Below are 57,671 nucleotides of genomic sequence, written 5' to 3' on the forward strand. Positions count from 1 at the left end.
CTTCAACTTGGTTGGAAAAACTAGACGGCGGTTTAGATTATCTAAAGCAAGTAATCATCGAAGACAGTTTAGGAATCTGCGAAACGCTTGAAGCTGAAATGCAGACTCTTGTAAATACTTTTGAATGCGAATGGAAACAAGTTCTAGAAAAACCAAGATTATTGAAACGTTTCAATCATTTTGTGAACTCAGACGAAAAAGACGATAACGCCGTTTTTGTTCCGCTAAGAGATCAAAAAATGCCAAAAGCCTGGTCGTAAATATATTTTTAAACACATAGAGACATAGATCCAAAAAATACAAAAAGGCGTTTCACTTATTTAAAACACACATAGCTATGTGTTAAGAAACGAGTTTCTTTTAAATATTTCTTTTTTCAAACTATAAATCTATGTTTCTATGTGTTTAAAATTAAAGCCACAGATTACAAGAATTACAAGGATTAAAAAGATTATAAATAAAATCTGCTCAAATCTGCAAAATCTACGTAAAAAAAATAAGCTCCAAAAAAAGAAAAAAAAATAATTAAACGTTTGCTGTCCTTCTTACCCTCTTTTTTACTGCGCCATCAAATCTCTCTTGATTGTAAAAAGAGGGCTAAGAAACAGGAAATCAAAACTCAATCAAAATGGAAGAAATCTTAAATCAATACGAAACAGTTCATGCGAGCGACGCAACAATTTGGTTCAAAGCTGGTAAAGTAGAAGATTTTCCAACCAACCGAGGAGGCTGTATCAAATACAAAAACAAACAAATCGCGATTTTTAATTTTGCGCGTCGTAATGCATGGTACGCTTGCCAAAATGCGTGTCCACACAAAATGGAAATGGTTCTTTCAAGGGGAATGACAGGTTCTGCCGATGATATTCCGAAAATCGCTTGCCCAATGCATAAAAAAACCTTTTCACTTGTTGACGGCACGAACTTAAATGGTGAAGATTACAGCATTGCAACTTACCCAGTCAAGATTGTAGAAGACGAAGTTTTTGTTGGCTTTGTAGATTAGGCTTTTAAGAAGCAAGAAACAAGAAACAAGAAGCAAGATTTGAAAAACTTGGATAGTCTTTCTTCTTGCTTTCAACTTTCAACTTTCGACTTTCGACTTTCGACTTTCGACTTTCAACTTTCAACTTTCAACTTTTCAACTTTCAACTTCCGACTTTCAACTTTCAACTTTCGACTTTCGACTTTCCCACTAATTTACGTATCTTTGAAATCTATTAACCGACCAAAATGACTACACCTTTCCAAAAAGCAAGTGAATGGATTGATGCTGAAAACGCTCAGGATCCAAACATCGAATTAGATCAAAACACCGAATATCCAAAAGAATTATTATATTCGAACAGGATGTATGAAAAACTGATGCAGTTTGAACCAAATGCTTCAGAAGAAGTTCAGATCGCCTCAAAAGCACAGCACATATGCCGTTGGAAAGTGGCTCGTGAATCCTATCCAATGGATCGAGTGGGTTATTTGAAATGGAGAGAAGAATTGAAAAAATTCCATGCCAAAACTACCGCAGAAATATTAGAAAAAGCGGGATACAATCAAACTTTCATCGATCGTGTTTCTTTCTTAATTGAAAAAAAACTGCTTAAAAAAGACGCAGAAACTCAATTACTAGAAGACGTAATTTGTTTAGTGTTTTTAGATTACTACTTAGAACCTTTTGTTCATAAACATGACGAAGAAAAGCTGAAAAACATCATCAAAAAAACCTGGGATAAAATGTCAGATAAAGGACATCAGGAAGCTTTAAAAATCAAATATTCTGAAGAGAACTTAAACCTAATAAAAGCTTCTTTAGGATTGTAAAAAGATATGAAAAAAAGCAATCAGGAAGCTGCAGAAAAAATCACTTTCAAAAATTTACGTCGACTGTATTTTTTTGCGCTTCTCACTATTGCCTTAACGATAATTGTTAGTCAATTTCTGGTTCAATACAATCTTAATCAGCAGCTCAGCGATTCTAAGATTATTAATTTCTCTGGCAAACAAAGAATGCTGAGCCAGAAAATTGTCAAAGAAGTTTTGATTTTACATTACCTTTCTGATTCGGCTACAGCCAAAAAAACTTCGCATTTAAAAGAAGTTTTAGCACTTTGGAAAAAGAACCAAAACGCGCTTGAAAACGGCAGTGACAGCCTGGCTTTTCCAAAGGAAAAATCAGAAACACTTTCTAAATTGTATCTGGAAATCAATCCGATTTTCAATAAAATTGCACAAACTACAGATTCATTTTTGCTGAATTTACAGCAGAAAAAAACGACTTCTGAAAGCCAAAAACTGGTTCAGATTATTTTGGAAAACGAAGGAACTTTCCTTTCGAAAATGAATCAAATAGTAACCCAATACGATCTCGAAGCTCACGAAAAAGTAACCGAACAACGCCGAATTGAATATTGGATTTTTGGTTTTACACTTTTGGTTCTTCTTTTGGAATTCTTTTTCATTTTCAAACCAACTAACAAGAAAATTGAAAGATTGATTGCCCAGCTTTTATCTTCTGAAAAGAAAGCTTTAAAACTGGCCTACGACACCGAAATCATTAGCGAAATCAAAGAAAACTCGGTAAAAGAATTAAAATCGCTCAATTATGCGATGGAAAATACGTTATTGTATTGCCGAATTTCCCCGGACGGTTCGATTATTCATATTGGAGAAAAATTTGCTAAACTTTTAAATTACACCAAGTTTTCATCCAACAAAAAATTCTCTGAAGTATTGACAGAAGATGAAAAAGAACAGGTCAATTTTGATCGTTTGATTTTCGAAAAACAGCGAAGTGGCTGGCAGGGCGAAATCAAAATTGTAAACAAAGACGAAAAAGAAATTTGGCTTGATTTATCGATGGTTCCTGTAATGATCAAAAAAGACGAACTTGAACTTTTGATTGTTTGTTTCAACATCACCGAACGTAAAAAAGCGCAACGTGAAGTTGAACGTTTAAACCTTGAAAACACAACTGAAAAAATCAACCAACAAAAGATTATTTCAAGCAGAATTGTTGAAAATCAGGAAAACGAACAAAACCGAATCGCCAAAGAAATTCACGACGGAATTGGTCAAATGCTAACAGGTTTAAAATTTAGTCTGGAAAGCATCAATCTGGATGATAGAGAAAAATCAGAACAAAAAATCGAGTATTTAAAGAAACTTTCACTTGACATTATAAAAGGTGTTCGCACGGCAACCTTCAACCTAATGCCACCAGAATTAAGTGATCACGGAATCGTTTCTTCTTTAGCAAAACTTACACAAGAACTTTCAAAACTTACCGGAAAAGAAATCCTTTTTTATAACAAAACCGATTTCAACCAGCGTCTAGATTCTTTAATCGAAATCAACATTTACCGTCTTACTCAAGAAGCCATCAACAACGCCATCAAATACGCTGAATCGTCACATATAATTGTGCAGCTTTCTCACAGCGAAACGCTTTTAAGCATCATTGTAGATGACAACGGAAAAGGCTTCGACGTCAATTCAGTCCACAAAAAACGCAATAGCGAATCCGGAATGGGACTTTTATTTATGAAAGAAAGAATCCAATACATCAACGGACGCGTTTTCATGAACTCCATCCCGGGCGAAGGAACGAGAATTACGTTCAATATCCCGATTCTCAAATAATGTGGCAATGTGCCAATTTGATAATTAGATAATTACTTAAAGCATCTTAAAAAATTATCTAATTGTCGCATTGACTAATTATCTAATTAAACGTTTGTCAGGCTGAGCGAAGTCGAAGCCCCCGCAAAGTAAATCATTTTCTAATTGCCACATTATCTAATTAATTAGGGCGAGACAGCATTAGAAAAAGCGGGCAAACAAACTTTGCGCATATTCGCCCACTTTCCCTAATACTGTCGGGCTATCCGCTCCGCCACGGCGGATTGCTCCTATCCCTCTCGCGGGCAATCGTTTTCAAAAAACATTTTGATTTTTACATTTACAAAACAATCCAAATCAATTGCCTCCAGCTTTAGCTGGAGGTTACAAAAAAGTACCAAGAAGGGCTTTAGCCAAATGCATAAGTTTGGCTAAAGCCCTATCTTTTGTCTCCAAAAACCTCCAGCTAAAGCTGGAGGCAATTTAAAACCAAACTTTGTAGAAGAGTTTAAGACTTTGAAAAAAATCTACATACGTTTGTCAGGCTGAGCGAAGTCGACGCACACGCAAGTAGCTCTACAAAGATTGGTAATTTAGATTTTGAAGTTTCTTAGCGCGGGCTTCGACTTCGCTCAGCCTGACAATCCTATATTCAATTTGGAATTTGGAGTTTTAATATTCGAATTTACCCCAAGGATCTCTAATGATTTTTTAATATTGGCATTTGGATTTTCAAAAATTGGAATTTACTTTTAAAAAAAGTACGTATATTAGCATCTTCTTTATAGATGAATATACGTAAAAATTGAGAATCAAAATTAAGTAAACTATGAGCAATATCATTCGTGTAGTATTAGCAGATGACCATGTTTTTGTTAGAGACGGAATCAAATCTTTACTTGAAAACGAAGCAAACATCGAGGTTGTAGGCGAAGCAATTGATGGTGCAGATGCGCTTGAAGTTGTTGCGACAACAAATCCTGATTTACTTATAGTAGATATTCGTATGCCAAACTTTACTGGCATCGAGGTAGTAGAAAAACTTAGAAATGAAAAAAACACTGTAAAAATCATCATGCTTTCGATGCACGAATCAGAAGAATATGTATTGAAATCTATAAAAGCTGGAGCTGATGGATATTTGCTAAAAGGTTCAAGTAAAGAAGAGTTCCTAAAAGCTTTACACAGTGTCGCTGCAGGAGGGAAATATTTCAGCGGAGATATTTCTTCTATATTAATTGGTCAATTGACTAATTCATCAACATCATTGGAACCTAAACAAACTTTGGGCGAAGAAATGATGATTACTAAAAGAGAAAAAGAAATCCTAACTCTTCTTTTATCCGGAAAAGGAAACAAAGAAATCGCTGAAGCGCTTGATATCAGTAAACGAACTGCCGAAGTACACCGTTTTAATCTGATGAAAAAATTGAAAGTGAAAAACTTAATGGAACTTTCTAATAAAGCGGCTGAGTATTCCTTAATCTAAAAAATACGTATAAATACGTAATTATTTTTCAAAAACTGCGTTTTAGCAGGTTTTTACTAAGTTATAGTACTTATTTTTACATAAAAATATAAGTACTATGAAAAATACAAACTCACTATCGCAATCACACAAAATTTTATTTTTGAACACATTGGCCTTTACAGTGTGTTTTGCCTGTTGGACTTTAAATGGGGTTCTGGTAACCTTTTTAGTTGATAATGGAATTTTCCATTGGGATGTTATTCAAGTTGGATGGCTTTTGGGTATTCCAATTTTAACGGGATCAATCATGCGTCTGCCAATTGGAATTCTGACGGATAAATTTGGCGGGAAATATGTTTTTTCACTCTTATTACTGCTTTGCTCGATTCCGCTATTTCTCCTTCCCTACGCTGACAGTTTTGCTATGTTTGCCTTACTAAGCTTCTTATTTGGAATGGTGGGAACCAGTTTTGCAGTAGGAATCGGTTACACTTCGATCTGGTATCCAAAAGAATGGCAAGGGCGTGCGCTTGGAATCTTCGGAATGGGAAATGCCGGCGCAGCAATTACGACCTTTTTAGCACCATCATTATTAAACCATTTTTCTGTAAATGATCCGCAAAACGGCTGGAAAGTGCTGCCTGTAATCTATGCTATTTCATTAGTAGTAATTGGTGTTGCCTTTTTAATTTTTGCTCAAAATAAAAAAATAGAAAGCAGTGGCAAATCGATTTCTCAAATGCTTACTCCTTTAAAATCAGAAAGAGTTTGGCGTTTTGGAGCCTATTATTTCTTAGTTTTCGGATGTTTTGTTGCCTATTCACAATGGTTGTTGCCAAACTTCATGAACGTTTATCAAACCAGTTTAGTTATGGGCGGTTTGTTTGCAACTATGTTTAGTTTGCCTTCTGGAGTAATTAGAGCATTTGGAGGATATTTGTCTGATAAATTCGGCGCTAGAAAAGTAATGTATTGGGTTTTAGGCTCTTCAGTAATCCTAAGTGCCTTATTATCCATTCCAAAAATGGAAATCACCACTTCTGGTCCCGGAATATTAGCTGCTAAAAAAGGCGTTGTAAACGAAATCAACGATAAAACCATAAAAGTTGGTGATAAAGAATATCCAATTGCGCAAAAAAAGGCTAATACCAATGAAAGCACTATTTTCCCAACCACATCAAGCTGGCAGGATGTTGTGGTCGCTCACAATCAAAGCGTGGCAAAAAAAGAACTAATTGCAAAGGGTGTTACTGTTATTAAATTTGATGCCAATATGTGGGTATTTCTAGTATTGGTAATTCTAATTGGAATTTCTTGGGGAATCGGAAAAGCTGCGGTTTACAAACATATTCCAGAATATTTTCCTAAAGACGTTGGCGTAGTAGGCGGAATGGTTGGAATGATTGGCGGTTTAGGAGGATTCTTTGGTCCTATTATCTTCGGATATTTGTTGACCGCAACTGGAATCTGGTCAAGTTCATGGATTTTTATATTGCTGTTCTCAACTGGTTGTTTGGTTTGGATGCATTATATCATCACCAAAAAAGTAAAAGAGAAAAAAGTAATATTAGAAAAACCAACTAAAGAGCAACAACTTACTCCTGCGATGAATTAAGAAACCAAAAAAATATTGAACAATACTAGCAAAGGCTTATTTTTCTTATAAATTTACGCCCGAAGAAAAAATCACCAAACCCATGAAACAAATCAAAACCATAATTCTATTGCTTCTAGGATCTACTGCCTTACTTCAGGCACAGGAACTAGACGTAAATTTACAGATAAGGCCTCGTTTTGAATATCGCAATGGCTACAAGACGCTTTTGCCTTACGGTCAAGAAGGTACATCGCAAATTTCACAACGTTCACGTTTAAACTTCAACTACAAGCAAGAAGATTTAATCTTAAAATTAACATTACAAAATACCCGAACATGGGGAGATGTTGTTCCAAACGCAGTTGCTGACAAAAATGGCGTTGCGGTTTTTGAAGCTTGGGCACAATATAATTTCACCGAAAAATGGAGTGCACGATTAGGTCGTCAAGTGCTATCTTATGACAATCAACGTATTTTAGGAGAACAAGACTGGGGACAACAGGCGCAAAGTCATGATGCGTTAACAGTTTCCTTTCATAACGAAACTCAAAAGTTAGACTTTGGAGGCGCTTACAATTCAACTGCCGAAAATATAGTACAAACACCATACACAGTTGCTAGCTATAAAGCGTTACAATATGCTTGGTACCATAATCAATTCAACACTGATTTAGGATTGAGTTTCTTATTGCTTAATACAGGTTACGAATATGCAAATGCACAATCAAAATTATTAGTGGATTACAAACAGACTTTTGGCCCGTATTTAACTTATAAAAAAGGCAAAATCGATACGAACTTTTGGTTGTACGGACAAACCGGAAAAAGTACTGACAAACAAGTGAGTGCCTGGAATGCAGCTGCTAATTTTGGATACAACATTACAGATGCTTTCAAAGCTGGTTTGGGCTACGAATTTCTATCAGGAAAAGCTACAAATGACGGAAGTCCAGTAATCAAATCGTTTAATCCTATTTTTGGAACCAACCACGGATTTAATGGTTATATGGATTATTTTTATGTTGGAAATCACTTAAACAGCGTTGGTTTGCAAGATGCTTTCCTAAAATTAAATTACAATGTAAACAAGTGGCAATTTGCTTTGATTCCACATGTGTTTTTAGCTGCTGCTGATGTTGTTACGCCTGTAAATGAAAAATTAGACTCGTATTTAGGAACTGAGATTGACGCTACTTTTGGATATAACTTCAAAAAAAATATTACAGTTACAGGTGGTTATTCTCAAATGTTTGGATCTAGCACTTTAGAATTTATTAAAAACGGAGATGCCAATCATACTAACAATTGGGCTTGGTTGATGATTTCTGTAGATCCCAAAATTTTTAGCTGGAAAAAATAATTTTTCTTCAAAATTAACTTCTAAAAATTACCCTTTTTCAAAATCGAAAAAGGGTATTTTTTTTTGTCTTACAAAATCGTTTTATATACATTAATTATTTATATTTGAAGCGATTAAGAACCCCAAATTCTATCCAAATGAAACCATTTCTAAAATTATCTTTGCTGACATTTATTGTCACGCAAACAGGCATCGCTGAAAAGTACGATGATGCCTTAGTTTCTAAAAACTCTGAAATTAATTTTGCAAAAACGCAAAAAAGAGGCATTAAGAAAAACAACATTGTTTATTATGTTGAAAATGATTTGCAAACCATTTCTGCTTACAAAAGGAAGAAATTAAAATGGCAGACCAATGTCATTTCAGTTTGTGGAAAACCAAAAAATGGAAATCCTGAAATTAGGTATGTTGGTTACAACACAAACAAACTACTTATTGTAATGGGAAAACATCATTTTGCAGAAATTGACGTTAATTGTGGCACGACAAGACTTGTTGGTTAAGAGTAGAATTATGATTAAAATACAGCTTTAATTTGCCTTTTTTCAATTTGAAAAAAGGCATTTTTTGTTTTTGAAGAAACTGATTTTAAATCTCTAAAATAATTATATTTGGTCAGCATTTCAGCTACTTATTTTCTTAAAAGCTATTTTATACATGAAACTCATCGCTTGGAATTGTAATATGGCATTCAGAAAAAAAGCAGAATTTCTTCTAGCTTACCATCCTGATATTGCTGTAATTTCTGAGTGTGAAAGTCCTGAAAAATTAAAATTTCCAACTAAAATACAAACACCAAAAGATACTCTTTGGTTCGGTACAAATCCAAATAAAGGAATTGGCGTTTTTTCTTATGGCGATTATCGATTTCGGCTTCTAGATTGTCATAACCCAGATTTCAAAAATATTTTGCCAATTGCCGTTACTGGTGGAAAAATTGATTTTATTTTGTTTGCCATCTGGGCAAATAATCCTAGTGATAAAGATGGCGCTTACGTAACGCAGATTTGGAAAGCGATTAATTACTACGAAGATTTAATCAAAGAAACCCAAACCATTTTAATTGGTGATTTCAACAGCAATACAATTTGGGACAAACCGCGTCGCGAAGGCAATCATACAACCGTGGTAAATAAATTAGCCGAAAAGAACATCTTCAGCACTTATCATAACTACTTCAATCAAATTCAAGGCAAAGAAGAGCATCCAACTTTATATCTTTATAGACACGAAAACAAACCCTATCATATGGATTATTGTTTTGCTTCAAATGATTTTATGGAAGTTTTGGAAAGTGTCGAAGTCGGAAATTATAAAGATTGGACAATGTATAGCGATCACAAACCTTTAATAATTAATTTCAATATATAAACCAAATGAACAACTGGACTCAAAGATGGGACGACCGTTACAAAACCGAAGATTTCGCATACGGCACAGCACCAAACAATTATTTACAAGAACAAATCGAAAAAATAAATCCCGGCGCTATTCTTTTTCCTGCCGAAGGCGAAGGACGAAATGCTGTTTTCGCTGCACAATTAGGCTGGGAAGTTTCAGCTTTTGATATTAGTGAAGAAGGAAGAAACAAAGCACTTCGTTTAGCAAAAAACAATGATGTTTCGATTGATTATCAAGTTGGAGAATTAGAAACTTTAGATTTTCATAACGAACAATTTGATGCGATTGCTTTAATTTATGCCCATTTTCCGGCAACGATAAAATCTGAAATTCATAGACAACTCGACCAACTTTTGAAAAAAGGCGGCATTATTATTTTTGAAGCTTTCAGCAAAAAGCATTTAGAATACGTAACAAAAAATGAAAAAGTTGGCGGACCAAAAGACATAGAATCTTTATTTTCAATCGAAGAAATCAAAGCTGATTTTCCAAATTATGAAATCATCGAATTAGAAGAAAAAGAAATCGAACTCAACGAAGGTTTATTCCATAACGGAACGGGTTCTGTAATCCGATTTGTGGGAAGAAAAAAATAAAAACACGACGTAGAGACGCACTGTAGTGTGTCTCTACAAAAAAATATTTCTGCATGTTCAAAAAACCATTAAAAATTTTTCTTGCAATAATAGTTTTTATGGGATTCTTAATCTCATATTTACTAAGCGATTTTAATCCTATTTATCAGAATAATGGATTTGTACACCTCTCAAACAAATTGAAAGAAGCACAAAGTGAGGATTTAAGTTCCTTTGTTAAAATTCAAACTGAAATTTACAAGAAAATGGAAGATCCAAAATGTCCTTGTGAAATTGCAACAAATTATATTGGTTCTTTTAGTGTTTACAGACATGGATATTCACCAACAAAATCACTTTATCAATTAAAAATTAAAAGAAAATATTCCAAGATGGATTGTTTTAAATTTCTTCTTCTAAATACTGATTTTAAACATGTATACGCAGATTCCACACGCAAAACTTTTGGTGTCAAAGAAGCTTCAAAATTCTATTTTAATAAAGATATTAAGGAATTAAACGAAAAAGAAGTACTAACTATAATTGCGATGTTAAAAAATCCAAGTCTCTATGATCCGATTAGAAATAAAGAAGGTTTAAAAAACAGAGTTCGAGTATTAGAGAGAATTTTACATAAATAAACATCTTATAACCTTTACAACTTTGTCTCTTTGTAACTTTGTCACTCTTTTAAAAATATTTATGCTCCATAATCTCAGAACGTAATTCTGAAACTTCCAAAATCCCAACACGTTTTCCTTCCGTTTTAATCAGAGCTTCTTTTTTAAGGCTAGACAAAATACGAATCGCCTGTTCTTCCGTCGTTCCGGCAAAATCTGCAATTTCCTTTCGCGAAAGCTCAATATCAATAAAACCATTTACCTGTCCGAATTTACGATAGATATAAAGCAGTAAATCAATTACACGTTCGCGGACATTCATGTGCGCAATCTTTCGGATATTGTTTTCGCTTTTGTTTAATTCTTCTGCATAAAACAACATTAAAGCATAAGTAAATTCAGGAACATGCTGTAAAATTTCCATCATAGTTTCGTTGCTGAAATTGCACAAAACCGTATCTTCCAAAGCATAAGCACCAATCAAATAACGTTTGCTCGTTCCGAATCCACGGAAACCAATAGTGTCGCCATTTGTAGTCAAACGCACAATTTGTTCACGTCCGTTAATTCCGGTTTTAACCGTTTTTACTTTTCCTGAACAAACAAAATAAAGACCTTGCAACGGTGCGCCTTCTGTAATAAACTGCTGCGATTTTTTGCAGACAAAACTATGTTTCTTCGATACATATTGCTTCATTTTCTCTAAATGCAAATGTTTTTTAATGAAACAATTTTCATTGGCACAATTATAACAAATAGATTGTTCTTCTTTCATGAGTTCCATTTTTCTGCCTTAAACGTATTTTTTGCTCCTAGTTTCTTTTCCTCAAAAATAATAAAAATAAAATTAAAAAATACGTATTTATACTTAAAAAATACTTATTTTTGTTTCAAGTTAACTAAGTGATTTATTTAAAACCGAACTGTAATGCAAAGTACCAAGATCAAAACTACCTGTTCCTACTGTGGCGTTGGCTGCGGAATAATCGTGACCAACGATGCTAAAAATGGTGTAATGGTCGAAGGTGATAAAGATCATCCTGTTAATAAAGGAATGTTATGTTCTAAAGGAATGAACCTGCACTACGTAGTTAATGACACCTCTGACCGAATTTTATATCCGGAAATGCGCGGAAGCAAAAATTATCCGTTAGAACGCGTTAGTTGGGATACCGCTCTTGACCGCGCCGCAGCTGTTTTTTCTTCTATCATAAAAAAACATGGACCAGACAGCGTTGGATTTTATATTTCGGGACAATGTTTAACCGAAGAATATTACTTAGTCAATAAATTGGTAAAAGGCTTTTTGAAAACCAACAACATCGATACCAATTCAAGACTTTGTATGAGTTCGGCAGTTGTGGGTTATAAAAAGACATTTGGCGAAGATTCTGTACCAATTGCTTATGATGATATTGAACTTGCCGATACTTTTTTAATAACAGGCGCAAATCCGGCTTGGTGCCACCCTATTCTATTCAGGCGATTAGAAAAACACAAAGAGAAAAACCCGAAAACTAAAATAATTTGTATCGATCCAAGACGAACAGATACTGCCGCTTTCGCTGATTTGCATTTGCAGATTATTCCTGGTTCAGACATTATTTTATATCATGCTATTGCCAGACGCATTATCGAAAAAGGTTATGTCGATCATGATTTCGTTAAAAATCACGCTGAAAATTTCAAACAATACAAAGATTTAGTTTTAGGTACTTCGCTTGAAAAAGCTTCGAAACTTTGCGGCATTTCTGTAAACGATATTAAGCTTGCTGCAGACATCATCGGAAAAGCAAAAGGATTCATTTCGCTTTGGGCAATGGGACTCAATCAAAGTGCTGTTGGTGTTGATAAAAATACAGCTTTGCTGAATTTATCTCTTTTAACCGGACAAGTTGGAAAATCGGGTTCTGGACCGTTTTCATTAACAGGTCAGCCAAATGCAATGGGCGGACGCGAAGTGGGCGGCATGGCAACACTTTTAGCTGCGCACAAAGACATTGCAAACCCGATACATCGAAAAGAAGTTGCCGACTTTTGGGGTGTTGACGAGATTTCAGATAAACCGGGTTTAACCGCAACAGAAATGTTTGAAGCCTTAGAATCTGGTAAAATGAAGGCCGTTTGGATTATTTGCACCAATCCGTTGGTAAGTTTACCCGATTCGAGAAGAGCCGAAAAAGCACTTCAAAATGCCAAATTCGTTGTAGTTCAGGATATTTCGCATAATGCCGATACAGCCAAATTTGCTGATTTATTATTGCCTGCCGCAGGTTGGCTGGAAAAAGAAGGAACAATGACCAATTCGGAGCGTCGTATTTCTTATTTACCAAAAGGAATTAATGCTCCGGGAGAAGCTTTACCAGATATCGAAATTCTAATTCGCTTTGCGAAAAAAATGAATTTCAACGGCTTCAATTTCAACAGTGCCGAAGAAATTTATAAAGAGCATTGTGCGCTCACTAAAAATACTAACATTGATATTTCGTTTCTAAATTATAACCGTTTAAAGACCGAAGGAACTTTTCAGTGGCCCGTTCCTGATTATAATCATCCGGGAACTCCTAGATTATTTACAGATAAAAAATTCTATACGCCTTCTGGAAAAGCGATTTTCAATTTGCCTGTTTCTATCGAAAATACTTCGGTTCAGCCAAATGACGAATTCCCGTTTATTTTAACAACAGGAAGAATTCGTGATCAATGGCACACAATGACGAAAACAGGAAAAGTGTCAAGATTATTAACCCATATTCCGAGTCCGGTTCTGGAAATAAATCCGATTGATGCTTTTAAAAATGACATTAAAAACGGTGATATTGTTACGGTTACGAGTAAAAACGGAGAAGTTCGTGTAAAAGCAAAAGTTACCGATTCGATCAAAGAAAAAGTCGTTTTCCTGCCAATGCATTGGGGAAAACAACTTGAAAATGATTTAAATAGAACCAATAATTTAACGAATACTGTCGTTGATCCAATTTCAAAAGAACCTGATTTTAAGTTTACAACCGTTTCGATTAAAAAATATGTAAAGCCATTTCAGAAAATTGCGATTGTTGGCGCTGGAGCGGCTTCTTTCCGATTTATTCAAAACTATCGCGAATTCAATTCAACAGATGAAATTATTGTTTTTTCTAATGAAGTAAATCCGTTTTATAACCGTGTTTTGCTTCCTGAATATATGACGGGAGAATTTAGTTGGGAACAACTTTTAAAAGTAAAAGACGGCGAAGCTTTCAGTAAGTTGAAAATCACTATGAAAGCTGGAGTGGCAATTGAAAAATTAGACCCAAAGCAAAAAACAATTATAGATAGTCAAGGCGAAATTCATACTTTCGATTCGTTGATTATGGCTACTGGAAGCCGTCCTTTTGTGCCAGAAAATGCGCAACTTCATCTTCCTGGCCGATTTACCGTTAGAAAAAAAGAAGATGCCGATCGTTTGAAAAAGCATTTGGACAGCACCAATCTTCCACCCGAAGAACAACATGTCGTAATTATCGGTGGCGGATTATTAGGATTAGAATTAGCCGCAGCCTTAAAACATAAAAAAGTAAAAACTACTATTATTCAGCGTGCTTCGCGTTTGATGGAACGCCAATTAGACCGAATTTCAAGCAAATTATTGGCCGAAGAAGTACAACTTCGTGATATTCAGATTTATTTTGATAATGAAGTCAGTACGGTTTTTGAAACTGATAACCCAAATGAAATCGAGATTGCTTTAAAGAGTGGCAAAATCATAACGGCAAATGCCATCGTATATACAATTGGAACTATTCCGAATATTGAAATCGCCCGAGAAAGCGGTTTAGCCTGCGGACGTGGTGTAAAAGTAAATCAGTATTTGCAGACTTCAAATCCAAATATTTTTGCTATTGGAGAAATCGCCGAATTCAACAATAAATTGTTCGGAATCACATCTGCCGCCGAAGAACAAGCCGATATTTTGGCTAACTTTTTAGCAGGCGATATCAGCAGTTATTATAAGGGTTCAATTTTGATGAATATTCTAAAATTAGAAGACATCAATCTTTGCAGTATTGGCGATATCGAAATTCCAGAAAATGACGATTCGTACGAAGAAATTGTTTTTGCCGATTTAAAAAAACGCTATTACAAAAAATGCATCGTAAAAAACGATCTTTTGGTTGGTGCCATTTTGATGGGAGATAAAAATGAGTTTGCCGAATTCAAAACCATGATTGAAAGTAAAATCGAATTATCAGACAAACGAAATACGCTTTTAAGAGGAAGCTCAAATGCAAAACCGGTTTTAGGAAAATTAGTGTGCTCCTGCAGTCAAGTTGGAGCCGGAAATATTGAGGAAACGATTAAAAGCGGTGTAAATGATTTCACTGAATTATGCAAAAACACAGGCGCAGGTTTAGGATGCGGAAGCTGCAAAACTGAAGTTAAAGAGATTCTTGCAAAGTGTAAATAGGTTCTTTCAGTTACTATACTTTGAGCATAAATTTTAACGCAAAGAGCGCAGAGGTTTTTCGCAAAGTTTCGCAAAGTATATTTAATAAGTAGCCAAAGGTTCACAAAGCTTTGACAATAGATTTTAGTCCAGCTTTGTGAACTTAAAAAAAAAAATTTCACACACAGAATATAAACCTTAAAAAACTTTGCGAAAGAACTTTGTGCCCTTTGCGTTAAAATCAACACAATCCAAAACCTGAAACCTGAAACAAAGAAAACCTGAAACAAAATGAAAAAATGGAACTAACACGATTAATAGTAAAAGGAGGCGTCATATCGCCTGGAGAGCTTAGAGAAATTGTAGACATGGCAATGGATCAAGGTTTGGACTCAATTTCTTTTGGATCAAGACAAGATATTATTTTCCCGAAAGGCTTTAAAGATCTCGATAAACAAGATTTAGGAAAACACCATTTTGTTTATCCCGATCAAAAAAGTGGCAACAATATCGTTTCTTCTTATGTTTCGACTGATATTTTCAGAAATACGAACTGGCTTACGGGAAATCGTTTTTTATATATTTTAGAAGAGTTTAAAGAACAACCAAAACTTAAAGTCAACATAACCGATCCGAAACAGCAATTAGTTCCTTTGTTTACAGGGCATTTGAATTTTATTGCTTCAGAACATGAAGATTATTGGTATTTGTACATTCGTCTTCCAAAATGGGAGAAAATGGAAGTTTATCCTGTATTGATTTACAGCTGGGATTTGGCGAAGATTTACTACGAAATCGAAAAAATAACCGATGAAGGTTCTGTTGATATTGAAATGCTTTTTACTTTAGTAAGCGAAGCATTAGACACTAATAACCGAACAATCGACAAACCATTGAATATTCCGTTTTATCCATTTCCATATTACGAAGGAATGAATAGAATGGGAATTGATCAATATTGGCTTGGATTATATTGGCGAAATAATTTATACGATTTAGATTTCCTAAAAGAAATGTGCGATTTGTGTTTTGAATGCAAAATCGGAAAAATATGTATCACGCCGTGGAAATCTTTCATTATAAAAGGAATTCCCAAAGATAGAAAACTGGAATGGGAAAAATTTTTGGGAAAAAGAGGAATCAATGTCCGTCATTCATTATTGGAATTAAACTGGCATTTGCCTGTTGCAATGGAATGGGCTTTGAACCTAAAAACTTTCCTCGTTAGAACATTAGATCAATTTGACATCAGCACGTACGGATTGAATTTCGGAATTTCAGAATACAATCGCGACGGACATTATTTTACTTCGATCGTTATCGAAAAAAATGAACTTCCGCAAGCTTTAGAATCCATTAAAATCAGAGATACTTACAATGTCTTGTTTGCGAAGAATTTCGACCCAAATACACGTGAATATATTGTGCATTCGCAGGATATCGATAAATTAGAACTTCCAACCATTTTAATTGAATTAAGTCGCAAATATTTTGATGAACTCGGAAATACAGCTTCAGAAACAACTGAAAATCCGCAGAAAAAAGAAAAACCACAATTAGACATTTACCAATGCCAAGAATGTTTGACGCTTTATAATCCTGAATACGGCGATGAATCACAAGGAATTCCGAAAGGCATTTTATTCACAGATCTATCCGAAACCTATTGCTGTTCTCTTTGCGAAGCACCAAAAAGCAATTTCAGGATTTTGGAACTTGTAAAAAATTAATTCAGAACTTCAGAATATTTATTAGGAGCTAATCCCGCTGTCCGCTATATCTTTTGTGCCGAACCCCGGCACAAAAGTATGCCGCTTCCATCGGGGCTAGGGCACTCGTTTTCAAAAGAAAACTTTGAAATATTTGAGATTTCACAGCTTGTCAGGCTGAGCGAAGTCGAAGCCCTTTACACTTAGCCTTCGCTCAGAGTGACAGCACTATTTACCATTCACCATTCTCAAATATCCTTCGTTTTTTCATGTAGAATTGTTAAGAGATTTCAGTATAAATTTCAACTAAAAAGGCTAACTATTTAATTGTCAGTAATTTAATTTTAAAAAAAAGTAAAAAGCTTAACATTAGGACGCTTGTTTTATAATTATCTTTACTTAACTGTAAATTAACAATTTAGTTACATTGTTACTAAAATACTCATCCAAAAGCACATTTATATGGAAAACAAACCCGAAGAAATTACGCCAGAGAAAATCGATTCTCCAGCTACAGAAACCACAAAACCAGTTGCCGAAAAGCCTGCAAATACAACTGCTGCAAAAGCACCCGTTCGTAAACCTGCTGCGCCAAAAACAACTACAACTGCTAAACCAGCTGCTTCAACAACAGCAAAACCGGCTACAACTGCTAAGTCAGCCGCAACAAGAACTACTGCCACAAAAGCACCTGCAAAACCTGCCGCAAAAACAGCAGCTCCTACAGCAACAGTAAAACCAGCTGTACGCAGAACTCCAGCAAAAAAAGTATTAACTCCTGTAGTAAAACCTGCAGCTATTGAACCAGTATCAGCAGTAAAAGAAGAAACTTCAACAGAAGTTGCCACCACAGAAGAAAAAGCTAAAAATAAATCTAACGATAAAAAAGCTAAAAAGGTGAAAGACAAAGAAAAAGACAAGGCTAAAAAGAAAGCGGCTAAGCTAAAAGAAAAAGCAAAAAAAGATAAAAAGAAAGAGAAAGCTAAAAAAGCAAAACAAAAAGCTGCTGCTAAGAAAAAAGAGAAAGCTAAAAAAGCGAAGGAAAAAGCGAAAGCATTAAAATTAGCAAAAAAGAAAGCAAAGTCTAAAAAAAAGGCAAAAGCTAAAAAGAAAAAATAATAATTTGAAGAAGGTTTGACTTTAATAAAGTTGAACCTTTTTTTTACTCATTTTTTGTCATTTCGACGAAGGAGAAATCACACTAGAAACTCTGCAAAGAAGATCGCCAATCTTTGTAGAGTTACTCACGGAGATTCCTCGTTCCTCGGAATGACAAACTATACGGATTAGGCTTCTCCCGAGACCTCGGGATCGCTCAGCCAGACAACCTTTATGTCACCCTGAGCGAAGTCGAAGGGCTTATAATAACGAGTTACAATTCACAATTAACAATTAACAATTGACAATTGACTATCCCCCAATCGCAATCATACTACGATTATCAAAATGAAGTGCAGGATCATCCATTTCATGAATTGTGGCCATTCCAGCGCGTACTTTCTTTTTATTCTGAATCGATTCTGAAATTAAATCATTGATTGATTCCCCATTTCTAAAAGCGGTCAGCAAATCGGTTTCTGAATTCGAGAAAAGGCAGTTTTTAATTTTTCCGTCAGCCGTCAAGCGAATGCGGTTGCAGCTGTCACAAAACGGATTTGTAATAGAACTGATAATCCCAAAATCGCCTTGAAAATCTTTTATTTTATAATTTCTTGAAGTGAAGTTTCGTTCATCTTCTAATTTGTGAATTTCTTCAGAAAAAAATTGTGTTTCCACCAATGATAAAATCTCTTTTTGTGAAACCATTTTCCTTCTGTCCCACTCGTTTCCTGCAAAAGGCATAAATTCGATGAAACGTACCGAAATTGGCAGAAACTGAGTCAGTTTGACAAAATCGACAATTTCGTTATCATTAAAACCTTTAATCAAAACCACATTTACTTTGACCTCAAAATCATGATTCAAAAGCAAATGCAAATTATCAATTACTTTCTTAAACTGATTTCTAAGTGTTATAGAGTGAAATTTAGAAGAAACCAAAGTATCTAAACTCAAATTGATTTTTTTGACACTAAATTGCTTTAAAACGTCTATATGGCGATCAATTAAAATGCCGTTTGTTGTAATTGAAAGTGAAACATTAAGATTTGATAATTTAGAAACAATTTCAGGAAAATCTTTTCTTAATAAAGGTTCTCCGCCTGTTAATCTTATTTTGTCAACACCATTTTTTACGAAAGTCTGGGCAATTTCAAAAATCTCATCAGCCGTCATTAAACTAGCTTTTGGAGATAATACGATTCCATCCGCTGGCATGCAATACGTACAACGCAGATTGCATTTTTCCAGTAACGAAATACGCAAATAATTATGTTTGCGCCCAAAACTATCCATCAAAATTGTGTTAGAGGCTGTCATGGTTTTTTCCTTTTAAAATATGAAAGACGTGCATTACGTGTGGGAAAACAGCATCCATTGATTCTCGTACGCCGTTTGTCGAACCTGGCAAAGCCATAACCAAGGTTTTTCCCAAGGTTCCAGCAACACTTCTCGAAAGCATTGCATATGGCATTCTCTGTTGGCCATAACTGCGGATTGCTTCTTCAATTCCAGGAATTCTGCTTTCTAAAATTGGTTCTAAAGCTTCGGGCGTTACATCTCGTGGAGACAAACCAGTTCCGCCAGTAAAAATCACCAACTGATTTTCTTTAGCGAAAGCTTTTGTTTTTTCCTGAATAATATCCAATTCATCTGGAATGATTTCATAATGAGAAGTTTCAACTCCGTATGAATCTAATTTTTCTACAATTGTTTTACCCGAACGATCCTCTTTATCTCCTGCAAAAATCGAATCAGAACAAACAAAAACCGCCGCTTTTATAGCATTCGGAAATCTATTTTTGAAAGACGATTTTCCGCCTTCTTTATTGATTAATTTGATCGTCGAAATCTCGATTTCTTTATCAATCGGTTTTAGCATATCGTACATGGTCAATGCCACAATTGATGCACCATGCATCGCCTCAACCTCAACTCCGGTTTTATAAACCGTTTTTACTTTGAAAATAATATGGATTTCTAAACCTTCGATATTATATTCTACAGCAGTAAATTCAATAGGAAGCGGGTGACAATCCGGAATAGATAAATGCGTGTTTTTTACCGCAAATAATCCTGCCGTTTTTGCCATTTCAAACACGTTACCTTTTGGCACTAAATTGTTGACAACAGCATCAATTGTTTCTTGTTTACTGACTTTTACAATTGCCGTTGCAGTTGCTACTCTCAAAGTGCTTATTTTATGCGTAATATCTACCATTTTAATTTCTTAGGTATTTTGTTTCCAAGTGAATGTATCGTTTTCAAACATTTCTTTGCCAAAAATCGGCACATCAGTTTTAATCCAGTTTACAATGGCTTCTGTAGCCTCATAAACTTGTTTGCGTCGCGTTGCCGAAACAAAGACAAACAAACAGATTTCGCCCGCTTTCACAACGCCTAAACTGTGATAAATATGCATGCAGGTTAAGTCAAACTTCGCAAAAGCTTTTTCACGGATTGCATACAACGCTTCATTCGCCATGTCTTTATACGCCGAATAATCAATTGCTACGACGGTATTATCGTGAATGACATCGGCACGAACTTGTCCTAAAAAAATATTATGCGCACCAATTGTATGTTTCGATTGATGTTTCGCAATCGACTCGGCTATAAATTCAGGAGCAATTGGTCCTTCTACAAATACATTTTTACTCATTACTTTATGTTTTTTTTAGCCACTGATTACACAGATTATACGGATTTTTTCTTCTGCCACGAATTACTCTAATTTTCACTAATTGAATTCTATAGCAAAGAAGTTAACCTCAATATTGTCATTTCGACGAAGGAGAAATCTTCGCAAGAAACTCCACACAGTAATTCGCTAATCTTTGTCGAGCTACTAACGAAGATTTCTCCTTCGTCGAAATGACAAACTAGATGGATATTTTAAAATCTGTGGCTATAAATTTATTTCTTCTTTCAATAAACTCTTCATTGCCAAAGCACCTCCAGCAATACTTTTTATATTTTTAAATTGATGTTTTTGAAGCAATTCGACTGCTATTTTACTTCTTATTCCGGATTGGCAGAAAATATAAATCGTTTGGTTTTTATCTAACTTTTCAATTTCATTTTCCAAATGCATCAACGGAATTTTTATTTGATGTTGCAAACTCATTTTTGGTAGTTCATCTTCGTTTCTTACATCCAAAAATAAAATGCCATCATTGTTTATTTCTTCTAAAATCAATTCAAAACTTATTTCTTTAATTTCAGATTTATTGTATTTTTCTTCGAATGATTCTCTGCTTATTGACAGAAAATCACTTTTCTCAAAATCATACTTTTGCTGTTCATTGTTCAAAATATTATAAACCAATATTTTACCACTTAAAACTTCTCCAATTCCAAGAATCATTTTAATGACTTCATTGGCTTGAAGCATTCCAATAATTCCAACCGAAACTCCAATTACTCCCGCGTCTTCACAATTTAAAGCATTCGAATTTTCATCTGGATACAAACATCTGTATGTTGGCCCGTTTTGATAGTTGAAAACTGAAACCTGTCCCTGAAATCTAAAAATCGATCCGTAAACCATTGGTTTATTGATTACCAAACACGCATCGTTAATTAAATATTTAATTGAAATATTATCGGTCGCATCAACAATAATGTCATATTTTTCAAATAATGGAATCGCATTTTTTCCAGATAATTTTTCAGAAAAAGCATTGACTTTTATTTCCGGATTTAATTCTGAAATCATCGATTTAGCTTCTTCAGCTTTCGATTTTCCAACTGCAGAAGTTTTATAAATAACCTGACGATGCAGATTCGAAACTTCGATCACATCATCATCCACAATCCCGATTTCACCAATTCCTGCTCCTGCTACATAAGGCAAAATTGCGGCACCCAAACCTCCGGCTCCAATTATCAAAACTTTTGATTTTGATAATTTATGCTGGCCTTCCTCTCCTATTTCGGGAAGAATTGTTTGTCGGTTATATCTCGGTGCTACTTTCATAATTCTTTAATTATCCTCCCGCAAATGGTGGCAACAAAGCTACAATATCACTTGTCTGCAAAGTATAAGCTGAAGCTTTTGAAACTATTTTTTGATTTACTGCGACACTGAAAGTCAGGGATTCAAACTGATATTTTTCGTTCAAATCCTGCAATAATTTTTGCAATGACAATTCTTCTGAAAAAGATAATTTTTCAAATTCGCATTTTGTTTTTTCGGCAACGGCTCCAAAATATTTAACCTCAATCATTTTTATAAATTTAAATTTTGAAAAATGAATTCATCATCAAAATGTTCTTGAAAATACTCGGTCAATTTTGATGTATTTTTCACGACTTCACCAATCACGATAATAGCTGGTGATGATATATTTTTTTCGGATACCAATTTAGTAATTGTGCTAATAGTTCCAATCACTTTTTGTTCCGAATTTTTAGTTCCGTTTTGAATTATGGCAATTGGAAGATCGTCATTTCTATTTTCTTGATAAATCGAAATGATTTCATCCAATTTATGCATTCCCATTAAAATCACAACCGTCGCCGCCGATTTTGATGCTAAATGAATATCTTTTGACAATGCATGATTAGATGTTGTTCCTGTAATTACCCAAAAACTTTCGGCAATTTTGCGCTGTGTCAAACTAATTCCCGCAGTAGCCGGAACGCCCAAAGCCGAGGAAATTCCAGGAACAACAGCAGTTTCCAAGCCAAATTTTACAGCATAATCGATTTCTTCGCTTCCTCTTCCAAAAACAAAAGAATCACCGCCTTTTAAACGCACAACATGGCCGTAGCGGTTTGCCATCGAAACAATCAAATCGTTAATCTGGTCTTGTGTATAAGCGTGACAACCTAAACGTTTTCCAACAAAAACAATTTCGGCATCTGATGCGTACTCTAATAATTCTTCATTAACCAACGCATCATACAAAACGACATCGGCGTTTTCTAAAGCTTTAATTGCTTTTAATGTAATCAATTCAACGTCACCTGGACCTGCGCCTACGATCGTTAATTTTGGGGTTTTAAAATTTTGCATAATCTTTTAGCTTAAATTGATATTCAGATCGTTTAATTCGTCAGCCGAATTAATATTAGTTAGAGGAAAATTTTCACTTTCGTCAATATTGATGATTTGATGCGGAACATTCGCAAACAAATTCATCATTTTCAAATCGTCGTTATCAATTGCGCCTTTGATAACAGGCAATATTTTTTTAGAATAAACTCCGATTAATGGATGCAATCTGCTTTCTGAAGCAAAGACCGTAATTTCTGCTTCTGTATTGTGTTTTGAAATTAATTCCTGCAATAATTCGGTTGAAATCAACGGAATATCACAACTCAAAATCAAATTAAATTCGGTTTCAGAATGTGATAATGCCGTATAAATTCCGCCTAACGGACCTTTATCTATTATCAAATCTGGAATTTTTTCATACTCCAAATAATCATATTCTTTTGATGCTGTAATCAGTTTTATATTATTTGTAATAGGCAAAATGGCCTGAATTACATGCTCAATAAACGGTTTATCCTGAAACAAAACCAATCCTTTTTCAGACTGCATTCTGGTACTTTTTCCACCACAAAGAATAAATACTGTTAGTGTTTCCATAGTGTTTTTTTGTTTCAGGTTTCTTTTGTCTATTCTTGCCACAGATTAAAAGGATTAAAAAGATTTCCTTATATGCTTTGTGTTGATTTATTTGCCACGAATTACACAAATTTTCACTAATTATTCTTTCTAAAATATATAATTAAAATTTGTGTAATTCGTGTAATTTATGGCAGAAAAAAATCCTTTTAATCTGTGAAATCTGTGGCAAGACCATATTTCCATTTCATTTTCAAGGAAAAATCAATTTAATACTTGCCATTAAAATCACAGTTCCTAAAACCATTTTTAAGGTTTTGTTTGAGAATTTTCCACTTCCATAAAATCCGCCTAACATTCCACCTATAACAGCAATTGGAACTAAATAAAAACTTTCCATCGGAATTGTTTTTCCTCCTAAAAAGAATCCCAGCATTCCGGCAAATGAATTCACAAAAATGAACAAACTCGAAATCGCCGCCGATTCCTTAACCGATGCCCATCCTAAAAATAATAGAATCGGACTTAAAATAATACCGCCGCCAATTCCCAACATTCCAGATAATAATCCGATGGCAAAACCAATTGTTAAAGCAAGCGGCAGGTTGATTTTTACTTCTTCTTTTTCTTTAAAATTAAATATACCAAACAATCTGAGCGCTGCAAAAACCAATACAATTCCTAAAACAATTTTATAAATCGCATTGTCCAATGTTATAAAACCTCCAATAAACGCTGCCGGAATTGAGGCAATCGCAAACGGATAAAAGAGATTTGGCTTGAAATAATTGTTTTTATAATAAAACAAAAACGAAATGCTCGAAACAAATAAATTTAGAAGCAACGCTGAAGGTTTCATCACTAAAACCGGAAAAGCAAAAATGCTCATCAACGCCAAATATCCCGACGCTCCGCCGTGCCCAACACTAGAATATAAAAAGGCAATTACAATTAAGGCAAAACTGAATAATAATATATTTTCGGAACTTAGGAGACTCATTTTTTGCTTAATCGTTTATTTGGTTAACTGTTTAATCGGCTTCTGCTATATGTTTTTATTTATACAGCGGTTTTCAGCATCTTTCTTAAAAATCTATTTTCTTTATTCTATTTTCTTTATTCTATTTTCTTTATTCTTAAAATCTAAAATTTAGTCAATTGGCACTAATGTTACTAACTGGCCTTTTTTATAGTTTTCAATATTTTCAGGAACAATCAATAAACTATTTGCTACAGCAAATGTGTTCAACATTGCAGAACTTTGACTGTTTAAAACTGTTACGTTTGTTTCGTCATACTTTGCTTTCAAAAACAAGGTTTTTCCAGTGTCGTTTTTAATTTCCGAATTTAATTTCCGAATTATTTTTGGTTTATGAATTTCCGAAAATCCCATTCTGTTTTTTACTGCAGGTGCAACATAAATATAAAAATTAGTCAATGACGAAGCGGGATTTCCCGGAAGGGCAAAAACTAAAGTTTCATTTTTTGAACCAAAGAACATCGGTTTTCCCGGTTTTTGATTGATTTTATAGAAAAGCTCTTTTACATCATTTTGCAACAAAGCTTCTTTTACAAAATCATAATCTCCAACGGAAATTCCACCCGAAATCAAAACAATGTCGTATTTTTTTAAGATCTCTTTTAAAGATCTTTTGGTCGCTTTTAAATTATCTTTTACACGATAAACTTTCGTTTTTTTTATTCCGATTGTTTGAAGTCCCGCTTCAAGCATAATCGAATTACTTTCAAAAATTTTTCCTTTTTTTAGTTTTTCCCCCGGTTGAACTAATTCGTTTCCTGTTACCAAAACAGCCACTTTTGGCTTTTTATAGACCTCAATTTCTGTAATTCCTAAACAAGCCAAAAATCCAATTGCAGCAGGCGTCATTAAAGTATTGGCTTCAAAAACCGTTTCTCCTTTACGAATTTGTTCCCCAACAGGACGAACATTTGAAAATTTTTCCGGCATTGTAGCAATCAAAATAGAATCTTTGTTTGCCATTACGTGTTCCTGCATTACAACTGTATCTGCATGATCTGGAACATGAGCGCCTGTAAAAATTCTAATCGCTTCGGTTGTTTTTAATTTTATATCCGAATGATCTCCAGCTTGAGAAATCCCTACAACATCGTATTGATGTCGAATGCTGTGTGCAAAAGCATATCCATCCATCGCCGATTGGCGAAATGGAGGCATATTGATTGGCGAAATGACTTTTTCTGCCAAAACATATCCTAAAGCTTTGCTGACAGAAATACGTTTTGTCGACATTTTAGTACTATTCGCTTCAATAATCGCTATGGCTTCTTCAACTTTAATCATTAGTATATCTATTTAAAAGCAAAAAATACTTAATACAAATATAAGTACTTTTACTTAGTTAAAATCATTAATTACCGTTATTCTTTAAAAAATATAAATTTAGTGCAATTAATGCAAATAGATTCATAAAAAACCAAAATAGCTTTTTGAAATTAAGAATTTCATTTTATTTCTTTCCGAAGTTTTCTTTTTGAAGATCCTATAGTCATACTCAAATCGATAAAAACATTATTGTAGAATTAGCCAAACTAAAATTTCTTCATTGCTTTAACATTAGAAAAAACGAAATAAAACACTGAAAAGCAATTATTAAAGAACGTCTTTTAGTTCTGATTAAAATTAAACTAGACAGTTTTAAGACGTTTTTCGAGGTTTTTAAAACTTTTTTTCGGTATTATAAAGTATAAAAACAAGTAAAATTAAATGTAAAATACTACAATTTAATGTTTGCACCAAAAAAAAATTAACATTTTTCGAACAGTAAAATAAATATATAACAGACTTAAAATCAGATATTTAAAACAATTATTAAATTCCTTTTTTATCAAATTCAAAAGAGTTTTAAAAAATAATCCTTTAAATTTTTGGTTTTTATTATATTAAAATTAACTTTGTCTATAGGATTAGTAGAGTTTAAAATTATATTTGAAACTAAAAAAACTATATTTTGAAAACAACCGAAAGCATATCGTATTACATTCTTCCTAAAAAATATACTTATAACACTTTTTGTTATATGTGCTTCTGTTGTTAATTTCTAACAATTATTTATTCGTCTCCAAACATCATTTTTAAGATCTAGGAACGAAATCTAACTTCACCACATAATTACTTTTATTGAAAATACAACGATCTGATTGTTGCTTGACCAGCGACAAAAGGTTTTTGATTATAACTATATTTTAAAAAGAAAATTGACTAACAACTAAAAAAAATCAAGATGAAAAATATGCAAAGCTGTTGCTGTAGATAAAAAAAAGCCATTTCTGCGGCAACAGAAATGGCGAGGCTTAAAGAACATTTATCACTAAATCAAGGACACAATTAGAGGGTTGAAAATTCAACGCTCAGGGCGCCTTGTTAATTACTTAAACCATTACAAAGAAATGAAAAATAATTTAAAGATATACTCTATATTATTTCTCCTGCTCCTGACGGCGGGAATTAATGCTCAAAATACGACTCCCTTGATCCAATCAAAACTTGACGGAACTGTTGTCGATGCTATTACAAATCAGCCTATTATAGGGGCATCTGTAGTTATTAAAGGTACAACTCACGGAGTCCAGACTGATGCCGAAGGAAAATTTTATTTTCAAACCGGACAAAAATTCCCTTATACTTTGATTGTATCCTACATAGGTTATAAAAAAGCCGAAGTTGTTGTAGATAAAAATCCTGTTATCATCAACTTAAAAGAAGAGCGTCAAGAATTAGACGAGCTTGTAGTTGTTGGATACGGATCTCAGAAAAGAAAAGATATTACAGGTTCTGTAGCATCTGTTCCAAAAGCCAATTTATCGCAAGTAACCTCATCGGCAGACAACCTGCTTCGCGGCGCCATTCCGGGTGTGGTAGTTACGCAAAGTTCAGGTCGTCCGGGAGCATCATCAAGTGTGCGCATTCGTGGAGGAAACTCAATTACTGCAGGTAATGAGCCCCTTTACGTATTAGACGGTGTTTTAATTTATAATGACAATAATAATGGAACTGCCGGCGTGGCTTATGCGGGAGCATCAGTAAACGTACTTTCGACAATAAATCCAGCTGATATTGAATCTATTGAAGTGTTGAAAGATGCATCGGCAACTGCTATTTATGGATCGAGAGGTGCAAATGGAGTTGTTATCATTACAACCAAAAAAGGAACAAAAGGACAAGATAATATTTCGTATCAAGGCTATTTCGGATTTCAGAATGTTTCAAAAAAATTAAATCTGATGGATGCCAGCCAATGGGCAAGTCTTCGCAACGACGTTCAGGCAAGTATCGGTCAAGCGCCTTCTTTTACTCCTGCTCAAATTGAAGCTTTTAAAACCTCTGGAAGTTATGATTGGCAAGATGCTGTTTTTAGAACCGCAGCTCCTATTCAAAATCATCAATTGACTTTTTCTGGCGGAGATGATCGTTCTAGATATACGATTTCGGCAGGTTATTTTGATCAGGACGGAATTGTAATTGCAACTGATTTTAAACGTATTTCACTTCGTGCAAATTATGAAAGAAATTATTCTCAGAAATTCAAATTTGGCGTAAATGCAAATTACACAAACTCTATAGCAAACGGAATCGGAACAAACGGCGGTTCAAGTGCTGGAAGACAGCCAAATCCGCTAGTTGTAGCGTTGTATCAACCACCAGTTGTACCTATAAAAAATGACGACGGAAGTTACAATTTAACTAATAACCCATACGCAACGGCAACCAATGGTATTATTCCGAATCCAATTAATGATTTGGAAAATACAACCAATGAAACCAAAATCAATAGAATCTTAACAAGTTTATTTGGTGAATATAAATTCAATAAAGAGCTGACAGCAAAAGTTGCCGTGAGCGGTGATGTAATCGACACAAAACAAAATTATTACGCTCCATCAACAACGACAACGGGAGCAGGTACTAAAGGTCTGGCTTCTGTTGGAGACAGACGTGTAAGCTCAGTTTTAAATGAAAACACATTAAATTATAATACTAATTTCGGCGACAACCATAAATTCTCTGCTTTAGCAGGATACACACTTCAATATACCGAAGGTGAAGTGGTAAATGCAGGAGCGCAATATTTTGTAAATGATGCTAATACGTATAATGCTTTGCAAGACGGAGTTCCTGTAAAACCTTATAGTGAAGCTTTTGAAAGTGTTTTAAAATCTTGGCTGGCAAGAGTAAATTATTCTTATAAAGGAAAATACAATTTTACGCTTTCAGGACGTGCTGACGGTTCTTCAAGATTTGGATCTGAATCACTTTGGGGGTATTTCCCATCAGCAGGATTTTCATGGAATATTACCGATGAAGAATTTGCCAACAACATTAAAGGTGTAACCGAAGCGAAACTTAGACTTACAGCAGGTACAACCGGAAACCAAGAAATTGGAAACTACCTTTCGCTTGCTTCAATGGGTTCTGTGAATTATGCTTTTGGAGGAACTTTAGCAACAGGACTTGCTCCTACCCGATTAGGGAATCCGGACTTAAGATGGGAGAAAACAAATCAGTATAATGTTGGTTTAGACTTAGCACTATTGGACAGAAAAATCAATTTTGTTTTTGATGTTTATTACAAAAAAACAAAAGACTTGTTGATCAACGTTCCGGTGCCATTGACTTCTGGATACGCGACAGTACTTCAAAATATTGGAGGTGTTGAAAATAAAGGTCTTGAAATTGGTTTGATTACTGAAAACATCAAAACAGAAAATTTCTCATGGAATTCTAACATTGTTTTTTCTACCAACAAAAATAAAGTAACAGCGATAGGAAATGGTGTAGATCAATTCTTCCCTGTTGTACCAAACGGATCTCTATTACAACAACAACCTGTAATTGTAAAAGTTGGATTGCCTCTTGGAACTTTCTGGGGATACAGAACAAACGGAATTTTCCAGACTCAGGAAGAAATCAATACACAACCAAAAATCAACAGTTTGGCCAATACAAAAGTTGGAGACAGAAAATATGTGGATACAAACGGAGACGGCGTAATTACAGCTCTTGATAAAGGAAATCTTGGAACATCTCAACCAAAATTTGTTGGAAGTTTCAGCAATACAATTTCATACAATGACTTTGATCTGAATTTTTCTTTCCAAGGAGCTTATGGCGGAAAAGTATTCAACGCTCTGAATCAGCAATTGGAAATTTCAACTCTTGGAACTAATGCCGCTGAAACTTTAGTGGACCGATGGACGCCAACAAACCCAAGCAACGAAATTCCGAGAGCGTCAAGTTCTCCGTTAGGAATTGTTTCTGAGCGTTATGTTGAAGACGCTTCATTCTTGAGATTGAAATTAATCACTCTTGGTTACACCTTGCCAAAAAGCGTTTCAAAAAAACTGGGAACAAAAAGCGTGAAATTCTACGTTTCAGCCGAAAACTTAATTACATGGACAAAATACACTGGTTATGATCCAGAGGTAAGTTCATACGAACAAAACAACTTATATCCGGGAATTGATTTTGGTTCTTATCCAAACTCCAAAACATTCATTTCGGGCTTAAATGTAACTTTCTAAGTAAAAAAATATACAATGAAAAAGATTATTATACCATTCCTACTTAGTGCCACACTTTTTGTGTCGTGCACAGATTTAGAGGTAACACCAACCTCTTTTGTAACCGAAGACAATTATTTTAAAACGCAGGATGATGCTACTGCAAGTGTAACAGCAGTATATGCTTCCTTAAGTTTAGATCCGGGAGAACAAAGCTTATTCGGGCGAAATTTATATTTCTTGACTGATATGGCTACAGATTATGCTGCAGCAGGAGTTTCAGCAACAAATCCTCAAGTTAGAGCATTGAGCAGTTTGACACACGATGCGACTTCAGATCGTGTTCAAGTAGCTTGGAGACAAATCTATGCTGGAATAAACAGAGCAAATGTTTCGATTGATAATATTCCAAAAGTAGCTGGAACTGAAGCAGTAAAAACAAGATTGATCAACGAAGCCAAATTTATTAGAGCATTATTGTATTTTCAGGCTGTTCGTCTTTGGGGAGGCGTTCCAATTGTTTTGCACGAGCCAACTTCTATTGAGCTAGAAAGCTTAAAATCAAAAAGAAGAACTGTAGAGGACGTTTATGCGCAGATTATTTCAGATTTGAAAGATGCCGAAAATCTTCCAAAAACGTATCCTGCAACAGATGCTGGACGTGCAACTTCTGGCGCTGCAAAAGCTATTCTGGCAAAAGTTTACTTGACAAGAAAAGACTGGCCAAATGCCATTGCAAAATCGAGAGAAGTTATTGATGGCGGATACGGATATGCTTTATTTGAGAATTTCCAAGATATTTTCACTAAAACAAAAAAGAACGGAAAAGAGCACATTTTTTCTGTTCAGTTTGAACCAAATCAAGCCGGGAACGGATCAAGCGGAAGCACATTTCAAGCGACTTCATTTACCGGATTTACTGCTACTGAACCTGCAGATATCATTTCAGACGTAGCATTATTTTATGACATTTATGCTCCTGGAGATACACGAAGAGATGTAAGTTATGCTAAACAATTATTAAATCCGGCAACTGGAACGCTTTATACTTTTCCGAAACCAATTTTCAAAAAGTATTTAGATCTAACAAACTTGGCAACTCCGGCAAACGTAGCCATAAACTTTCCGGTTATTCGTTATGCCGACATTTTATTGTCTTTGGCAGAAGCCATAAACGAACAAGGCGGACCAACTGCAGAAGCTTACGAATTAATCAATCAAGTAAGAAGAAGAGCTTTTGCAAAACCAATAACAACTCCAGATCCAACCGTAGATTTAGTTGGATTGACGCAAACGACTTTCAGAGCAGCAATTCAGGAAGAACGCAAAAAAGAATTTGTTCAGGAAGGACAGCGCTGGTATGATTTAGTAAGATGGGGAACTTTGGTTACAGAGGTAAAAAAAGTAACGGCTAAAAACACAGTTTCAGAAAAAAATAATCTGTATCCGATTCCGCAGAGCGAAAGAAATATTGATCCAGTTGGCTTGCCACAAAATCCTGGATATTAATTAAAACCTTAACTAATAAACTATAAAAAATGAAAAATTTTAATTTTAATACTGCTTTCAAAAGTCCTAAAAAAGGGCTTTTGATTACAGCTTTCCTAGTGGCACAATTAGGAATAGCGCAAGATAACCAAGAATTTAAAGGAACAATCGGAAAAACGTTAGCCGATTCAAAAGAATATTGGCCAGAACCCGTAACTGCTCCAAAAGGTGCTCCAAATATTGTTTGGATTTTACTAGACGATGTTGGATTTGGAGCTTCTAGTGCTTTTGGAGGTTTAATCAATACGCCTACTTTTGAAAACTTAGCCAATAATGGTTTACGTTATACCAATTTTCACACTACCGCAATTTGTGCTCCAACGCGCGCCGCTTTATTAACGGGAAGAAACTCAGGAAGAGTTCACGTAAGTGGCTTTTCGCATACTATTTTATCGGCAGGATTTCCTGGTTGGGACGGAAGAATTCCATCAGATAAAGGAACAATCGCTGAGATTTTACGTGACAACGGCTATAACACTTTTGCAGTTGGAAAATACGGCGTTACGCCAGATGAAGAAGCTTCAGATGCTGGACCTTTCGACAGATGGCCAACTGGAAAAGGTTTCGATCATTTCTACGGATTCTTAGGTTCTCAAACCGATCAATACAATCCTGATCTGGTAGAAGATCAAGTTCATATAAAACCAGACGGACGTCATTTGAATGAATTGATTACAGATAAAGCCATAAGCTATATTCAAAAACAGCAAAAAGCAGCGCCAGGAAAACCATTCTTTTTGTACTATGCACCGGGCGCAGCGCACGCACCTCATCAGGTTGCTACTAAATGGAGCGATCCTTATAGAGGAAAATTTGATAAAGGCTGGGATGCTTACCGCGAAGAAGTTATTGCGAACCAAAAAAAATTGGGTGTAATTCCTGCTAATGCAGTTTTGCCAGAGCGCAATCCTTTGATAACAGACTGGAAAAAATTATCTCCAGATCAGAAAAAAGTGTACGCGAGATTTATGGAAGTTTACGCAGGATTCCTGACTTATACTGATTATGAAGTTGGACGCGTTGTAAATTATCTAAAAGAAAGCGGACAGCTAGATAATACCTTAATTTTTGTTGCCATTGGAGATAACGGAGCTAGTAAAGAAGGAACGACAGAAGGAACAATCAACCAAAGTTTGTTTTCTCAAGGAGTATCTGACGAGGAAAATTTGAAGAAAAACTTAGCTAATATCGACGAAATTGGAACTCCAAAAGGTTTAAATACAAATTATCCTTTAGGATGGGCTCAAGCAACAAACGTTCCGTTCAAAAACTGGAAACAAGACGCTCAATCTGAAGGAGGAACTCACAATCCGTTGATTGTATTTTATCCAAACGGAATTAAAGACAAAGGTGGTATCAGAAATCAATACAGCCATGTAAACGATTTACTTCCAACGACATTGGATATTGTGGGAATCAAAGCTCCAGAATACATCAAAGGAATTAAACAAGATATTATTCAGGGATCATCATTCAAAGCTTCTTTGGATAATCCAAAAGCAGAATCATTGCATAAAGTTCAATATTACTACATCTTTGGAAACAGAGCGATTTACAAAGATGGATGGAAAGCTGGAGCGGCACATTTACCAGATTCTTTTGCAGTGAAAAAATCGTTAGGAAGCAACCAAAAACCAGCCGAAAGCAATTTTGATGCTGATGTTTGGGAACTTTACAATCTAAATGAAGATTTTAACGAACGTAATAATCTTGCTGCGAAGTATCCTGAAAAATTAGCGGAGCTTAAAAAACTATTTGATGAACAAGCCAAAGAAAACAATGTTTACCCATTAATCGACTGGCAAGATGTTTACAATAGAAGAATCCACAATACTGGAGCTGACAAAAACAAAACCCTTTCAGACTTAATCAAACAGGCTACAAAACCTGGAGGAAGTTCAAATTAAGTATCGTCAACCTTACTAAATAAATTATCAGAGCTGTTAAGCAAATTAATGGCTCTGGTATTAAATCATAAATATAAATTCTACTAAATCCATAGAATTAGGATTATTTATTTTATTTTTACAACTACAACACTCTAAATCAAAAAGATATGAAACGAGTAGATTACGAAATCATCGGAAAAAAAATCATCGTAGGCGCGATTGTTTTTTTAGTGCCGCTATTTATTCTGGCGGGAGGTTTAGCATTAATTAATCAATTTTTAAAATAAGAAATCATGGCAATAGTTCAAAGAGAAAAACTGACAAGAGATTTGCTAATAAGTCTTTTTATATATTCATTGCCGGTAGTGGCAATTTTCCTTTATTTCAAATTAAGCAACAATTTGGTAAGCGAGTCGCATATTTCGCTTCCTGCTTTTTTAGAATTCTTAAAACCTGCTTTCGAGAACATCAGAACTTGGGGTCTAACGGTTTTTATGTTGGTTTTAGGAGTTATCGAATTTGCAGCAGGTTTATACGATGACGAATGGACTGGCGAAGAACGCAAAATAGATATCGTTTGTTTTCTTGCTCCAAAATTGCTTTTGCCACCAGTAATTGCATTTTTCAGCTTGACCGCTTTGCCATATTTGATTCCGAATTTGGCTAATTCACTTTCTTGGGTTCCATTCTGGGGAGGATTTTTCCTGATCGCCATTGCCGATGATTTGACGCAATATTGGTACCATAGATTACATCACCAAGTTCCGTTTTTATGGCGTTTTCACAGAACACACCATTCGGCACCATACATGGGAATGGCGATGGCTTCTAGACAAAACTTTATTTACACTGTTCTCTTTTCTCAAATTTATTTGACTGCAACTTTGACTTATTTAGGTTTAGGATTACCAGCTTTGTTTGTTTTGGTGATCAAAAGTTTCATCACTTTGGGAGCGCATTCAAGCATTGCTTGGGACAAACCATTTTATAAATACAAAGTTTTGCATCCAATTGCATGGGTTTTAGAACGTTTGATTTCTACTCCAGCAACGCATCACGCACATCATGCAGATACAAGCGGAGACGGCGTTGGACACTTTAAAGGAAACTTCGGGAATATGTTTTTCATTTGGGACGTCATCTTCGGAACTGGATTAATCACTCGCAAATTCCCAGAATCGTACGGAACAAAATCATACAAACAAGAAGAATGGTACGCACAATTTTTATGGCCAATTTTCAAATCGAAAAAAGAAGGAAGTTCTCTTGCTGAAGGTGTTTTATCACTTCCATCAAAACCAAAAGTTGTTGAAGAAACTCCTGCTCCAGTGTTAGAGCAAGTTTAATCTATAAAGACGATGAAAAACTCAACTTTCAAAAATAGTTTGACAGCAATTGTATTGTTACTTGCAATTGCTGTTTTTTCGCAGAATAAAAGCGAAAATACGTTGACTTTAGATTCTTTTTATTCGAAAATCCAAAGCCAAAAAAATCCGCAGATTATTGATGCTAGAGGCCCTGATGAATTTGCTTTGAATCATATTATTGGAGCGGTAAATTTCAATTTGGAATCTAAAGATTATGCAAAGCAAGTTGCAAAATTAGACAAGGCAAAACCGGTTTTTATTTATTCCATTGGAGCGGGAAGAAGTGTTCAATTGCAAAATGAATTGCTTAAAAATGGTTTCTCTGAAGCATATAGTTTAGAAGGTGGCATTGCAAATTGGATTGGTGGCGGAAAACCTTATTTTGCCAATTCCAAAAGCAAATTGACTCTGGCAGAATACAACAAAATCATTTCTGACAACAAAACGGTTTTGGTGGATATTGGCTCTATTTATTGCGGTGCATGCAAAAAAGTAAAACCGATTCTCGAAACCATAAAAGCTCAATACGGAAGCAACTTGAAAATAGTTGAAATTGATTTGGAAGACAATACACAAGTCATTGCAGATTTGAAAACGATTAAAGTTTTTCCAACCTTAATTTTATATCAAAATGGAAAAATCATTCTTAAAAAAGAAGGTTCTGAAAATTTGAAAAATGAGGTTGACTTAGCTCTAGCTTCTAAATGAAACCAAAGTTTGTCAGGCTGAGCGAAGTCGAAGCCCGCGCAAGTAACTCTGTAACGAAAATCCAATCTTTGTAGAGCTTCTTGCGGTCCTTCGACTTCGCTCAGGATGACAAAAACGTATTTATCCTACTTTATTGATACGTTCAAAAAATGAGAAAGATGCACTGCCGTGCATCTCTACAATAAAATCTTTGTCTAAAACAACTCACCAAAACATGGCAACCTATAAAAAAATAACCAAGATTGTTATACCCATTTTAATTGTTCTTTTTCTATTGGCATTATTCCTATTCTGGCCAATAAACACTGACGGAACTTTAATAAAATCAGATGAAAAACTTCTTGAAGGAAAAAGAGAATTTTTAGCTCAAAAAGATACCTCAACTTCTCAAAAAAAGCCAAATATTATTATTCTCCTTGCTGATGATTTAGGCAAATATGATATTTCATTATACGGAGCAAAAGAAGTTCCAACGCCTCAAATTGATTCATTTGCCGCTTCTGGAGTTACTTTTACAGATGGTTACGTTTCGGCTTCTATTTGTTCGCCGTCGCGCGCAGGATTGCTTACGGGACGTTATCAAGAACGTTTTGGACATGAATATCAGCCCGGCGATCGTTATCCAAAAAATAACTTGGAATATTATGGTTTCAAATATTTGATAAATACTGACGGTTGGCGATTAAATCCGAAAATCAACTATCCAAATGAAGCGTCTATAGCCACGCAAGGTTTGCCACAATCTGAAATCACTTTTGCTGATTTGGCGAAAAAACAAGGTTACAACACCGCGATAATCGGGAAATGGCATTTGGGTCACAACAAAGGATTTTTCCCTTTAGACCGAGGTTTCGATTATCATTACGGATTTTATCAGGCATTTTCATTATATGTTCCCGAAGATGATAATCCGGATATCATCAATCATCATCATAAAGATTTTACCGATAAAACAATTTGGGGAAATGGACGTGTCGGAATTGGACAAATTCGTCGCGATACCACTATTATTCAGGAAAAAGCCTATTTGACCGAAAAATTTGCTGATGAAGCTGAAGCTTTTATCGACAAAAATAAAAACAAACCTTTTTTGCTTTACGTTCCGTTTAATGCGCCACATACGCCATTTCAGGTTCGTAAAAAATATTACGATCGTTTCCCAAATGTAAAAGACGAAAACAAACGTGTGTATTATGCGATGATCAGCGCGCTTGATGATGCGATTGGAAGAATCAGAGCAAAAGTTAAAAAAGAAGGTTTAGAAGAAAACACGTTAATCATTTTTGCCAGCGACAACGGTGGCGCCGATTATACTTTTGCAACGACAAATGCGCCATTAAAAGGCGGTAAATTTTCGCATTTTGAAGGGGGAATCAATGTTCCGTTTGCACTTTCGTGGAAAGGAAAAATTAAACCGCATACCGTTTATAAAACTCCTGTAAGTTCTCTTGATATTTTTAGCACGATTGCCTCAGTTACGGGTTCTGGCTTGCCAAAAGATCGCGTTTATGATGGCGTTGATTTGATTGAAGTAGTAAACAATAATAAAGAAGCGCACAAAAATTTATATTGGCGTTCTGGCGATGCAAAAGCAATCAGAAGCGGAAATTGGAAATTGATTGTAAGCGGAAAAACTCATGAAACCTGGCTTTATGATTTATCAAAAGACAAATCTGAAACGACAGATTTAGCTTCAAAAAACCCAGAAAAAGTAAAAGAATTGCAGACTGCGCTTCAAAATTGGGAAAAAGGTTTAATCAAACCGCTTTGGCCTAATTTGACTTATTATGAATTCGATTTTGGAAAACAAAAATACTTTGTGGATTTGTAATTATAACTTTTTACAAACCCGACAGGTTTTAAAAACCTGTCGGGTTTAGCGCACCTATCCAAAAATTAATTGCCTCCAGCTTTAGCTGGAGGTTTAAAATTTGAAGTGCAAAAGGCTTTAGCCAAACTTTTTATTTGGCTAAAGCCTTTTCTATTCGCAAATCAGTTACCTCCAGCTGAAGCTGGAGGCAATTGAAATAAAATTTTAGAATAATCAAATTAAAAATAAATGTCAACTCAAACTAAACAATTTAATATTCACGAAGACTGGACCGTAGTAATTCTCGGATTTTTAATCATTGGGATTTCACTTTTTATCTTTCTTCCCGAAGTTCCCGTTTTCAGTTGGTCAAATAGTACCGATTTGAAAACGAAAATATTTGATTTTGAAAACCTAAAAGTTCTTCTGATTCAATTTATATATCTGATTTCAATCGGGACTTTAGGCGTTTTTTTAATTGGAAAATCAGTTAAATATTTTCTGCTGACTTTTCCATTATTGTATATTTTAACTTTGATTGCCTTAATTCTGGCGGGAAATTCGGCTATAAAATCTATCAATTTAGAAGCTGTCATTTTCAGTTTGATAATTGGTTTAGCAATTGGGAATTTCTTCAAACTTCCTGACTGGTTTCGCTCGGCACTATCTACAGAATTATTCGTCAAAATCGGATTGGTTTTATTGGGAACCAGTGTAATTTTCTCTGATATTTTAAAAGCCGGTTCGCTCGGATTAATTCAAGCTTTGGTTGTTGTTTTGTCTGTCTGGTATTTTGCCTTTTGGCTTTGCCGAAAATTAAAAGTCGATGACGAATTAACGATGATGATTTCCAGCGCCGTATCCATCTGCGGGGTTTCTGCCGCGATTGCAACTTCGGGCGCTATCAAAGGTGATTCTAAAAAACTGTCTTATGTCATTTCTATTGTTTTGGTAACCGCCATTCCAATGATGATTTTCATGCCGATAATTGCAAAATATTTCAACTTTCCTGAAGAAGTTACTGGCGCTTGGCTCGGCGGAAGTATTGACACTTCGGGAGCTGTTGTGGCTTCTGGAACTTTAGTAGGCGAAACGGCTTTAAAAATCAGTACGATTGTAAAATTTTCGCAGAATGTTTTATTAGGTTTGGCAGCATTTGCAATTTCGGTTTATTGGACTTACACACATAATAAATCGGCGGAAGCTTTAGAATCAAAACCTACTTTAAAAGTAATTTGGGAACGCTTTCCAAAATTTGTTATTGGCTTTATTCTAGCTTCTCTCCTATTTTCATTTTTTATTACTTCAGAAGTTCGCGATTCTGTAAAAGACAGTTTGAAAAATTTGCAAGGAATCTGGTTTGCTTTGGCTTTTACTAGCATTGGTTTAGAAACTAATTTTAAAGATTTATTTGCTAACAATAGTCGTAAACCGTTGTATGCTTTTTTATTGGCGCAATTATTTAATGTTATTGTTACGCTGATTATCGCTTTTTTCTTGTTTGGATAATTTCTTTTAGCCACGAATTCCACCAATTTTCACAAATTTAATTCGTATTAATTCGTGTAATTCGTGGCGGACTACCCTGTTTGTCATTACTAAACTTTGACAAAGTTCTTCCTAATCTTTTTGCCACAAATTTCATCAATTTCCACAAATTTAATTCGTGTTAATTCGTGTAATTCGTGGCAAATCATTTCGCTCTCACTTCTTTTTTCAAAAAAAAATCAAGATAAATTTGGTTTTTACAATATTAAACATAACTTTGTCTATAGAACTAGTAGAGTTTAATATTTAAAACTTGCATTTTGAAAACAATAGCACACAGAACGTCTTTCATTCTTCCTAAAAATTACGCCTATAACACTATTTGTTATATGTGTAGCTGTTGTTAATTCTCCTATTCGTTTGTTATGATTTTGCCTAATTCAAAATCGGAACAAACCCCACTTTTACTTCAATTTTATTTACAGCATATTTTGCAATTCGCTTCAAACGAAGTTGCTCCATACTATTATATCATTAAGAAAAAAAGGAATTTCTGCGGCAACAGAAAACCGTCAATTAAAGAACATTTATCACTTTCAAAACAAAAAAACAACAAACAAAAAGCATTTTAAAATGAAGAATAAAATTACCTCAATAGTATTTTCCGCCTTGATAATCGGAGCTACAAGTTTTACAAAAGCAAACGCTCAGAATACTTCAAAACCAAATATCATTCTGATTATGGTCGATGATATGGGCTATTCAGATTTAGGAAATTATGGTTCTGAAATCAAAACGCCAAATTTGGATAAATTGGCGAGTGAAGGTTTGCGTTTACGTGAATTCTATAATAACTCGATTTGTGCGCCAACAAGAGCTTCTCTCCTAACTGGCCAATATCAGCATAAAGCCGGAGTTGGTTTTTTTGATGTCAATTTGGGATTACCAGCGTATCAAGGCTATTTGAACAAGGAATCTTTGACTTTGGGAGAAGTTTTCCGTTCTGGTGGTTATAGCACGATTTTATCAGGAAAATGGCATGTAGGTTCTGAAGATCAGGCGCAATGGCCCAATCAGAGAGGTTTTGATAAATTTTATGGCATCTTAAAAGGCGCATCCAATTATTTTGATACAAAGCCTTTGCCTTTCGGAAAAACACCTTATCCTGTAAAATTAATTCGAAATAATGAAGAACTTCATCCAAAAGATGATTCTTATTATTTTACAGATGAAATTGGAAACAATGCTGTGGCCTTTTTAGACGAGCAAAACAAAGAAAACAAACCTTTCTTTTTGTATTTAGCTTTTACTGCACCACACTGGCCGTTGCAGGCAAAACCAGTTGATATTGCGAAATACAGAGGAAAATTTGACGAAGGCTGGGATGTTTTAAGAGAAAAAAGAATCGAGAAACTAAAAGCTAGCGGTATTTTGCCTGCCAATCAAACCGTTTCACCAAAAGATCCTGAAGTTCCAGAATGGAATAAATTATCGTACGACGAAAAACAATTCTGGAAAGCCAAAATGGAAGTTTACGCCGCAATGGTTGACAACATGGACCAAAATGTAGGCAAAGTTTTGGACAAACTAAAAGCGCTTAAAAAAGATAAAAACACATTGATTATTTTCATTTCAGATAATGGCGCTCAAGGCGGATTCAATACTTACAATCCACTTGGAAGAGGTTTGGTTCGAAATGACGGTCCAATTGGAACTTCGGGATCATTTGATTATCAGGAACAAAACTGGGCTTATTTATCAAATACGCCACTTCAGCAATATAAAAACAATATGCACGAAGGCGGTTTCAGTTCTCCGTTTATTGCTTGGTTTCCATCAAAAATAAAAGCCGGAAGAATTGATAAGGGAACCGGACATATTATTGACCTCGCTCCTACTTTTTATGAATTGGCTGGAATTCAATATCCAAAAGAATATAATGGTGTAACTGCAAACCCGCTTCCAGGGAAAAGTTTGTTGCCGGTTTTATTTGATAATGTTTCAGAAGTAAACCGAGGCGAACCACTTTTCTGGGAAAGAGCCGGAAATAGAGCTGTTCGTGATGGAAAATGGAAATTGGTTTCCATTTATCCTTCTTACGAATGGGAACTTTATAATCTCGAAACCGATCGTGGCGAAACAACAAATGTAGCACAGCAAAATCCGGGAATTGTGAATAAACTTTCGGCTTCTTATTTTGAATGGGCAGATCGCACTGGAGTTGTCGAATACAGCAAATTCAAACTTAAGCCAGAAGTAATGCCCGGTGGCGCATCTCTCAAGAAATAAAAATCTTTTTCTAACCATAAAATAATCACTATGAGTTCATTTTATCAAGAAATAGCAAAACAGCATCATGACTTAATTATTCTGCCTGAGAAAAAACTAATACATCAGTTTATAGATGATTTGTTTGTCATTTTATTTTCGAATACCTCAAAATCATTAGAATCTGAGGCGACAATCAAATACAAATTCAATCAATTGCAAAAACAGTTTGATGAATTGGTTTTGGATTTTTCGCCAAAAAGCGATCAAAAACTGCAAACTAAAATCTTTTTTGAAGCGATTCCGCATTTGCACAAAAAAGCATTAAACGATGCTTTAACCATATTTACAAAAGATCCTGCGGCCAAATCTCTTGAAGAAGTTTTATACTCGTATCCTGGTTTTTTCGCTATTGCCGTTTACCGATTTTCGCATCAGCTTTGGGAGCAGGATTTAAAATTATTGGCCAGAACAATTTCAGAATATGCTCATATTAAAACGAGCATCGAAATTCATCCCGGAGCACAAATTGGAAATGATTTTGCAATCGATCACGGAACAGGAATCGTGATTGGCGAAACAACAATTATTGGCGATAATGTACAAATTTACCAAGGTGTTACGCTGGGTGCTTTGAGTGTAAAAAAAGAGGAAGCCTTCGTAAAAAGACATCCAACGATTGAAGACAATGTTATTATTTACGCCAACAGCACCATTCTTGGCGGTCAAACTACAGTAGGAAAAGATTCTATTATTGGCGGAAATGTCTGGCTGACTTATACCGTTCCTTCAAATTCTGTTGTGTACCATAAAAACGAAATCAAAATTCGAGACAATAATCCTTTTCCCGCCCCCATTTTTTATTCTATTTAAAATATCAAAACTCACATGAAATATCAAAACATTTTAGAAACAATTGGAAACACTCCTCACATTCGATTAAACAAACTTTTTAAATCACATGAAGTGTGGATCAAATTAGAAAAATCAAATCCAGGATCGAGCATTAAAGACCGAATTGCCTTAGCAATGATTGAAGACGCCGAACGAAAAGGGCTTATTAATGAAGATACTGTTATTATTGAGCCAACTTCAGGAAATACAGGAATTGGGCTTTCATTAGTCGCCGCGGTAAAAGGTTATAAAGTAATTGTGGTAATGCCCGAATCAATGAGCATTGAGCGACGAAGAATTTTAAGTGCGTATGGCGCCGAATATGTCTTGACTCCAAGAGAAAAAGGAACTTCCGGAGCAGTTGAAAGAGCAAAAGAACTGGCTTCGACAATCAAGAATTCGTTTCTTCCTTCGCAATTTACCAATAAGGCAAATGTTGAAATTCATGAGAAAACAACTGCTCAGGAAATTTTAGCCGATTTTCCCGATGGCATTGACTATCTAATTACGGGAGTTGGAACTGGAGGACATATTACCGGAGTTTCTAAAATTTTGAAACAGCATTTTCCAAATCTGCAGACTTTTGCTGTTGAACCAGCATTATCTCCAGTTTTAAGTGGCGGACTTCCTTCTCCACATCCTTTTCAGGGAATTGGCGCCGGATTTATTCCCGAAGTTTTCAATCGAGAATATGTCGATCAAATTTTGACGGTTGACAAAAACGAATCGTACAATTTCACCAAAAAAATTGCCAAAGAAGAAGGCATTTTTGCAGGAATTTCAACCGGCGCAGTACTTTCGGCAATTTCTAAAAAACTGAAAGATATTCCAGAAAATGCGGTGATTCTGACATTTAACTATGATACCGGAGAAAGATATTTATCTGTAGATGAGCTATTTGATTAAAATTATGAATAACTTTAAGCAAGCAAAAAATAAATTATAAACCTATTAAATAACCAAAAAAATGGCAGAATCTAAACAACAACAGACCGCATTAGGCGATGTTGCAGCAAGACAACTCGCGATTGCAACACGTACCGTACCCCAAATTGGAACCACTTCTCCACGCTGGCTAACGCATCTTTTGCATTGGACACCTGTAGAATCGGGAGTTTTTCGTTTGAACAAAGTAAAAAATGCCAACCACATTGAAGTCGATTGTTCTGCACGCGACGAAAGAGTTTTACCAAACACTTTTGTTGATTATATCGAAAATCCAAGAGAGTACAATCTTGCCGCCGTTCAGACTATTGTAGAAGTTCACACTCGAGTTTCTGACTTGTACAGTAAGCCTTATAATCAAATTTCTGAACAGCTACGTTTGGCAATAGAAACTATTAAAGAACGTCAGGAAAGTGAATTAATCAACAACAAAGATTACGGATTATTGAGCAACGTTGCTCCCTCGCAAATCATAAAAACCCGCACAGGCGCACCAACTCCAGATGATTTAGACGAATTGCTGACAAAAGTCTGGAAAGAACCAGGTTTCTTTTTGCTTCATCCGTTGGCGATTGCCGCTTTTGGACGCGAATGTACGCGCAGAGGAGTTCCACCGCCAACTGTATCATTATTTGGTTCTCAATTTTTGACGTGGAGAGGAATTCCGCTTATTCCATCAGATAAATTGCCAATCGTAAAAGGAAAATCAAAAATCATTTTATTACGTACGGGTGAAAGCCGTCAAGGCGTAATTGGACTGATTCAGCCGGGATTACAAGGCGAACAATCTCCAGGATTATCTGTTCGTTTTATGGGAATTAATGAAAAAGCGATTGCTTCTTACCTAGTTTCACTTTATTGTTCTTTAGCCATTTTGGTTGATGATGCCATCGCTGTTTTAGAGGATGTCGAAATAGGAAAGTATCATGAATACAAATACTAACATAAACGGTTTGCCAAACATTGACGAGCTGCAAAAATTAGCCAACGAACTGTTCAGTACTTTGCCCAACGAATTTCCAAAGGAAATCTCATTGAGTCCAGACAAAAACGAACATCCGCGGGCTACAAAAATTGCAGAAACACTGCTGGAGGCCGGAAATGTAAATTCAATAAATGCATTTCCTGCTTATAGTCCGTCACATGTTTTGCCTGTACAACATTCTTTCAGCGGTTTTGGAGTTTCTCCATCTGTAGCAAATTATGGAAATACAGGCGCTTCGGTTTTGTATCCAAATGCTGGCGCTGGATTTTCTCCACAAAAAGAAAATTCTTTTGACAGCATTCACGATGACAACGGTTTAAACATTAATAATCCGCAAACAGGTTTTCATGATATCAATTTAAAAAACAGCGACGCTCCTCAGCTTAAGGAGGAATCTTTGTTTTCGTCGTTGCTTTTAAACGATCAGTATTTGCCTTTTCAGAGTGAAAATTCTTCTTTTGAAAATGAATTAAAAGCGGCCTTAGAAAGTGTGGATACTTTTTTCCGAAAAAGATCTGATTTTCCGTCAAGCGGAAATGAAAATTCGTATTATTTTTTAGAGCAGAATCCGTTCGCTTATTCAAAAAATACAAATGCGATTGTAGGAAGTTCTTTGGGAACAAATCCATTAAGTGGCAGTACAAGCTCACATTTCAATGCCGAATTAATCAAAAAAGATTTTCCAATTCTGAATGAAACCGTAAACGGAAAACCTTTAGTTTGGTTTGATAATGCGGCAACTACTCAAAAACCAAAATCGGTTATTGATCGAATTGCATATTTCTATGAACATGAAAATTCAAACATTCATCGTGCAGCGCATGAATTGGCAGCACGTGCTTCTGATGCTTATGAAGCCGCTCGCGAAAAAGTAAAAACCTTTTTGAATGCTTCATCTGTAAACGAAATTGTTTTTGTTCGTGGTGCTACTGAAGGAATAAATCTTGTCGCTTCGACTTGGGGCGATCAAAATTTAAATTCTGGAGACGAAATTATTGTCAGCAATTTAGAACATCATGCGAACATTGTTCCGTGGAAAAGATTGGCTGATAAAAAAGGATTAAAACTTCGCGTAATTCCAGTCGACGATGATGGTCAGATTTTGCTCGACGAATATGAAAAACTGTTGAATTCAAAAACGCGATTGGTTGCTTTTACACAAGTTTCAAATGCTTTGGGAACAATAACTCCCGCCAAAAAAATAACCGAAATGGCTCATGCTACAGGTGCAAAAGTTTTAATTGACGGAGCACAATCTGTTTCACACATGAAAGTTGATGTTCAGGATTTGAATCCCGATTGGCTGGTATTTTCAGGACATAAACTTTTTGGCCCAACGGGAATTGGAGCGTTATACGGAAAAGAAGATTTATTGAACGAAATGCAACCGTATCAATCTGGCGGAAACATGATTCAGGATGTAACTTTTGAGGAAATAAAATACCACAAAGCACCCAATCGTTTTGAAGCTGGAACGGGAAATATTGCCGATGCAATTGGTCTTGGCGCAGCAATTGATTACGTAACAAAACTTGGAATTGAGGCAATTGGACAATATGAGCATTATTTGCTTGAATATGCAACAAGACAGCTGAAAGAAATTCCGGGTGTCAGATTGATTGGCACAGCAAAAGAAAAAGCGAGTGTATTATCTTTTAATTTGCAAGGTTATACAAACGATCAAGTTGGTCAAGCTTTAAACAAAGAAGGTGTCGCAGTTCGAACCGGACATCATTGTGCACAACCAATTTTGCGTAGAATGGGAGTTGAAACTACAGTTCGACCTTCTTTAGCATTTTATAATACGACACAAGATGTCGATACTTTTATCAGAACCTTATGGGAACTTAAAAAAGTTAAATTCTAAAATATTGAGAATAGCTTCTCAACAATAATAATTACTTTTTTTTGATATTTTGAGTAATTATAATCCAAAGCGACTGTTTTCCTGAACAGTCGCTTTTTTACTTTAAAATTTCCACTAGCAGGGATTTATTTCACATTTTGTTAGAAAAAACACATTTTTTAGCTGAATTTATGTTAATTCAATTCATTTATCACACAAAATAAAAAGTTTCGTTTAAAAATTAATCAATTTATTACATCCTTTTTTACAAATTCAAGCTTTTTAGGCTTCAAATGTTATAAATAATACAAAAATAAATAATAATGTTATATTTAATGTTAAAAACAAGCTTTTGCTTAACATTAATTTAAGATATTTGAAAGAACTAATTCAAACACTATAAAAAATGAAAATTAATTTAAAGCATTTTTTGTGGCTAATGCTCGTTTTAAGCGTGCAAATAGCTGTGGCTCAAGGAGGGTCAATTTCTGGAACCGTAACAGACAGTAAGGGAGTTCCTATTCCAGGAGTAAATATTGTATTAAAAGGAACAAAAATCAGCACTCAGACTGATTTTGATGGAAATTTTAAAATTCAAGCCAATACTGGCGATGTTTTAGTTGCCAGTTATGTTAGTTTTGCTACTGTCGAGGTAAAAGCCTCAAATGCTATGACAATCAAAATGGTTGAAACGCAAAATGAACTTGAAGCCGTTCTTGTGGTAGGTTACGGTACACAATCAAAAAAGAATTTAACTGATAATATAGCTCGTGTAACAGCAAAAGATATTCAACAAGTACCTGTTGCAAACGTACAAAATGCGTTAGTAGGTAAACTAGCCGGAGTACAAATTACACAAACAAATGGTAAAGTTGAAGGAGGAATGAACATTAGAGTTCGCGGAGCTGCGAGTATTAGCGCTAGCACACAGCCTTTGTATGTTTTAGATGGGATTCCGCTTATTACAGATGACGAATCTAGCAATGGAGCACCAACAAATCCATTGTTGACATTAAGCCCTAACGAAATCGAATCAATTGACGTTTTAAAAGATGCTTCTTCTGCGGCAATTTATGGAGCTCGTGGAGCTAATGGAGTTGTCATCATTACAACTAAAAAAGGTAAAGAAGGAAAAGGAAATTTCTCTTTAAACTTCTCTCAAGGTATCAGTGAAGCCACTCACACTAAAAAATTCCTGAATGCAAAGCAATATGTTGAATTATTGCAAGAAGCTGGACGAAATGTTGATGATTTAGAATCTGTTGAAGATGAATTGGACTATTTATCTCAAGGAACAGATTGGCGAAACGGAGAAATCGATACGAATTGGCAAGATATCGCTTTGCGTACAGGTTACACTACTGATGCCGATTTTTCTGTATCTGGAGGTGATGATAAAACAAAATATTTCTTTGCAGGAGCTTACAACAATACTACGGGAATTGTTGACAGCAATGATTTAGAAAGAATAACGGCGAGATCAAACGTATCTCATAAAATTACAGACCATTTTACAGCCGGAATGAATATTGGTTTCTCAAGATCAGTTATCAATAGGGTTCAAGATGACAATTCATTCTCTACTCCTATGCAATCTCTTGCTCAGGCTCCAATTTCGCAAGCAAGATTAGACGATGGTACTCCAAATCCAAATACGGAGTATGTCAATTATTTATTGGCAAAAGACAATACTTCTTGGAAAACTATTATGAGAAGAGTTACAGGAAAAATATTCGGAGAATTAAAACTGGTAAAAGGATTGAAATTCAATTCTGATTTTGCTTATGACTTACTGACTCAGACCGAGGATTATTGGCAAGGCAAAAATGCTCCTTTTATGGCAACTGACGGAGCTGTATTTGCAAGTTCTGTAAATACTGAAAGCTATATTTTTAGTAATTACTTTACATATGACCTTACTTTTGCTGAAAACCATACTATCAATGCTGTTGCCGGTATGGAATTCAACAAATACAACAGAAGATACCAAGACGTAAACAGTATTTATTTTCCAAATGACAATTTTCATACTGTTGATGGTGGTGCAGAAGTTAATGAAGGACATGGTTCTGAAACAGACTATGCCTTTGTTTCTCAATTCGGGCGTTTCAATTATAGCTTCAAAAACAAGTATCTTTTCAAAGCAAGTATCCGTCGTGATGGATCATCTCGTTTTGGAAAAAATGAAAGATTTGCGGTTTTCCCTGCATTTTCTGCCGGTTGGGTTATGTCGCAGGAAGAATTCTTGAAAGACAATACTGTTTTAAGTTATTTAAAATTAAAAGCTAGCTGGGGTCAAGTTGGAAATGCAGAAGTAGGTAACTTTGCGTCACGCCAATTGTACAGACCTAGCTCTTACAACTTAAAATCGGGATTGACTTTTAGCCAAGCTGGAAATGATAATCTTACTTGGGAAAAATCATCTCAAACAGATGTTGGAGTTGAAGTTGGTTTCATCAACAAAATTAATTTGGAAGTAGATTATTATGATAAACGTACTGATGGTCTTCTTTTTGCAAAACCTTTGGCTTTAAGCTCTGGTGCTACATCAATCAATACAAACATTGGAGAAATAAAAAGCAACGGATTTGAATTTACTTTGAACACAAAAAATGTTGAAACAGAAAAATTCAAATGGACAACTAGTTTCAACCTGACAACAAACCAATCGAAAGTAAAATCACTTCCAAATAATAATACTGATGTGATTAGCAATTATAACATCAACCGTGTTGGGGAAAACATTTCATCATTTTATTTAGTTGAATACGCGGGCGTTGATCCTGCAAATGGAGATGCTCTTTTTGTAAAAAACACTGTAAATGCTGACGGAAATCTTGATAAAAGCACTACTAACGATTACAGCGAAGCTAAAAGAATCGTTGCCGGAAATCCTTTCCCAACTTTAATGTCTGGATTGACCAATACGATGAATTATAAAAATTTTGACTTTAACTTTACCTTTCAAGGCGAATGGGGAGCGAGCATTTACAACTCGGCAGGAATTTATATGTCGACTGCTGCAGATTATTTTGACAACCAAACCGCAGATCAGCTAAATCGTTGGCAAAATCCAGGCGATATCACAAATGTGCCTCAAGCTAGATTTGGAGGTTCAAACGGAACACAGGAATCCACTCGTTATCTAGACAAAGCCGATTTTATTCGTTTACGCAACGTTACACTAGGTTATTCATTACCTAAAGAAACTGTACAAAAAGCAGGAATGAGTAATTTAAGAATTTATTTTACAGCTGTAAACTTGCTTACTTTTACAAATTATGAAGGAACAGATCCAGAAGCAAGAAGAGATGACTCAGGAATTGGAGAGGATTTTTACTCTGCGCCGCCTGCAAGAACTATGGCAATTGGAGTAAATATTAATTTTTAAAAAGAACAAAATGAAAGCAAATAAATTAATCTTACTTATAATTTTCGCAGTCTTTTTTACAAGCTGTGAAGATCAATTAAATTTAGACCCTAAGCAGGCTGAAGATGCATCGGTTACATTGAGTACCGAGGAAGGTATTACAAATATACTAACAGGAACTTATGCGATTGCCGCAAACGGAAATGGTTACGGCGGAAGAGTTTTGCTTTATGCTGATTTACTTGGCGTGACAGGTACATTAAGCACTACCGACTTAAGATGGAGAGGAACTTATGGCGAGCTTAGACAAATGTACCTTAAGACAATGGTGTCTAACAACGTAATTATTGAAGGAACATATTCTAGACTTTATTCAATGATCAATGCTGCAAATACTGTTATTGAAAACATTGACAAAGTAAAAGATCCGGGCAAACAAGCTGTTATGATTGGAGAAGCAAATTTTTTAAGATCATTAGCTTATTTTGACTTGGTTCGATTTTTTGCAAAACCTTATGTAGCTGGACAAGCTAACTCTCAATTGGGAGTTGTTATCAGGCCTAATGCTATTTATGATTTTAGTGCAGATCTTTCAAAAGAAAGAAGCACTGTCGATGAAGTTTATAAAGTAATTATTGATGGATTAAACTTGGCTTATACTAATCTTCCTGAAGAAAACGGTTTTTATGCCGACAAATATTCAGCTAAGGCTTTGCTAGCAAGAGTTTATCTGCAACAGCAAAATTACGCCGCAGCAAGAGATGCAGCAAATGACGTTATAGAAAATAGTGGCCATGCATTATCTGCAAAATATGCTGATGCATTCAATCATGATACAGACAAACCAGAAGATGTTTTTGCCATTCAAATTACAAAACAAACCGGTTTGAATGATATGGTGACTTTTTACGCTTCTGAAGGAAATGGAGGCCGTGGTGGAGATTTCTCTATCAGAAACGCTTATTTAGCTAAATTCAGCGATCCTGACGATAGAGCAGTTTTCAATTATGTTAATGACGATAACGGAAGACTTTTGACTTCTAAATTTACAGATCAGTTTGGAGATGTGCCGCTTATTCGTTTAGCTGAAATGTATTTAATACGAGCCGAAAGCAATTTACGTGCAGGAACTGCCGTTGGAAATACACCGCTTGACGATATCAATATTATTCGTTCAAGAGCAAACGCTGATGAATTGACAACCGTAACTGTTGATGATATTTTGTTAGAGCGCCAATTAGAATTAGGAATGGAAGGGTTTTTAATTCACGACATCCGCAGAACAAAACAATCTATTGATATCAGTACTGATGGAGATGGTTCAGATTTGATTCCGTATGACGCAAATAGATTGGTATTCCCTATTCCTCTTAAAGAAATGGATGCAAACAAAAAAATTACTCAAAATCCAGGTTATGGAAGCTAATTTTTTTAAGATTCTAAGATACTAAGACGCTAAGGTTCTGAGTTTTTTTTGAACATAAAAAAAGGTTCAAAGATTTATAGTTATTCTATAAATCTTTGAACCTTTCTAATAAAAATCTAAGAGTCTTAGCAACTTAGTATCTTAGCAACTTATAATCTTTTACTTAAACTCATTCAAAGATTTCTCAATAATTTCAAGACATTCCTGAATTTGAGTCTCAGTCATTACCAATGGCGGCGCAAATCTAATTTTATTTCCGTGGGTTGGTTTTGCCAATAATCCGTTGTCTCTAAATTTCAAGCAGATTTCCCAAGCCAAATCAGACTCTTCATCGCTATTGATTACAATTGCATTCAAAAGTCCTTTTCCACGAACCAACTTAATCAAATCATTTCTTTCGGCAATTTCATTTAAACCTTTTCTCAAAATTGCACCAAGATATTCTGCATTTTCAGCTAGTTTTTCTTCTTTTACAACTTCCAGAGCCGCAATCGCCACCGCTGCCGCAACAGGATTTCCACCAAAAGTAGATCCGTGTTGACCCGGTTTAATCACATTCATGATTTCGTTATTCGTCAAAACTGCCGAAACCGGATAAACACCACCTGAAATTGCTTTTCCTAAAATCAAAACATCAGGTTGTACATTTTCGTGGTGAACTGCCAATAATTTTCCTGTACGCGCAATTCCAGTTTGAACTTCATCGGCAATAAACAAAACATTATGTTTTTCGCACAATGATTTTGCTTTCGCCAAATAACCTTCTGACGGAACATAAACTCCAGCTTCGCCCTGAATTGGTTCAACTAAAAATCCAGCAATATTTTTGGATGATTCCAAAGCTTTTTCAAGAGCTTCAAGATTATCGTATTCAATTTTTATAAATCCATCAGTAAATGGTCCGAAGTTTTTACGCGCCGTTTCATCATTTGAAAATGAAATGATTGTAGTGGTTCTTCCATGAAAATTGTTTTCACACACAATCACTTGCGCTTGATTCTCAGGAATTCCTTTTACTTCATAAGCCCATTTTCTGCATATTTTAAGTGCGGTTTCAACAGCTTCAGCACCAGTATTCATTGGAAGAACTTTATCAAAACCAAAATATTTCGTAATATATTCCTCGTAATTTCCTAATTTATCATTGTAAAAAGCGCGAGAAGTCAAAGTCAGTTTTTGCGCCTGATCCACCATTGCTTTTACAATTTTTGGATGACAGTGACCTTGATTCACAGCAGAATAAGCCGATAGGAAATCAAAATATTTTTTTCCGTCAACATCCCATACATATACTCCTTCACCTCTTTCTAAAACCACAGGAAGCGGATGATAATTATGAGCTCCGTATTTATTCTCTTTTTCGATCAAAACTTCAGATTTTGATGAAAGTATGTTTTCTGTATGTGTCATAATATGTTATTTTTTCAAACACAAAAATATCAAAAAAACTCAAATACAATACAAAAAAGTAAAAATTAAATTTATATTTCACAAAAATAAGTCAAATTTGCTTTTTAAAAACGATTTTAAAATCAAATTCACATATCAATATTTCAATTTTATTCCTGATTATTGAAAAAAAATGTTACTTTTATCAATCAGTTTGATTTCGTAATGGTAAAGTCCCTACGGGACAAAATAGGTGAATTCATATATTTTTCTACCGATATTTCATCTCTACGAGATTGAATTGCGGAACATTGATTTCTTTTTAAATACCCCGATAGGGGTTTAATATTGGTAGAAAAAAAATAGATCATAATCAAAATGTCCCATAGGGACTAAATAATAAAAAACAAAGAATGGATATTTTAGACGAATTCGATATTAAAATACTGAAAGAATTAGAAAAAGATGGAAGAATGGCTTTTTCTGCCATTGCAACCAATTTGAAAATTTCAAACACAATGGTGCATCAGCGTGTAAACCGAATGATCGAACAAGGGGTTATTGGTGGAATTAAACCCATTATTCAAGAAAAAAATATCGGCTTTGATTGGGCATCTTTTACCGGAATCACATTAAATAAAGATTCTGATTCTGACCGAATTATCGAAGAAATGAAAAAAATTCCTGAAATTACAGAATGCTACTATGTTACAGGTTCTTTCACGCTTTACATAAAAATTGTGGCAAAAAACCACGAACACATGCGAAAAATTCTTTACGAGAAAATCGACAACATTCCCGGAATTGCTAAAACTGATTCGATTATAGAATTAGGTTGTGCTTTTAAAAGAAATATTTCACTATAAATCTTCTGTTTTGGCTTCTAAAGTTTTTACGATAACTCACCTCATTAAACGATAAACCATGAAAAACAAGTTGCTTTCTAAATTTCAAATTCAGAAAATAATTATCCTTTTCTTATTATTTTCAACTTATTTGTTGCAGGCTCAAAATCCAAAAGGGAAATTATTCATCATTGGTGGAGGCGACCGCTCTGACGAATTAATGAAACAAGTTTTGGCTGTAGCCGAATTAGGAAAAAAAGATTATATCGTGGTTTTGCCTATGTCAAGTGAAGAACCTGACAGCTCTTTTATTTTCTTTAAAAAACAAATGGTGAAATTGACGCAAAACCCAATTGTAATGCTGAATTTCAATAAAGAAACTGCCCAAAATAAAAAACTGACAGATTCTGTTCAAAAAGCAAAACTGATTTTCATAAGTGGAGGCGATCAAACTCGTTTTATGACTGTGGCTCATAATACTCCTATAAAAACGGCGATTCAAAAAGCTTATGAAAACGGAAGCATAATTTCTGGAACCAGCGCCGGAGCGGCCGTTATGTCTGAAAAAATGATTACTGGAAACCAAAAATTAGAAAAAGAATATACCGGAACTTTTGATAATATTCGTTACGATAATCTGGAAACTGCTGAAGGTTTAGGCTTATTGAAAACTGCCGTAATCGATCAGCATTTTTTAAAAAGAAACCGTTACAACAGATTAATTTCTGCTTTAGTCGAATTTCCAAATTTGACCGGAATTGGAATTGATGAAGCGACAGCAATTATCGTTCGAAATAATGAAGTTGAAGTTGCGGGAGAAAGTGAAGTCATTGTTGTTCGTAATCCAAAAGGGATTTTAAAATCCACGAAAAACAATCTTATATCCATCGAAAATCTGCAAATGAGCATTTATACGGCTGGACAAAAATTTAAAATCAAATAAGCATGCATAATTATCCTAAACTATTAAAATCCTTCTTTTTCATTTGTCTGAGTTTTCAAATTTCGGCACAAAAAATTAATACAAAAGAGATTGCCCGATTAGAAAATCTCGCCAAAAAAGTTACCATTATTAGGGATAATTGGGGAATTCCGCATGTTTATGGAAAAACGGATGCCGATGCTGTTTTTGGATTACTATACGCTCAATGCGAAGATGATTTTAAGAGAATTGAGATGAATTACATTGAAAAACTGGGACGACTTTCTGAAATAAAAGGACAATCAGTTTTGTATAATGATTTAGAAATTAAACTGTTAATCGATGTAAACGAAGCTAAATCCGATTATAAAAAAGCTCCAGAATGGCTCAAAAAGCTTTTGAACAGTTATGCAGATGCGATCAACTTTTATTTGTACAAACATCCAGAAGTAAAACCAGCACTTTTAACACATTTTGAACCATGGTTTCCATTACTTTGGACTGACGGAAGTATAGGCGCCATTAGCACTGCAGATCTTTCAACAGCCGAATTAAAAGCTTTTTATTCTGGAAATAATGATAAAGTGGCTTACGTAGAAAGAGAAAAATACGTTCAGACCGGCTCAAACGGATTTGCATTTGCTCCATCAAAAACCGCTGACGGAAATGCGATTCTTTACATAAATCCACATACCACTTTTTATTTTAGACCCGAAGTACAAATGACGAGCGAAGAAGGCTTGAATGTTTACGGTGCGGTAACTTGGGGACAATTCTTTATTTATCAAGGCTTCAACGAAAATTGTGGTTGGATGCATACGTCATCAAATGTGGATGTAGCCGATATGTATGCCGAAAAAATCGTCGACAAAAAAGGAAAATTATTTTATGAATTTGACAACAAGCTTTTACCTGTAATCGAGAAAGAAATCACGATCAATTATAAAGAAAATGGAAAATTGATTCCGAAAAAATTCAAAACCTATTTTACTAACAACGGCCCGATTATGGCGAAACGTGACGGAAAATGGATCAGCTTAAAATCGAATAATAGATCGATGCCAAGTTTGATTCAGAGTTGGGTTCGAACAAAATCGAAGAGTTTTGAGGATTACAAAAAAGCAATGGATTTAAAAGCCAATACCTCAAACAATACGGTTTATGCAGACAACAAAGGAAACATTGCCTATTGGCATGGGAATTTTATTCCGATTCGTGATAAAAAATTAAATTGGTCAAAAGTCGTTGATGGCTCAACATCTGCAACGCAATGGAAAGGACTGCATGAGGTTGATGAAACTGTTCATGTTTACAATCCGGTTAATGGCTGGTTGCAAAACTGCAACTCCAGTCCTTTTTCTGTTGCTGGAGAAAACAGTCCTAAAAAATCAGATTATATTCCATACATGGCGCCAGATGGAGAAAATTTCAGAGGCGTGAACGCCGTTAGAATTTTCAGCAAAGGAAGCAATTACACTTTAGACAAAGTAATAGCTGATGGTTATGATTCGAAATTATCCATTTTCGAAATCTTGATTCCGAGTTTAGTAAATGTTTTTGAAAAGAATGTAAAACCAGAATCTCCAGAATTTGCAACTTTAAAAGAACCAATTGCACTATTAAAAAATTGGGATTATTATGCCAAAGAAAATTCTGTTGCAACCACACTAGCCGTTGAATGGGCATATAAATTAAACCCAATTATTTTGAAAGCTTATGTTGACGAAGGCGAAAAAGATCAAGTTGAAAACACGAAGAATTTTGCAAAAAATGCTACGGCTGACCAAATGATTCCGCAATTGCAAACTGTTTTGAAAGAATTGGAAACAAAATTTGGAACTTGGCAAGTGGCTTGGGGCGAAATCAACCGTTTTCAGCGTTCTAGTGGCGATATTGATTTAAAATATGATGATAACAAACCTAGTTTACCTATTGGTTACGGCCCTGGCTCTTGGGGAAGTTTGCCTTCTTTCAAAAGCAGTTACCAAAACAATTCAAAAAAGCGTTATGGTTATAATGGAAACAGTTTTATCTGCGCAGTTGAATTTGGCCCAAAAATTAAAGCAAAATCATTATTAGCCGGCGGTAATAGCGGAGATGCAAACTCAAAACATTTCACCGATCAAGCCGAAATGTATCAAAAAGGACAGTTTAAAGAGGTTCTGTTTTACAAAGAAGATGTCCTTAAAAATGCCGAAAAAACATATCATCCGGGAGAATAATTCCGTTAAAAAAACACTTTTTACAAACCTTGGAAGAACTTTCTTCTGAGGTTTTTTTATAAGAGAATATTTCTGATATTTGTTTAAAATTGTAAAACAAATGAAAAATCCATTTCTCTTTATCTTTGCTACTATTCTGTTTTCTAACACTATAAGCGCACAATTAAAATCCGTAAAATATGCTGACGGAAGCCAAGCATTAAACGGATTATCGATCAAACCTGCCAAAAAAAGCAGCAACAATCCAGGTATTTTGTTGCTTCCAGCATGGCTGGGAATCGATACTGCTTCTAAAAAATATGCTGAAGACTTATCAAAACTAGGTTATCATGTTTTTATCGCAGACATTTATGGCGAAGGCAACTATCCTAAAAATACTTCTGAAGCAGGAAAACAAGCAGGTTTTTATAAAACCAATTACGAGGCGTATCAAAAAAGAATCAACGTTGCCTTGCAGGAATTAATCAAATCTGGGGCAAATGCTGATAATATTGTAGTAATTGGTTATTGTTTTGGCGGAACAGGAGTTCTTGAAGCTGCACGCGGACATTTGAATGTAAAAGGAGTTGTTTCTTTTCACGGAGGCTTAGGCAAAGATGCCAAAAGACCTACAGAACCTATTACTGCTAAAGTTTTGGTTTGCCATGGCGCGGATGATCCATTTGTTCCAAAAGAAGAAATCACTGCTTTTCAACAAGAAATGCGTGATTCAAAAGCCGATTGGCAAATGATTTATTATGCAAATTCTGTTCACTCATTTACAAATCCAGAAGCAGGAAATGACAATTCAAAAGGTGCAGCCTATAATGCTGTAGCCGCAAAAAGATCTTTTGATCATTTGCTTCTTTTCTTGAATGAAGTCCTAAAAAAATAAATCTTTAACGAACCAAAAAACACCAAATCAACAACATTAACCAATGTCACATAACAAAATTAGAGAAGACAAAACCTGCCTAAACTGCAGGCATGTAGTCGAGCAAAAGTTTTGTCCAAACTGCGGACAGGAAAACAGCGATACGCGCAAAACTTTCCATCATCTATTCGTTCATTTTTTTGAAGATTTAACGCATTATGAAAATGCTTTTTGGAAAACGATTAAAAACTTACTTTTAAAGCCTTCCACTTTAACTAAGGAATATCTTTCAGGAAAAAGATTGTCGTATTTAGCGCCAGTACGTCTTTATATTTTTATCAGTTTTATTACCTTTCTTTTAATTGCATTATTTCCAAATCATGTCGGTGAAGAGCTTACGAAAAGTGACAAGGAAATCACATCCAATTTCGAAAATACAAATACAAAAGAAAAAGACGAAAAAGAAAAAGATGGGAAAGAAAAAAACTGGAAAGAAAAGTCCTATATCAAGTCAAAAACATTGGACAAGTCTTATTTTCAGTTGAAAACAATGAAAGAGATCGACTCCATTCAAAAATTTGGCAAAGAAAATGAAAAACTTTCTGATTTTGAATATTGGGTCTATGAAAAAGCGACACATGTCACCGAAAACAATACAAAGAAAGAAATTATAGAAAAATTCATAGAATCTTTCATTCATAATATTCCGAAAATACTATTTATTATAATGCCATTTTTTGCCTTTTTCTTATGGATTTTTCATAGCAAAAAAAGATGGTATTATTTTGATCACGGAATTTTCACGCTTCATTATTTTTCATTTTTGCTTTTGATATTCCTCATTTTATTTATTGTCAACAAAATAGCTGGAATATTTGAAGGAAATGGTCCAATTTCAGCTGTAGCAAA

The 57,671-nt window shown here is 35.0% G+C and carries 45 protein-coding genes (2 of these 45 running past the window's edge); 33 read left to right on the forward strand and 12 right to left on the reverse strand.

Annotated features, from left to right (window positions below; all coding sequences use genetic code 11):
* From nirB to SCB73_RS20910, 11 genes are all read left to right on the forward strand, one after another.
* On the forward strand, positions 1-260 hold the end of the coding sequence (gene nirB, locus SCB73_RS20860) for a nitrite reductase large subunit NirB (protein ID WP_320568089.1). It extends 2,254 nt beyond the left edge of the window; the window shows 260 of its 2,514 coding nt (coding positions 2,255-2,514); its start codon lies beyond the left edge, outside the window; the stop codon is at positions 258-260.
* Positions 261-628: 368 nt separating this feature from the next.
* Complete coding sequence (gene nirD, locus SCB73_RS20865) at positions 629-1,006, forward strand: nitrite reductase small subunit NirD (RefSeq protein ID WP_320568090.1); 378 nt, start codon at positions 629-631, stop codon at positions 1,004-1,006.
* Between the two features lie 227 nt (positions 1,007-1,233).
* A complete protein-coding gene (locus SCB73_RS20870) occupies positions 1,234-1,818 on the forward strand; it encodes a DUF4202 domain-containing protein (protein WP_026730241.1) in 585 nt (194 codons plus the stop codon).
* A gap of 6 nt (positions 1,819-1,824) precedes the next feature.
* Positions 1,825-3,636, forward strand: coding sequence for a PAS domain-containing sensor histidine kinase (locus SCB73_RS20875; protein ID WP_320568091.1), 1,812 nt, complete (start codon positions 1,825-1,827; stop codon positions 3,634-3,636).
* Positions 3,637-4,444: 808 nt separating this feature from the next.
* Positions 4,445-5,104 carry a response regulator transcription factor gene (locus SCB73_RS20880; RefSeq protein ID WP_320568092.1) on the forward strand — a complete coding sequence of 220 codons (660 nt, stop codon included), beginning with the start codon at positions 4,445-4,447 and terminating at the stop codon, positions 5,102-5,104.
* Between the two features lie 97 nt (positions 5,105-5,201).
* Entirely contained in the window at positions 5,202-6,701 is a 1,500-nt protein-coding gene (locus SCB73_RS20885) for an MFS transporter (protein ID WP_320568093.1), read from the forward strand.
* Between the two features lie 82 nt (positions 6,702-6,783).
* Positions 6,784-8,043, forward strand: coding sequence for an alginate export family protein (locus SCB73_RS20890; RefSeq protein ID WP_320568094.1), 1,260 nt, complete (start codon positions 6,784-6,786; stop codon positions 8,041-8,043).
* 137 nt (positions 8,044-8,180) lie between these two features.
* Positions 8,181-8,546: a hypothetical protein gene (locus SCB73_RS20895; RefSeq protein WP_320568095.1), complete on the forward strand. Its 366-nt coding sequence runs from the start codon at positions 8,181-8,183 to the stop codon at positions 8,544-8,546.
* Positions 8,547-8,700: 154 nt separating this feature from the next.
* Complete coding sequence (locus SCB73_RS20900) at positions 8,701-9,414, forward strand: endonuclease/exonuclease/phosphatase family protein (protein ID WP_320568096.1); 714 nt, start codon at positions 8,701-8,703, stop codon at positions 9,412-9,414.
* Positions 9,415-9,419: 5 nt separating this feature from the next.
* Positions 9,420-10,040, forward strand: coding sequence for a class I SAM-dependent methyltransferase (locus tag SCB73_RS20905; protein ID WP_320568097.1), 621 nt, complete (start codon positions 9,420-9,422; stop codon positions 10,038-10,040).
* A gap of 53 nt (positions 10,041-10,093) precedes the next feature.
* Positions 10,094-10,660 (forward strand): transglycosylase domain-containing protein, encoded by a 567-nt coding sequence (locus tag SCB73_RS20910; RefSeq protein WP_320568098.1) that lies wholly within the window; start codon positions 10,094-10,096, stop codon positions 10,658-10,660.
* 49 nt (positions 10,661-10,709) lie between these two features.
* Here SCB73_RS20910 and SCB73_RS20915 read toward each other — a convergent pair whose 3' ends face one another.
* On the reverse strand, positions 10,710-11,414 hold the full coding sequence (locus SCB73_RS20915) for a Crp/Fnr family transcriptional regulator (RefSeq protein WP_320568099.1): 705 nt from the start codon (positions 11,412-11,414) through the stop codon (positions 10,710-10,712).
* Positions 11,415-11,567: 153 nt separating this feature from the next.
* Between SCB73_RS20915 and SCB73_RS20920 the strand changes: the two genes are divergently transcribed.
* Together SCB73_RS20920 and SCB73_RS20925 are read left to right on the forward strand one after the other, a co-directional pair.
* Complete coding sequence (locus tag SCB73_RS20920) at positions 11,568-15,083, forward strand: molybdopterin-dependent oxidoreductase (protein WP_320568100.1); 3,516 nt, start codon at positions 11,568-11,570, stop codon at positions 15,081-15,083.
* A gap of 278 nt (positions 15,084-15,361) precedes the next feature.
* Positions 15,362-16,792 carry a rubredoxin gene (locus SCB73_RS20925; RefSeq protein WP_320568101.1) on the forward strand — a complete coding sequence of 477 codons (1,431 nt, stop codon included), beginning with the start codon at positions 15,362-15,364 and terminating at the stop codon, positions 16,790-16,792.
* A gap of 437 nt (positions 16,793-17,229) precedes the next feature.
* Here SCB73_RS20925 and SCB73_RS20930 read toward each other — a convergent pair whose 3' ends face one another.
* The gene (locus SCB73_RS20930; RefSeq protein WP_320568102.1) at positions 17,230-17,679 is read right to left on the reverse strand and encodes a hypothetical protein; all 450 of its coding nucleotides are present in this window, start codon (positions 17,677-17,679) and stop codon (positions 17,230-17,232) included.
* Here SCB73_RS20930 and SCB73_RS20935 point away from each other — a divergent pair.
* Positions 17,669-17,890, forward strand: a complete 222-nt coding sequence (locus SCB73_RS20935) for a hypothetical protein (protein WP_320568103.1) — start codon at positions 17,669-17,671, stop codon at positions 17,888-17,890. The genes SCB73_RS20930 and SCB73_RS20935 overlap by 11 nt on opposite strands.
* A gap of 291 nt (positions 17,891-18,181) precedes the next feature.
* On the opposite strand, the gene moaA is transcribed toward SCB73_RS20935, so the two are convergent.
* From moaA to SCB73_RS20980, 9 genes are all read right to left on the reverse strand, one after another.
* Positions 18,182-19,189 (reverse strand): GTP 3',8-cyclase MoaA, encoded by a 1,008-nt coding sequence (moaA, locus tag SCB73_RS20940; protein WP_320568104.1) that lies wholly within the window; start codon positions 19,187-19,189, stop codon positions 18,182-18,184.
* Complete coding sequence (gene moaCB, locus SCB73_RS20945) at positions 19,176-20,090, reverse strand: bifunctional molybdenum cofactor biosynthesis protein MoaC/MoaB (protein ID WP_320568105.1); 915 nt, start codon at positions 20,088-20,090, stop codon at positions 19,176-19,178. Before moaCB ends, moaA begins: the two co-directional genes overlap by 14 nt.
* Before the next feature lie 9 nt (positions 20,091-20,099).
* Positions 20,100-20,531, reverse strand: coding sequence for a molybdenum cofactor biosynthesis protein MoaE (locus SCB73_RS20950; protein WP_263521595.1), 432 nt, complete (start codon positions 20,529-20,531; stop codon positions 20,100-20,102).
* 246 nt (positions 20,532-20,777) lie between these two features.
* A complete protein-coding gene (locus SCB73_RS20955; RefSeq protein ID WP_320568106.1) occupies positions 20,778-21,848 on the reverse strand; it encodes a HesA/MoeB/ThiF family protein in 1,071 nt (356 codons plus the stop codon).
* A gap of 10 nt (positions 21,849-21,858) precedes the next feature.
* A complete protein-coding gene (locus SCB73_RS20960; RefSeq protein WP_320568107.1) occupies positions 21,859-22,098 on the reverse strand; it encodes a MoaD/ThiS family protein in 240 nt (79 codons plus the stop codon).
* A gap of 2 nt (positions 22,099-22,100) precedes the next feature.
* Positions 22,101-22,889 carry a uroporphyrinogen-III C-methyltransferase gene (cobA, locus tag SCB73_RS20965; RefSeq protein ID WP_320568108.1) on the reverse strand — a complete coding sequence of 263 codons (789 nt, stop codon included), beginning with the start codon at positions 22,887-22,889 and terminating at the stop codon, positions 22,101-22,103.
* Between the two features lie 6 nt (positions 22,890-22,895).
* On the reverse strand, positions 22,896-23,468 hold the full coding sequence (locus tag SCB73_RS20970; RefSeq protein ID WP_320568109.1) for a molybdenum cofactor guanylyltransferase: 573 nt from the start codon (positions 23,466-23,468) through the stop codon (positions 22,896-22,898).
* 232 nt (positions 23,469-23,700) lie between these two features.
* Positions 23,701-24,447, reverse strand: coding sequence for a sulfite exporter TauE/SafE family protein (locus SCB73_RS20975; protein WP_320568110.1), 747 nt, complete (start codon positions 24,445-24,447; stop codon positions 23,701-23,703).
* A gap of 150 nt (positions 24,448-24,597) precedes the next feature.
* Positions 24,598-25,770: a molybdopterin molybdotransferase MoeA gene (locus SCB73_RS20980; RefSeq protein WP_320568111.1), complete on the reverse strand. Its 1,173-nt coding sequence runs from the start codon at positions 25,768-25,770 to the stop codon at positions 24,598-24,600.
* A gap of 1,106 nt (positions 25,771-26,876) precedes the next feature.
* On the opposite strand from SCB73_RS20980, the gene SCB73_RS20985 reads away from it, so the two are divergent.
* From SCB73_RS20985 to SCB73_RS21050, 14 genes are all read left to right on the forward strand, one after another.
* Complete coding sequence (locus SCB73_RS20985; protein WP_320568112.1) at positions 26,877-30,008, forward strand: SusC/RagA family TonB-linked outer membrane protein; 3,132 nt, start codon at positions 26,877-26,879, stop codon at positions 30,006-30,008.
* Positions 30,009-30,023: 15 nt separating this feature from the next.
* Positions 30,024-31,496, forward strand: coding sequence for a RagB/SusD family nutrient uptake outer membrane protein (locus SCB73_RS20990; RefSeq protein WP_320568113.1), 1,473 nt, complete (start codon positions 30,024-30,026; stop codon positions 31,494-31,496).
* A gap of 29 nt (positions 31,497-31,525) precedes the next feature.
* Positions 31,526-33,442 (forward strand): arylsulfatase, encoded by a 1,917-nt coding sequence (locus SCB73_RS20995; protein ID WP_320568114.1) that lies wholly within the window; start codon positions 31,526-31,528, stop codon positions 33,440-33,442.
* A gap of 275 nt (positions 33,443-33,717) precedes the next feature.
* A complete protein-coding gene (locus SCB73_RS21000) occupies positions 33,718-34,770 on the forward strand; it encodes a sterol desaturase family protein (protein WP_320568115.1) in 1,053 nt (350 codons plus the stop codon).
* Positions 34,771-34,782: 12 nt separating this feature from the next.
* Positions 34,783-35,499: a thioredoxin domain-containing protein gene (locus tag SCB73_RS21005; RefSeq protein ID WP_320568116.1), complete on the forward strand. Its 717-nt coding sequence runs from the start codon at positions 34,783-34,785 to the stop codon at positions 35,497-35,499.
* Between the two features lie 214 nt (positions 35,500-35,713).
* A complete protein-coding gene (locus tag SCB73_RS21010; protein WP_320568117.1) occupies positions 35,714-37,330 on the forward strand; it encodes a sulfatase-like hydrolase/transferase in 1,617 nt (538 codons plus the stop codon).
* Between the two features lie 228 nt (positions 37,331-37,558).
* On the forward strand, positions 37,559-38,818 hold the full coding sequence (locus tag SCB73_RS21015) for a YeiH family protein (protein WP_320568118.1): 1,260 nt from the start codon (positions 37,559-37,561) through the stop codon (positions 38,816-38,818).
* Between the two features lie 612 nt (positions 38,819-39,430).
* Positions 39,431-41,086 carry an arylsulfatase gene (locus tag SCB73_RS21020; RefSeq protein WP_320568119.1) on the forward strand — a complete coding sequence of 552 codons (1,656 nt, stop codon included), beginning with the start codon at positions 39,431-39,433 and terminating at the stop codon, positions 41,084-41,086.
* Positions 41,087-41,116: 30 nt separating this feature from the next.
* Positions 41,117-41,938 carry a serine O-acetyltransferase EpsC gene (epsC, locus tag SCB73_RS21025; protein ID WP_320568120.1) on the forward strand — a complete coding sequence of 274 codons (822 nt, stop codon included), beginning with the start codon at positions 41,117-41,119 and terminating at the stop codon, positions 41,936-41,938.
* Between the two features lie 15 nt (positions 41,939-41,953).
* Positions 41,954-42,865 (forward strand): cysteine synthase A, encoded by a 912-nt coding sequence (gene cysK, locus SCB73_RS21030; RefSeq protein ID WP_320568121.1) that lies wholly within the window; start codon positions 41,954-41,956, stop codon positions 42,863-42,865.
* Positions 42,866-42,926: 61 nt separating this feature from the next.
* Positions 42,927-43,847: a family 2A encapsulin nanocompartment shell protein gene (locus SCB73_RS21035; RefSeq protein WP_320568122.1), complete on the forward strand. Its 921-nt coding sequence runs from the start codon at positions 42,927-42,929 to the stop codon at positions 43,845-43,847.
* Positions 43,831-45,756, forward strand: coding sequence for a family 2A encapsulin nanocompartment cargo protein cysteine desulfurase (locus SCB73_RS21040; protein WP_320568123.1), 1,926 nt, complete (start codon positions 43,831-43,833; stop codon positions 45,754-45,756). Before SCB73_RS21035 ends, SCB73_RS21040 begins: the two co-directional genes overlap by 17 nt.
* Positions 45,757-46,141: 385 nt before the next feature.
* The gene (locus SCB73_RS21045) at positions 46,142-49,126 is read left to right on the forward strand and encodes a SusC/RagA family TonB-linked outer membrane protein (protein ID WP_320568124.1); all 2,985 of its coding nucleotides are present in this window, start codon (positions 46,142-46,144) and stop codon (positions 49,124-49,126) included.
* A 10-nt stretch (positions 49,127-49,136) separates the two neighbouring features.
* Entirely contained in the window at positions 49,137-50,531 is a 1,395-nt protein-coding gene (locus tag SCB73_RS21050; protein WP_320568125.1) for a RagB/SusD family nutrient uptake outer membrane protein, read from the forward strand.
* A 159-nt stretch (positions 50,532-50,690) separates the two neighbouring features.
* Here the strand turns inward: SCB73_RS21050 and rocD are convergent, their stop codons facing one another.
* A complete protein-coding gene (gene rocD / locus SCB73_RS21055) occupies positions 50,691-51,941 on the reverse strand; it encodes an ornithine--oxo-acid transaminase (protein WP_320568126.1) in 1,251 nt (416 codons plus the stop codon).
* A gap of 392 nt (positions 51,942-52,333) precedes the next feature.
* Here rocD and SCB73_RS21060 point away from each other — a divergent pair, with 392 nt between their 5' ends.
* The 5 genes from SCB73_RS21060 to SCB73_RS21080 all read left to right on the forward strand — a co-directional run.
* Positions 52,334-52,786, forward strand: coding sequence for an Lrp/AsnC family transcriptional regulator (locus SCB73_RS21060; RefSeq protein WP_320568127.1), 453 nt, complete (start codon positions 52,334-52,336; stop codon positions 52,784-52,786).
* A gap of 58 nt (positions 52,787-52,844) precedes the next feature.
* The gene (locus SCB73_RS21065; RefSeq protein WP_320568128.1) at positions 52,845-53,708 is read left to right on the forward strand and encodes a cyanophycinase; all 864 of its coding nucleotides are present in this window, start codon (positions 52,845-52,847) and stop codon (positions 53,706-53,708) included.
* A 2-nt stretch (positions 53,709-53,710) separates the two neighbouring features.
* Entirely contained in the window at positions 53,711-55,909 is a 2,199-nt protein-coding gene (locus SCB73_RS21070) for a penicillin acylase family protein (RefSeq protein ID WP_320568129.1), read from the forward strand.
* 100 nt (positions 55,910-56,009) lie between these two features.
* Positions 56,010-56,783: a dienelactone hydrolase family protein gene (locus SCB73_RS21075; protein WP_320568130.1), complete on the forward strand. Its 774-nt coding sequence runs from the start codon at positions 56,010-56,012 to the stop codon at positions 56,781-56,783.
* A gap of 43 nt (positions 56,784-56,826) precedes the next feature.
* On the forward strand, positions 56,827-57,671 hold the 5' portion of the coding sequence (locus tag SCB73_RS21080) for a DUF3667 domain-containing protein (RefSeq protein ID WP_320568131.1). It continues 184 nt past the right edge of the window; only the first 845 of its 1,029 coding nucleotides appear in the window; it begins with the start codon at positions 56,827-56,829; its stop codon lies beyond the right edge, outside the window.

The sequence above is a fragment of the Flavobacterium sp. KACC 22761 genome, from assembly GCF_034058155.1.
Taxonomy (GTDB): Bacteria; Bacteroidota; Bacteroidia; order Flavobacteriales; family Flavobacteriaceae; genus Flavobacterium.

Bases quoted from the DNA above. Each gene is read 5' to 3' on its own strand.
- SCB73_RS20870 (WP_026730241.1), top strand. From the start codon at position 1,234: ATGACTACACCTTTCCAAAAAGCAAGTGAATGGATTGATGCTGAAAAC.
- SCB73_RS21015 (WP_320568118.1), top strand. From the start codon at position 37,559: ATGTCAACTCAAACTAAACAATTTAATATTCACGAAGACTGGACCGTA.
- rocD (WP_320568126.1), bottom strand. From the start codon at position 51,941: ATGACACATACAGAAAACATACTTTCATCAAAATCTGAAGTTTTGATC.
- SCB73_RS20920 (WP_320568100.1), top strand. From the start codon at position 11,568: ATGCAAAGTACCAAGATCAAAACTACCTGTTCCTACTGTGGCGTTGGC.
- SCB73_RS21040 (WP_320568123.1), top strand. From the start codon at position 43,831: ATGAATACAAATACTAACATAAACGGTTTGCCAAACATTGACGAGCTG.
- SCB73_RS20875 (WP_320568091.1), top strand. From the start codon at position 1,825: ATGAAAAAAAGCAATCAGGAAGCTGCAGAAAAAATCACTTTCAAAAAT.
- SCB73_RS20980 (WP_320568111.1), bottom strand. From the start codon at position 25,770: ATGATTAAAGTTGAAGAAGCCATAGCGATTATTGAAGCGAATAGTACT.
- moaCB (WP_320568105.1), bottom strand. From the start codon at position 20,090: ATGGTAGATATTACGCATAAAATAAGCACTTTGAGAGTAGCAACTGCA.
- SCB73_RS20995 (WP_320568114.1), top strand. From the start codon at position 31,526: ATGAAAAATTTTAATTTTAATACTGCTTTCAAAAGTCCTAAAAAAGGG.
- nirD (WP_320568090.1), top strand. From the start codon at position 629: ATGGAAGAAATCTTAAATCAATACGAAACAGTTCATGCGAGCGACGCA.
- SCB73_RS20950 (WP_263521595.1), bottom strand. From the start codon at position 20,531: ATGAGTAAAAATGTATTTGTAGAAGGACCAATTGCTCCTGAATTTATA.
- SCB73_RS21000 (WP_320568115.1), top strand. From the start codon at position 33,718: ATGGCAATAGTTCAAAGAGAAAAACTGACAAGAGATTTGCTAATAAGT.
- SCB73_RS21060 (WP_320568127.1), top strand. From the start codon at position 52,334: ATGGATATTTTAGACGAATTCGATATTAAAATACTGAAAGAATTAGAA.
- cobA (WP_320568108.1), bottom strand. From the start codon at position 22,889: ATGCAAAATTTTAAAACCCCAAAATTAACGATCGTAGGCGCAGGTCCA.
- SCB73_RS21045 (WP_320568124.1), top strand. From the start codon at position 46,142: ATGAAAATTAATTTAAAGCATTTTTTGTGGCTAATGCTCGTTTTAAGC.
- SCB73_RS20895 (WP_320568095.1), top strand. From the start codon at position 8,181: ATGAAACCATTTCTAAAATTATCTTTGCTGACATTTATTGTCACGCAA.
- SCB73_RS20885 (WP_320568093.1), top strand. From the start codon at position 5,202: ATGAAAAATACAAACTCACTATCGCAATCACACAAAATTTTATTTTTG.
- SCB73_RS20985 (WP_320568112.1), top strand. From the start codon at position 26,877: ATGAAAAATAATTTAAAGATATACTCTATATTATTTCTCCTGCTCCTG.
- SCB73_RS20990 (WP_320568113.1), top strand. From the start codon at position 30,024: ATGAAAAAGATTATTATACCATTCCTACTTAGTGCCACACTTTTTGTG.
- cysK (WP_320568121.1), top strand. From the start codon at position 41,954: ATGAAATATCAAAACATTTTAGAAACAATTGGAAACACTCCTCACATT.
- SCB73_RS21065 (WP_320568128.1), top strand. From the start codon at position 52,845: ATGAAAAACAAGTTGCTTTCTAAATTTCAAATTCAGAAAATAATTATC.
- SCB73_RS21005 (WP_320568116.1), top strand. From the start codon at position 34,783: ATGAAAAACTCAACTTTCAAAAATAGTTTGACAGCAATTGTATTGTTA.
- SCB73_RS21020 (WP_320568119.1), top strand. From the start codon at position 39,431: ATGAAGAATAAAATTACCTCAATAGTATTTTCCGCCTTGATAATCGGA.
- SCB73_RS21050 (WP_320568125.1), top strand. From the start codon at position 49,137: ATGAAAGCAAATAAATTAATCTTACTTATAATTTTCGCAGTCTTTTTT.
- SCB73_RS20960 (WP_320568107.1), bottom strand. From the start codon at position 22,098: ATGATTGAGGTTAAATATTTTGGAGCCGTTGCCGAAAAAACAAAATGC.
- SCB73_RS20975 (WP_320568110.1), bottom strand. From the start codon at position 24,447: ATGAGTCTCCTAAGTTCCGAAAATATATTATTATTCAGTTTTGCCTTA.
- SCB73_RS21070 (WP_320568129.1), top strand. From the start codon at position 53,711: ATGCATAATTATCCTAAACTATTAAAATCCTTCTTTTTCATTTGTCTG.
- moaA (WP_320568104.1), bottom strand. From the start codon at position 19,189: ATGACAGCCTCTAACACAATTTTGATGGATAGTTTTGGGCGCAAACAT.
- SCB73_RS20925 (WP_320568101.1), top strand. From the start codon at position 15,362: ATGGAACTAACACGATTAATAGTAAAAGGAGGCGTCATATCGCCTGGA.
- SCB73_RS21075 (WP_320568130.1), top strand. From the start codon at position 56,010: ATGAAAAATCCATTTCTCTTTATCTTTGCTACTATTCTGTTTTCTAAC.
- SCB73_RS20955 (WP_320568106.1), bottom strand. From the start codon at position 21,848: ATGAAAGTAGCACCGAGATATAACCGACAAACAATTCTTCCCGAAATA.
- SCB73_RS20900 (WP_320568096.1), top strand. From the start codon at position 8,701: ATGAAACTCATCGCTTGGAATTGTAATATGGCATTCAGAAAAAAAGCA.
- SCB73_RS20910 (WP_320568098.1), top strand. From the start codon at position 10,094: ATGTTCAAAAAACCATTAAAAATTTTTCTTGCAATAATAGTTTTTATG.
- SCB73_RS20905 (WP_320568097.1), top strand. From the start codon at position 9,420: ATGAACAACTGGACTCAAAGATGGGACGACCGTTACAAAACCGAAGAT.
- SCB73_RS20880 (WP_320568092.1), top strand. From the start codon at position 4,445: ATGAGCAATATCATTCGTGTAGTATTAGCAGATGACCATGTTTTTGTT.
- SCB73_RS20890 (WP_320568094.1), top strand. From the start codon at position 6,784: ATGAAACAAATCAAAACCATAATTCTATTGCTTCTAGGATCTACTGCC.
- SCB73_RS21035 (WP_320568122.1), top strand. From the start codon at position 42,927: ATGGCAGAATCTAAACAACAACAGACCGCATTAGGCGATGTTGCAGCA.
- SCB73_RS21010 (WP_320568117.1), top strand. From the start codon at position 35,714: ATGGCAACCTATAAAAAAATAACCAAGATTGTTATACCCATTTTAATT.
- SCB73_RS20970 (WP_320568109.1), bottom strand. From the start codon at position 23,468: ATGGAAACACTAACAGTATTTATTCTTTGTGGTGGAAAAAGTACCAGA.
- epsC (WP_320568120.1), top strand. From the start codon at position 41,117: ATGAGTTCATTTTATCAAGAAATAGCAAAACAGCATCATGACTTAATT.
- SCB73_RS20915 (WP_320568099.1), bottom strand. From the start codon at position 11,414: ATGAAAGAAGAACAATCTATTTGTTATAATTGTGCCAATGAAAATTGT.